This is a genomic window from Actinomycetospora soli (assembly GCF_021026295.1).
GTDB lineage: Bacteria > Actinomycetota > Actinomycetes > Mycobacteriales > Pseudonocardiaceae > Actinomycetospora > Actinomycetospora soli.
This window is the reverse complement of sequence record NZ_JAJNDA010000004.1, coordinates 1-53,698: the sequence shown is the minus strand read 5'-3', so window position 1 is coordinate 53,698 and position 53,698 is coordinate 1. Positions and strand designations below refer to the sequence as shown.

Here is a 53,698-nt window from a genome sequence, read left to right as displayed (position 1 = left end):
GGGCCCACGTGACGCGCGGATGACCGGCGCCGTCGCGGGCCGAAACGACGGATCGTCGCCGACCACGCGGTCGAGGTAGTCGTCGATCACCGCGCGCATCGCGGGGGAGGGCGCGAGGTCGAGCTCGGAGTGCAGCAGGCGGCGGTAGGAGTCGTACTGGCGCAGCGCCTCCACCACGTTGCCCTCCTCGAGGTGCACCTCGATGACCTCGCGGTGCGCGGTCTCGCGCAGCGGGTCGCACGCGACGGCGACCAGCCCGAGACGCAGGGCGTCGGCGAAGCGACGGGACCGGCGGTGGCCGGCGCACAGGTCCTCGAGGGCGTGCAGGCGCAGCTGCCGGAAGCGTTCCCGCTCGACCTCCACCCACCCGTCGTCCCACCCGGGCAGCAGCTCGCCCGCGAGCAGGCGCTGCTCGACGTCGGGGGAGGGGCCGGCCTCGACGTCCCAGAGGTCGACCCGCACGTGCCCGGCGACCGCGACGTAGCCGTCGGAGGCCTCGACGAGGGGCTGCTCGGCGAGGCGGCGCAGCCGCCAGAGGGTCGAGCGCAGGTTGCCCGCGGCGCGCTCGTCGGGCTGGTCGCCCCACAGCGCACCGGTGAGCTCCTCGCGGCGCACCGGCCGGCGGGCGAGGGACAGGAACGCCATGAGGCGCTCGGCCCGGGGTGCGAGCAGCAGCGGCCGCTCGCCCTCGCGGCAGGTGAAACGGCCGATGACGGTCAACTGCACGGCGGACATCCGCGCCTCCACCTCGCCTCGGGACGTGTCGGCTCGGGAGGTGAACCATCCGCGGGAGAGGTGACCACCCCGGCGACGCGGGCAAACACGGTGCGGTGACGCGGCGGTGCACGCCGCGCGCCACGGACGCGACACGACGGACGGGGAGCGTGCGGGCGTCGCCGGGAGCACCCGGCCCCGGCGCGACCCACGTCAGGAGAGCGCGTGTTCTACCACTACAAGGGTCTGCAGTTCGAGGCGTCGCCCGAGCGTCCCGACCCGGCCTTCGCCATGAAGCTCCAGGAGCTCATCGGCGGGCACTGGGGTGAGATGACGGTGGCGATGCAGTACCTGTTCCAGGGCTGGAACTGCCGCATCCCCGGCAAGTACAAGGACCTGCTGCTCGACATCGGCACCGAGGAGCTCGCGCACGTCGAGATGCTCTCGACGATGGTCGCGAAGCTGCTCGAGGGCGCTCCCGCGGAGGCCACCGCCCGCGCCTGCGAGGACGATCCCATGCTCGCGGCGATCGTCGGCGGCATGAACCCGCAGCACTCGATCGTCTCGGGCGGCGGTCCGGTGCTCGCCGACTCGGCGGGGACGCCGTGGAGCGGCAAGTGGATCGTCGCCAGCGGCAACCTGCTCGCCGACTTCCGGGTCAACGCCGCCGCCGAGGGCCAGAGCAAGCTCCAGGCCGCGCGCGTGTTCAACATGACCGACGACCCCGGCGTGAAGGAGATGCTGCGCTTCAACCTCGCCCGGGACACCGCGCACCAGAACATCTGGCTCGCCGCCATCGAGGAGCTCAAGGACGAGGGCCTCGAGTACGACCCGATCCCCGCCGGCATCCTCGAGGAGGAGAACAAGGAGCACGACCACACGCTGTGGAACCTCTCCGCCGGTGGTGACTCCGCGCAGGGTCGCTGGGCCACCGGGCAGCGCCCGGACGGGCGGGGCACCTTCGAGTACCTCGACAGCCCGGAGCCGCTGGCCCCGGAGCCCACGCCGCCGACGGCCGACCCGTACCTCTACGCCACCGTGCCCGGCGGGCCGAACGGCTCGTAGCGCCGTTCCCGACGCCGGGTCGTGTCCGGCTCGGGTGGCCGCGTGCCGCCCGGGCCACGGGCGTGGGTCGGTGCGGCCACGACTCCGGCTCCTCCGCCGGAGAGTGGTGGGCCGGTCCGGCCGACACGGTGTCGGCCGGCGGGGGTGGGCGGACGCTCCGCCCACCCGGCGGCGGGGGCGGTGACGCAGGAGGTGCCCGCCCCGCCCGGGCGCGCGGTTCGAGGGCAGTGGGCGTCGCACCCCGACCGACGGGAATGCCCGACGACCTGGTCGCCCGACCCGGCGTTGATCCGGACCGGTCGAGGACGCGACGGACGGTGCGTCGACGGCGGGACCGTCGTCGGCCGGGCCCGGGTGCTGCCCGGCCTCCGGCGCGCGGACGGGGGCGCGCCAGAGGTCCGGCCTCGACGGCGGCGGGCTCCTCGAACCAGAGTTCGTCGTCCGGCTCATCGTCGTCCGGCTCGTCGCTGCCGGTCTCGTCGAGGTGCGGCCGCAGGACCTCGTCGCAGTGCTCGCGCAGTTCCTGCGCGACGCGTGCCGGGTCGGTGGCCGCGGCGATGGAGGTCAGGAACTCCTCGGCCTCCGCGAGGGCGGCGTCGCCGTACCCGTCGGCGGCCAGTGCAGCCAGCTGGTCGAGCACGGCGCGCACGCCGGGCCCGCCGATCGCGCCCGCCGCCACGGCGCGCGCGAGCAGCGGCAACCCCGAGTCGGCCAGGGTCGCGGCGAACTCGGTGCGGGGGTCGGAGGCCAGGTCCTGCGGCATGATTCGAACACTAGTACGAGGGTCCGACAATCACGGGTGCTCGCGATCGTCGTGCTCCACGAGCTCGTCGAAGCCCTCGTCGAGCCGCGGCTCCTCCCACCGCGCCGACGCCGCGTACACCCCGACGAGCGGTACCGGTTCGGCGCGAGCCGCGTTCCGCGACAGCGAGAGCGGCAGGTCCGGACGCCACCAGTGCCCGACCACCCGCGCCCCGGCTGCCCGCGCCGCCGCGATCACCCCCGCGCGCTCCGCCGCCGACGGTTGGGTGTTGTCGACGCACACGTCCCGGCCGGCTTCCAGCGCCGCCGTGAGCTCCCGCAGCAGCCGCGCCTCGCGCCGCCGCGCCGACCGCGGCATCGCGTCCTTCGACACGAGCACGTGCGTCGCCACGAGGGCCGACCGGTAGAACGTCGTCTTCCCGCACGCCTGCAGCCCGATCAGCAGCACCACCTCCGCCACGTCGAGGAGTGGACCACGTCCGGCGGGGCGCAGGACCGGCGCAGTGGCAGGCGATGGTCGACGTCGACCTGCCGGCGTGCTCGCCGTCACGCACGCCGCCCTCCCGCACCTCGTCGAGGGGGCGGAGGGGTCGCGCGGCGTCGCCGAACGTCGTCACGGTCAGCTCGACCGCCGGCCGTGTCGTGAGCGGTCCCGGCGGCAACGTCCACGCCGCGTGGTGGCCCGGCCGCCGCGCGTCGCGGTCGACGAGATCCTGCTGCGCCCGATCGAACGGACGCGTCGACGCCGACCGGGCGGGGGACCCGTCCCCATGACAGGACGACTGGACGGCACGACCGCGGTGGTCACCGGCGCGTCGAGCGGGATCGGGAACGCCACCGCGCGGGCCCTCGCCGCCGAGGGCGCCACGGTGGCCCTCTTCGCGCGCCGGCGCGACAGGCTCGAGGACCTCGCCGCGGAGCTCGGTGACCACGCGGAGGTCCACGAGGTCGACGTCACCGACGCCGACGCCGTGCGGGACGCGATCGAGGCGGTCGCGCGGGATCGGGGCGGCATCGGCGTCCTGGTCAACAACGCCGGCTACGGGACGATGGACCCGGCCCTGGAGGCCGACCTCGGCGAGTGGCGCACGATGGTCGACGTCAATCTCAACGGCGTCCTCGCCACCACCCACGCCGCCGTCTCCCACCTGACGCGGGCGGCACGGGGCGGGCGCGGTGTCGCCGACGTCGTCACCGTCAGCTCGGTCGCCGGCCGGAAGGTCAACGGCCCCGGCAGCAACGTGTACGCGGCGACCAAGCACGCCGTGAACGCGTTCTCCGAGGCCCTGCGCCAGGAACTGGCGCCGCAGCACGTGCGCGTGGGGCTCGTCGAGCCCGGGCTGGTGGACACCGAGCTGACGAACACCGGGAGGGACAACGCCCCGGACGCCTCGTCGGCGAGCGAGCTGGGCGTGCTGGAGGCGCAGGACATCGCCGACGCGATCGTCTACGTCGTCACCCGCCCGCCGCGCACGGCGGTCAACGAGGTGCTCGTGCGCCCGATCGAGCAGACCGGCTGAACCGGCCGCACCGGCCGTCGGGAAGGGTCTTCCCGACGGCGGGTCCGGGCGTCAGTCGGGCGCGACCATCAGGTAGTCCGAGGGCATGTCGCGGCCGTCGGCGAACGCGTCGAGCATCTCGCGCACGCCCTCGGCGATCCGCTCCTGCGCCTCGCGGGTCATGCCCGAGTAGTGGATGGTCATGGCCTCGTTCGGCATCGAGCGCCACGGGTGGTCGGCGGGGGCGGGCTGCGGGTACCAGGTGTCGCCCGCGTAGCCCGCGAGGTGGCCCGACTCCAGGGCCTCGACCAGCGCGTCGGTGTCCACGATGGCGCCGCGGGCGGTGTTCACCAGCCACGACCCCTGCTTCATCGCCCGGATCCGTTCCGGGCCGAACAGTGCCTGGCTGCCCTCCATCAGCGGCAGGGCGAGGCAGATGACGTCGGACTGCGCGACGAGCGTGTCCAGCCGCGCGTAGCGGACCCCGAGCGTCTCCTCCTCGGCGGGGGAGCGGCGGTGGTTGGCGTAGTAGAGCGTCGTGACGTCGAAGCCCTTGAGGCGCAGCGCGGTCCGGGCGCCGATCGCCCCGAGCCCGACGATGCCCACGGTCTTGCCCTCGAGGTCGTGGGCCGGTGCGGAGACCGCCGCGACGTCCCAGCCCCCGTCACGGGCCTCCGCGTGCGCGGGGACGAAGTTCCGCACGAGCGCGAGGATCTGCAGGACGTTGTGCTCGGCGACGCTGACGACGTTGGAGCCGGTCACCTCGGCGACGGTGATGCCGTGCTGCTTCGCGGTCTCGGGGTCGGTGTGGTCCGACCCCACGCCCGCGGTGATGACCAGGCGGAGGTTCGAGGCCTTCCCCATCCGGTCGGCGTCGAGGTAGACCGGCCAGAACGGGGTGGTGACGAGGACGTCGGCGTCGGCCAGCTGCTGGTCGAGCTCGTCGCCGGTGTCGCTGGTGGTGACCAGGGTGTGGCCCGCGTCCTCCAGGTGGGACCGCAGCCCCAGGGCGTTGTCGGCGCTCGCCGGGACCCCGCCCTCGGCGGGCTCCCGGTCGGAGGCGGGGTAGGACACGTAGACGACCTTCATGGCCTCGGCTACCCGACGGTCGTCCGGGCGGACACGGACGACGGGCCCGACGGACGGGCGGGGCCGGACGGGCGCATCACGTTTGTGCGCGGCCCGTCGGCGCGCATCCCGCTCGTCGAGAACACCCAACTCCCGGGAGGACGACCTCATGGCATCGGAAGGCGCCGAGACGCAGTTGGCCTCGGCCACCGCCCGTCGGTTCGTGGACGCGCTGCGCGCGGTCGAGCAGGACGGGGACGCCGAGGAGATGGCGGGGCTGGCCGGCGAGGACACCCGCTGGACGAGTTCCGGGGCGGCCCACAGTTCCACCGGTCCGGACGGCGCGCGGCAGTTCTGGGACGCCTACCGCCGGGCGTACGCGGACATCACCAGCCACTTCACCACGGTGACCGAGACCGGGGACCGCGCCGTCCTCGAGTGGGTCAGCACCGGTCACCACCACGACGGGCAGCCGGTGCGCTACGTCGGGGCGACCATGATCGACCTGGACGGCGACACCGTCCGCGAGGTGCGCCTGTACTTCGACACCACCGCCGCCCGGGCCGTGGCCACCGGTGGCTCCGGCGACGCGGAGGCCGGCGAGGGCATGCTCGACGAGTCCACGGCCGCCTCCGGGGAGAACTCGGGCCTCGCGAGCTGACCCGTCCGCGACGGACGGCCCTCTCGCGCATCCGATCGCGCGAGAGGGCCGGGTCAGCCCGCCTCCAGCTCGCCCAGTCGCGTCGCGAAGCCCCCGGCCGCCCGGGCGATCCGACGGCCGCTGGTGAGCACCGGGCTCCGTCGTGACCGGTGCACCAGGCCGCCCGCGTCGAGCGCGGCGACGAGCGAGACGTCCTCGCCCACGGCCAGCCCGCGGAACCCGCCGCACCGCTCGTAGGCCTCGCGGCGCACCCCCAGGTTGGCGCCGTGCACGTGCGGGTGCGGGTCGGCGGCGGCGTCGTAGACGGTCCGGAACCACTCGCGCGTCGACCGGCCGTGGCCGTCCCAGTCGTCGACGTACACCGCGCCCACCCGCGCGTCGGCCCCGCGACCGTACGCCGCGAGCTGGGCGAGCAGCCAGTCCGGGGGGACCCGGGAGTCGGCGTCGGTGGTGGCGATCCAGTCCGGCACCGCGCCCGGACCGTCGAGCAGGGCGCGGAACCCGGCGTCGCGGGCCACCCCGACGTTGCGGGCCGCGACCGCGATCGTCTCCGCCCCGTGCTCGCGCGCGATCTCGCGGCTGGCGTCCCGGCACGAGTCGAGCACGACGACCACGCGGACGGACGCGCTCCCGTGCACCCACCGCGCCGCCCGGTCCAGGGCCTCGAGGCAGCCCCCGAGCAACGCCTCCTCGTCGTGGACCGGCACCACGACCCCGAGCACGGTCACCGCAGGCCCACGCGCTGCGCCACCGACCGCACCGCGGGCGGGGTGCGGGCGAACACGTCGAGCCGGAAGTCGTCCTCCCGGTGCTCGGCGATGCGCGCCAGCCCGGGCAGGGCGGCGAGCTCGTCGTGCACCCGGTGACCGTCGACGGGGTACTCCGGCGCCGGACGGACCCAGTGCACGGCCAGCAGCGTCCCGCCCGGCTCGAGCGCGTCGAGGACGCCGGCCCAGAACGCGTCCCGGTCGGTGCGCCCGAAGTAGTACGCGAGCTCGGAGACGACGACGAGGTCGAAGCGGCCCGGCGGGAACGCGGCGCTCCGGTCGACGGACACGTGGTCGAAGCCCGCCAGGCGGCTGCGCGCCCGCGCGACGGCCGTCGCGCTCACGTCGGTGCACACCAGCTCGGCGCACCGCGGGGCGAGCTGCACCGACAGCGCCCCGCCGGCGCAGCCCGGCTCGGCGGCGCGGCGGTACTCCGGGTCGGGCAGGGCGGCGAGCACCACGGCGCGCTTGCGGTCCTCGTACCAGGACGACTCGAGGCCCCAGGGGTCGGCCTCGGCGGCCCACAGGTCGTCGAAGTGCTCGCGGGGCAGGCTGGTCTCCACGGGCGTCACCTCCACAGCACCTCGTCGTGGCGCACCAGGCGCTCCAGGACCGGCGGCGGCAGGATCGCCGCGTCGGCGGGGTGGTCGGACAGCGGCTCGACCTGGGTGCGGAAGCACGCGACGGCCGCCCGCTTCGCCTCGCGGGCCGCCTCGTCGGGACCGACGACGACCGCGCCCGGCCGCAGGTCCCCGGCCGCCGCCCAGTGCCACCACCACACGGCGTAGCCCAGGACCGGCACGCCGACCTCGGCCGCCACGTCCGCCACCGCGTCGTGGTCGGGGTGCCCGTCGCCGGGGACCGGTGCCAGCAGCGTGTCGCCGGGCACGACGACGTCCGCCAGGGCGGCCGCGAGCTCGCGCCGCCGGGGAGCCACCCCGCCGTCGGGCAGGCCGATCCGGACGACGGGTGCGTCCGCCAGTCCGAGCCGGCGCAGGGCGGCCGTGCGTTCGTCGACGCGCCGCCCGACGAGGTCGGCGGGGGAGAGCGTGGGGCTGCCGGGGTGGCTGGCCTCCCCGTCGGTCACCGCGACCACCGTGACGGGCGTGCCGGTCCGGGCCCACGCCGCGAGCGTGGCGCCGGCGCCGAGCGTCTCGTCGTCGGGATGGGGGGCGAGGACCACCACGCGGCCCGGGGGGCGGACGGCTTCGGGCGTCGCCCGGGGCAGGGCGGCGAGCACCCCGGAGGCCTGCCAGTCGGCCTCGGTGGTGCCGGTGCCGGTGAGGTCGCGCCGCGTCACAGGGACACCGCCGGGGCCGTCGCGGCGAGTCCGCCGAGGGTCGCGAGGTCGCGCTCGGCGTGGCTCTGCCGGACGTAGACCTCGAGGTCGGCGACGTGGCGGGCGTGCCGGGCGTCGCGGGCGAGCGGGGTGGGGCCGGTGGCCCGGCCGGTGCTGCGCAGGGTGGTCTCGACGGCGTGCTCCGCCGTCGCCCGGACGACCAGCGCCCGGCGTCGGGCGGTGTCGGTGTCCTCGAGGCCCGCGTCGGCGGCCGCCGCGGCCTCCCGCAGGACGGCGGCCGCGGCGCCCAGGGCCGCGTCGACCGCGCCGAGGTGGGCGGCGTCGTGCGCGTCGCCGCGCCCGGTGCGGATGCGCTCGCGCAGCGGCGTGGCCGCACCGACCGCGCCGCCGAACCAGACGGCCGCGACCCCGGCGGCGGCGTGCCAGAACCCGGGTCGGTCGAGGTAGTCGCCCGGCCCGCCGACCGGGCGGGCGGGCGTGGCGTGGAAGCGGACGGTCGTCGTGCCGGCCCCGGCCATGCCGAGGCCACGCCACGGGTCCTCCCCGGGGACGACCGTCGGGTGGTCGAGCCGGACGGCGAAGAGCCGGTCCTCGGCGGCGACGAGGGCGTCGGTGCACCGGTCGCTGCCGGAACTCCAGGGGGACGCCCCGTGCAGGGTCCAGCCGTCGGGGCCGTCCTCGGCGGTGACGACCGCGTCGCGCGTGCGGGCCGCCCAGACCCCCCAGAGCGACCCGGGGGCGGGCGGGTCCCCGCCGAGCTGCCGGAGGATGCCGCCCGCGTCGGCGTGCGCCTCGGCGAGCCGGGCGGTGACCAGGTCCCGCGCGCCGACCCCGGCGAGCACCCGCCAGAGTCCCGCCGTGTCCGGCGCCGCGGCGAGATCGTCGAGCACCGCGGACAGGTCGGCGGAGACGGTGTGGACCTCGAGCACGGCGGACGGGTGGGCGATCACCCGAGGTGCGTAAACGCCCGTGCGCACGTCCCGGGGCCGCGGCCCCGGGACGTGCGCAGGAGGTTCCGCCGCCTAAGGCTTGAGCACGACCTTGATCGCCCCGTCCTGCTTCTTCTGGAAGATCGAGTACCCGTGCGCGGCCTCGTCGAGGGGCAGCGCGTGGGTCTCCAGGTCGTGCACGCCGAGCGGGTCGTCGTCGGTGAGCAGCGGCAGGATGTCCGGCACCCACTGCTTGACGTGCGCCTGCCCCATCGCGAGCCGGATGCCCTTGTCGAACATCCGCAGCATCGGCAGCGGGTCGGCCATGCCGCCGTACACCCCGGAGAGCGACACCGTCCCGGCGCGGCGCACCGCGTCGATGCAGCCGACGAGGGCCGCGGTCCGGTCGACGCCGGCCACCGACATCAGCGGCCCGGAGATCGCGTCCGGCAGCTTCGAGGCGACCTTCTGCACGGCCTGCGGGATCGGCGAGCCGTGGGCCTCCATGCCGACCGCGTCGATCGCCGAGTCGGTCCCGCGCCCGTCCGTCCGGTCCCGGATGGCCGCGGTGACGTCGGTGTCGTTGCCGTTGATCGTCTCGATCCCGTGGCGCTGCGCCATCGCGAGCCGCTCGGGCACCGAGTCGACGGCGATCGGCCGGAAGCCCTGGTGCTTGGCGATCCGCGCGGCCATCTGTCCGATCGGCCCGAGCCCGAACACCGCGACGCTACCGCCCTTCGGCACGTCGGCGAAGGCGACGGCCTGCCAGGCGGTCGGCAGGACGTCCGAGAGGTAGAGGAAGCGCTCGTCCGGCGGGCCCTCCGGCACGACGATCGGGCCGAACTGGGCCTGCGGCACGCGGAGGTACTCGGCCTGTCCGCCGGGCACCTGCCCGTACAGCTTGGTGTAGCCGAAGAGCGACGCCCCGCACCCCTGGTCGCGGTTCTGCGTCGTCTCGCACTGCGCGTAGAGCCCCCGCGAGCACATCCAGCAGTGGCCGCAGGAGATGTTGAACGGGATGACGACGCGGTCGCCGACCTTCAGGTCGCCGGTCTCCGAGCCGACCTCCTCGACGACGCCCATCGGCTCGTGGCCGAGGATGTCGCCCTTGTCCAGGAACGGGCCGAGCACCTCGTAGAGGTGCAGGTCGGAGCCACAGATCGCGGTACTGGTCATCCGGACGATCGCGTCGGTGGGCTGCTGGATCGTCGGGTCCGGGACCTGCTGCACGCGCACGTCCTGCGGGCCCTGCCAGGTGACTGCCTTCATGCCCGTCGGCTCCCCGATCGCGCCGCGACCGAAAACGGTCGGCTACAGCGGGATGCTGTCGCCGCGCCCCACCAGGTCGACGCGGTCCGCCCAACCGCGTCGCTCGACCTCGGCGACGAAGTCGGAGAGCGGCGACCGGAAGACGGTGTAGTCGTCGTAGTGCACCGGGGTGGCCCGGCGCGGCGCGACGATCTCCAGCGCGTCGGCGCCCTGCCGGCCGTCCATCGTCACCACGATCCCGCCCGGCAGCGTGGTCCCGCCGAGGTGGAGCACGGCGCGGTCCACCTCGCCGACCTGCTCGCGGATCGCGTGGAGCCCGTCGAACACCAGCGTGTCGCCCGAGAGGTACGTCGTCTGCACGAGCCGGCCCCCGGGCGCGCGGAACTCCAGCAGGCTCCCCATCACCGGCGGCAGCAGCCGCTGCACGGGCCCGGGCGCGTGCCGGCCCGGCAACGCGGTGACGGTGCACGTCGCGCCGTCCGGTCCGGCGAGGACGTGCGACTCCCAGGTCGCCAGCCCGATCGCCCGCGGGAAGCCGTGCCGGGTCTGCAGCCGTCGCGACGCGTGCCGGGTGGTGACGATCGGCGTGCTGCGCGGCAGCCGGCGGCGCGTCTCGCGGTCCCAGTGGTCGCCGTGCAGGTGGGAGAGCACCACGGCGTCGACCGGCGCGAGCTGCTCCGGCGTCCACGCCGGCTCGGTCAGCCGCTTCGAGGTGAGGCCGTGGCCGAGCCAGGCCCGCTGCCCGCGGTGCAGGAAGTTCGGGTCGGTGAGCACGCGCATGCCCGCGCACTCGAGCAGCACGGTCGCCGTCCCGACGAAGGAGAGCGTCCCCGGTCCGGGGGTCCGGGCCTCGGTCATCACAGCACCGCCTGTCGTGGGAAGGGGGTGGCTGCGTGGTCAACCGGGCGGAGCAGAGTAGCCGTCGGACCGGGTCCGCCACACGTTCACCGCGCCGGGGACGACGGGTAGACGGCCGCCATGCCGGAGACCGTCGGATTCGTCGTCGTCGCCAACCGCCTGCCCGTGGACCTCGTGACCGACGACGACGGCGGGCAGCACTGGCAGGCCTCCCCGGGCGGGCTGGTGAGCGCGCTCGCCCCGGCGCTCGCCGGGCAGCGGGCGGCCTGGGTCGGGTGGCCCGGGGTGCCGGACGCCGCGCCGGAGCCGTTCGCCGACGACACCGTCGGGGAGGACGTGACGCTGCACGCCGTCCCGCTGGACGCCGACGAGATCGCCGCGCACTACGAGGGGGCCGCGAACGCGACGTTGTGGCCGCTCTACCACGACCTCGTCGTCGCCCCCGTGTACGACCGCGACCGGTGGGAGACCCACCGGGCGGTCAACCGGCGCTTCGCGGAGGCGGCGGCGGAGGTGGCCGCGCCGGGCGCGACGGTGTGGGTGCAGGACTACCAGCTCCAGCTCGTGCCGCGGATGCTGCGCGAGCTGCGGCCGGACCTGTGCATCGGGTTCTTCCTGCACATCCCGTTCCCGCCGGTCGAGCTGTTCCTGCAGCTGCCGTGGCGCCGCGAGGTGGTCGAGGGCCTGCTGGGCGCCGACCTCGTCGGGTTCCACACCCCGGGCGGGGCGGCGAACTTCCGGTGGCTCGCGCAGCGGCTGTGCGCGGCCGAGGTCGACGACGCCCCGATCGGGCTGCGCCGCGCGGACGGGGAGATCCGCCTCGACGGGCGGACCACGCGGGTCGGGGCGTTCCCGATCTCCATCGACAGCGCCGCCTTCGCCCGCCGTGGCGCCGACCCCGCGACCGCCGAGCGCGCCCGGGCCCTGCGCGCCGAGCTCGGCGACCCGGCGACGGTGCTGCTCGGGGTCGACCGCCTCGACTACACCAAGGGCATCGAGGTGCGGCTCGACGCGTACGGCGAGCTCCTCGACGGCGGGCGTCTGGACCCGGCCACGACCGTGCTGGTGCAGGTCGCGACACCCAGCCGCGAGCGGGTGGACGCCTACCGCCGGACCCGGGAGCGGGTCGAGCGCACGGTCGGACGGATCAACGGCGACCACGCGGGCATCGGCCGGCCCGCGATCCACTACGTGCACCGCTCGCTGCCGCCCGACGAGCTGGCGGCGCTCTACCTCGCCGCCGACGTCGCGCTGGTGACCCCGCTGCGCGACGGCATGAACCTCGTCGCGAAGGAGTTCGTCGCCACCCGGACCGACGACTCCGGCGACCTCGTCCTCTCCGAGTTCACCGGCGCCGCCGAGGAGCTGACCGCGGCGCGCCTGGTCAACCCGCACGACCTCGACGGCGTGGCCGCCGCCATCGCCGACGCGGTCGCCGGGCTCGGCTCGGAGGATTCCCGACGACGGGTCGCGGAGCTCGCCGCGCAGGTCGCCGAGCACGACGTGGCGCGCTGGTCGGAGGCGTTCCTCACGGCGCTGGGGCGTCCGCCGGCATGACGCCGAGGCGTGCCAGCAGGTGCAGGCACGCGGCGGCCACGTCGTTCCCGGCGGTCTCGGCGACCACCCGGTCCCAGTCGATCTGCTCGCGCACGGCGCGCGCGGCGGGCAGGACGGTGCCGAGGTCGCAGCGCTGCTCGGTGAGCGCGCAGAGCTTCCCGACCAGCACGTCGGTGATGTCGCTGACCGGCATCCGCACGGACAGGACCTCGCGCTCGACGGCGCGGGCGAGCTGCTCGGGGCCGATGTCGTGCCCGGACCACCGGTGCAGCACGTCGACCACGGCGCCCTCGAACGGCACCTTGACCAGCCAGTCCTCGGGCGGTTCCTCGGCGACGAGGCCGGCCGCGGCGACGGCGACGGCGGCGAGCGCGGCGTCGCGGTCGGCGGCGGCGACGATCAGGTCGACGTCGTGCTCCGGCTCCGGGGCGCCGTGCACCCATGCGGCGTAGCCGCCCGCCAGGGCGAACGGCACCGCGCCCCGGCGCAGGGCCGCGGCGACCCGCTTGAGCGCCTCGCGCCGGGCCGTCCTCGCGTCCATGCCGGTCGGTACCCGACCCCCCGGGCCGCGGAACCGGGGTTGACCCGGGCCGCCGGTCTCTGGTGCCGTGGGACCGCATCCGGCTCACGCCCCGACGCCGACCCGACCCGTCGTCCGGGAGGTCCCATGGCGTCCGAGGAGCAGGCCCGCCCCGTCCGCCCGCGTCGCGACGTGATCGCCCCGCCGCCCGAGGACTGGCGGGAGGCCATCTGCGGTCGGTCCGCTCCGGCCGGCCCGCCCGTCGACGCCCGGACCTGGAACGAGACCGTCCGACGCCGGACGGAGCGGCCCCGAGTCGATCGACCGTGTGCGTCCGAGCGGACGTCGGGTATCCGCGGGCACGGCCGCGACGGGCCCGGGCCCGTCGCCCCCGGAGGTCTCCGCGGTTGACCAACCCCAGCCGTGGGGGCCGCCCCACCCACCCCTAGCGCGGGAACAGGCTCCGGACGTGGTCGAGCGCGAGGAACGCGTCCTCGACCGCGCCCGCGGCGACGTGCGCACTGGCCGTGCGCAGGATCGCGGCGGCGTGGCCGTCGGTGCCGTCCTCGCCGGACTCGGCGGCCGCCCGTGCGTGCGACAGCGCGGCCAGCAGGGTCCGGTCCTCGCCGACGTGGTCGGGATGACCGGTCGTCAGCAGGTGGACGGCGGTCTCGCTCGCGTGGACGATCGCGCGGCGCGCCGGGCCGGAGCCGGGCGCGCGGGGCACGGTGACGTGGTCGGTCGACCTGGGTGACTCCTGTCGTCGGGTCTCGCAGTCCGACGGCTGGGTGGCGTCAACCGACACCGGGTGCTACCCGGACGTGCGCCCGCTCACACGGACGGAGGCGTGTGCCGCCGCCGCGCGGACGGGCACACCGCCCGCCGGACCCCGTCGGGTCCCGCCCGTGGAGTCGACGCGGGCCCGTCCTCCGGCCCAGCGTCCTTCCCGGAGCCCCGCGTGACCTCCCCTCCCGACGAGCCCACCGCCCCCGACGAGCCGGCCGCCCCGCAGCTCGTGGTCGGCCTGCTCGCCGACCCCGGCCTCGCCACGGACCTCGTCGACCGCGTCGCCGCCGACCTCCCGGCCACCCTCGGCTCCGCCCTCCCGGACCACCGGTGGCGGGTGGAGACCGCGTCCGGGCCCGTCGGGCTCGACTCCGAGGGCCTGCTGCCGATGCTGCGGCGCGGCGCGGCGCTGCGGCGCGACCACAACTGGGACGTGGTCGTCCTCGTCACGGACCTCCCGCGCCGGGCGGGGACCCAGCCGCTGGTCTCCGACTACGGCTCCGACGAGTGCGTCGCGCTCGTGTCCCTGCCGGCGCTCGGCGCGTTCCGGCTGCAGATCCGGCTGCGCCGGGCCGTCGTCGACCTCGTCGAGGGGCTGGTCGGGCACCCCGCCGCCCGGCCGGCGAGCGCGGCGCGGCGCCTGCGGGTGGCGCCACCCGTCGTCCGGGTCGCCTCCGAGGAGCCGGGGATCGACTCGCACCTGGCGCTGCAGGGCACGCGCGGCACGCTGCGCCTGCTCGGCGGTCTCGTGCGGGCGAACCGGCCGTGGCGGCTCGTGCCCTCGCTCTCCCCGGCGCTCGCCGCCGCGTCCGCCGGGGCCGCGTTCGGGGTCTTCTACTCCAACATCTGGCAGCTCGCGGCCGCCCTGTCCGTGCCGCGCCTCAGCGTGGTCGCCGTCCTCGCGGTGACGGCGATGGCGGCGTGGCTCGTCGTCGACAACGGCCTGTGGGAGCGCGCCGCCGCCCGGCGGTACCGACCGGAGGCGGCCCTGTTCAACGCCGCCACCACCGCGACCATCGGGGTGGGGGTGGCGTGCATGGCCGCGCTGCTGGTCGTCCTGACGACGGCGGCCGCGCTCCTGGTCATCCCGCCGTCGCTGCTGCCCGGGCCCGACGGCTGGCCCGAGGTGCTCCCGGTGTACCTGCGGCTCGGCGTGCTCTCGGGGTCGATGGGCATCGTCGCGGGAGCGCTCGGGTCCGGCCTGACCAGTCCGGAGGCGGTGCGCCAGGCCGCGTACAGCACGCGGGAGCAGCAGCGTCGGGCGCTCATCGACGACGAGGAACCCAACGCGCAGGTCGACGCGGCCACGTGACGTCGTGGAACACTCGGTCCGTATGAGCGACACGCAGACGACCGCGGTCACCGCCCTGCGCGAGGCAGGCGAGGCGCTGCGCATCGGGGGACGCGCCGAGGGACTCTCCGGGGCCGTTCCCGACGACGGGCTCCCCGCGGTCGCGGGGGAGGTGGGCCGGCTGCTGGACGCGCTGGTCGATCTGCTGCACCAGGTCGACCCGGCGGGCGTGCCGACGGGCAGCGCCGAGCACGGCATGCACGCCGTCGCGCAGCACCTGGTGGCCGGTGCCACCGCCGCCCGGGAGGTGGCCCGCCCGAGCACGCCCGGGCCCCCGGCCGGGGCGACCTGAGCGGACGCACGGCCGCCGTGCCGCCCCACGGCGGGTCGGGCCGGGTCGGGCCGGGTCGCCGGCGCCGACCCGCCGTCGGGACTGCGTCAGTCGAAGCCCACCACCGCACCCTCGGCGGCGGACCCGACGAGGCGCGAGTACTTGCCGAGCACGCCGGTGCGGTGCTTCGGCGGGGGAGCGGTCCAGCCCTCGCGGCGCGCCGCCATCTCCTCGTCGGACACGAGCAGGTCGAGCGTCCGCGCCGCGAGGTCGAGCCGGATGCGGTCGCCCTCCCGGACGAACGCGATCGGCCCGCCGTGGTCGGCCTCCGGCGCCACGTGACCCACGCACAGGCCCGTCGTCCCGCCGGAGAAGCGGCCGTCGGTCAGCAGCAGCACGTCCTTGCCGAGCCCCGCGCCCTTGATGGCGCCAGTGACCGCGAGCATCTCGCGCATCCCCGGCCCGCCCCGCGGGCCCTCCTGCCGGATGACGACGACGTCGCCCGGGTTCAGTGCGTCCGTCGACACCGCGTCCATCGCCCCGGCCTCGCCGTCGAACACCCGCGCGGTGCCCTCGAAGGACGCGGAGTCGAAGCCCGCCGACTTCACCACCGCCCCGTCGGGCGCGAGTGACCCGCGCAGGATCGTCAGCCCGCCGGTGGGGTGGATCGGGTCCGACAGCGGCCGCAGGATCTCGCCGTCGAGCCCGGCCGGCTCCAGCGCCTCGAGGTTCTCGGCCACGGTCCGGCCGGTCACCGTCAGGCAGTCGCCGTGGATGAGGCCGGCGTCGAGCAGCGCCTTCATGACGACGGGCACGCCCCCGACCCGGTCGACCGTGTTCATCATCCAGCGGCCGAACGGCTTGACGTCGGCGAGGTGCGGGACCCGGTCGCCGATGCGGTTGAAGTCGTCGAGGGTCAGCGGCACCTCGGCCTCGCGGGCGATCGCGAGCAGGTGCAGGACGGCGTTGGTCGACCCGCCGAACGCCATGACCACGGCGATCGCGTTCTCCAGCGACTCGCGCGTGATGATGTCGCGTGCGGTGTGGCCGCGCTGCAGCATCCCGACGACCGCCTCGCCGGAGGCGCGGGCGAACCCGTCGCGGCGCCGGTCGGCCGAGGGCGGGGAGGCGGAGCCGGGCAGCGACATCCCCATCGCCTCGGCGGCGGAGGCCATCGTGTTCGCGGTGTACATGCCGCCGCAGGCGCCCTCACCGGGGCAGATGGCGCGCTCGATCTCGTCGACCTTCTCGCGGGTGATCAGCCCGCGGGCGCACGCGCCGACCGCCTCGAAGGCGTCGATGATCGACACCTCCTTGCCGTCGACGTAGCCCGGGGCGATCGAGCCGGCGTAGATGAACACCGACGCCAGGTCGAGGCGCGCGGCGGCCATGAGCATCCCGGGCAGCGACTTGTCGCAGCCGGCCAGCAGGATCGTCCCGTCGAGCCGCTCGGCCTGGACCACCGTCTCCACCGAGTCGGCGATGATCTCGCGCGAGACCAGCGAGTAGTGCATGCCCTCGTGGCCCATGGAGATGCCGTCGGACACCGAGATGGTGCCGAACTCCATCGGGTAGCCGCCCGCGGCGTGCACGCCCTGCTTCGAGGCGTCGGCCAGGCGGTCGAGCGAGAGGTTGCACGGCGTGATCTCGTTCCAGGACGAGGCGACGCCGATCTGCGGCTTCGAGAAGTCGTCGTCGGTCATGCCGACGGCGCGGAGCATGCCGCGTGCGGCGGCCCGCTCGAGCCCGTCGGTGACGTCGCGGCTGCGCGGCTTGACGTCGTGCTGGGTGGTGGCCTCCGTCATGGGAGGGACGCTAGTCCCTCACGCCGCCCCGCGGCCCTCCGAAGCCCGCACCCGCCGGGTGTGCGCGTGCACGTGGCCGTGCGGGCGTCCGCCCGCGATCCGCGTCGCCGCGAGGCACGCCCGCACCCACATGAACAGCTGCATCTCCTTGGCCACGCGCAGGTGCGTGAACAGCAGGTTCACCAGCGCCGTCCCGGGCCGCGCCCAGGTCTCGATCGTGAACCGCAGCCCCTCGGCGGTGTCGTCGGCCCGGAACTCGATCTGACCGGCCTCGAGGTGCCCGGCGAGCGTGGTGAGCCGCAGGTGGGTGTCGTCGCTGACGATCACGCGCACCGGTCCGTCCCAGGGGCCGGGCATCCGCACCACGAACTCGTCGCCCGGCTCCGGCGTCGTGCCGTCGCCGTGCGGGGTCACCGCCGCGACCTCCTTCGGCAGCAACCGTTCCAGGTCGCCGCGCACCACCGACATGAGGCCCGCGGCGTCGGTCGTCGCGCCGTCGACGAGCACCGTGAACCGCCGGTGGAACAGCGGGCCGCGGCCGTGCTCCTGGGGCTGCACGCGGTCGTCGACGAGATCGGCCGGGACGTCCGCGGGCAGGTCGGCGTCGCCGCCGGGCTCCTCGGAGCGCACCACCAGGTGCCGGTCGCGCAGGTAGCTGACGGTCATGAGGCCCATGCCGGCCGCCCACCGCAGGACGCGGCGGGGACCGTCGAGGCTGTCGGGATGGGTCGGGGGCACGGCGGGGACTGCCCGACGACGGGTGCCGCCGACACCCGGGGTCGGCGGCGTCACCAGGTCGTCACGCGTCCGGGCACGACGTAACGCTCCCGACTCCGCGCGTGCGGCCACCCGAAACATGCCGACGAGACCGTTCCGGCCGGATTGTCCGGCTAGGGAAGGGAAGCCGCCGGTCGTGGAACTCGACAGCGGAACGATCGCCTGGATGTTGACCAGCTCGGCGCTGGTCCTGCTCATGGTCCCCGGCCTGGCCCTGTTCTACGGCGGGCAGGCGCACTCCAAGAGCGTCCTCAACATGATGATGATGGTCTTCTCCACGTTCGCCACGGTCGGCGTCCTGTGGGTGATCGTCGGCTACTCGCTGGCCTTCGGCGACAACACGGTGGGCGGGTGGTTCGGCAACCCCGCCCAGTACTTCATGCTCTCGAGCCTGCTCGCGGAGACGGTGCAGACCGACGGTCTGCCCGACGTCGCGTTCGCGGCGTTCCAGGCGATGTTCGCCATCCTCACGGTCGGCCTGATCGCGGGTGCGGTCGCCAACCGGATGAGGTTCACGTCCTGGATGGTCTTCTCGCTGCTCTGGGCGCTGCTGGTCTACTTCCCGATCGCGCACTGGGTCTTCGACCTCGACGCCGGGTGGATCGCGAGCGGCATCGGTGCGGTCGACTTCGCGGGCGGCACGGCCGTCCACATCAACGCCGGCATGGCGGCGCTCGTCCTGGCTCTCCTGCTTGGCAAGCGCAAGGGCTGGCCGAACGACACGTCGCGCCCGCACAACCTGACCATGGTCATGCTCGGCGCCGGGATGCTCTGGTTCGGCTGGTTCGGGTTCAACGCCGGCTCGGCCGCGGTCGCGGGCTACGCCGCCTCGTACGCCTTCCTCAACACCGTCGTGGCCACCTGCACCGCCATCTGCGGCTGGCTGATCATCGAGCAGGTCCGCGACGGCAAGCCGACCTCGCTGGGGGCCGCCTCCGGCATCGTCGCGGGTCTGGTCGCGATCACGCCGGCGTGTGCGGCGGTCACACCGCTGGGTGCCATGGCGATCGGCTTCATCTCGGGTCTGGCCTGCGCGTTCGGGGTCGGCCTGAAGTACCGCTTCGGCTTCGACGACGCGTTCGACGTCGTCGGGGTGCACCTGGTCGGCGGCCTCGTCGGCACGCTGCTCATCGGCTTCTTCGCCTGGGACGGCTCGCCGGCCGGCGCCGGCGGCGTCTTCTACGGCGGCGGCTGGGGCCAGCTCGGCGTCCAGGCGCTCGCGGCGGTGGCGGTCATGGCCTACTGCGGCATCCTCACCGCGGTCATCGCCCTGGTCGTCAAGGCGACGATGGGTCTGCGCATCGAGACCGAGGCCGAGGCGGTCGGCATCGACGAGTCCGAGCACGCGGAGTCGGGGTACGACTACTCCGGCTTCGCGGGCCGCACGTCCTCCTCGTCCCTGGGCGTCGGGGCACCCACCGGCCAGGTGCCCGCGGCCTCCTCGGCGGAGCGCTGAGCCCGCCGTGAAGATGGTGACCGCGATCGTGAAGCCCTTCGTCCTGGACGACGTGAAGGCGACCCTGGAGCAGCTCGGGGTCCTCGGCATGACCGTGAGCGAGGTCCAGGGGTACGGCCGCCAGAAGGGCCACACCGAGGTCTACCGCGGTGCGGAGTACGCGGTGGACTTCGTGCCGAAGGTCCGCGTGGAGGTCGTCGCCGACGACCCGACCGCGGAGAAGGTCCTCGACGCGATCGCCGAGACCGCCCGCACCGGCAAGATCGGTGACGGCAAGGTCTGGGTGACCCCGGTCGAGACCGTGGTGCGCGTGCGCACCGGCGAGCGCGGCGTCGACGCGCTCTGACCCTCCCCGGCACCGGATCCGTCGGTACGACGACGGGTCCGGTGCCGCGGCCGTCGCCCCGCACCGACGAGAGGACCGGATGGCCGGAGCCGGGCCGACCCCGATCCCTCCCGACGACCCCGCGACCGACCTGCTCCGGGCCCGCGCCGCCCTCCTCGCACCCCCGGCCGGCGCGCGCCGCCTCGCGGCCCCGGCCCTGCGCGCGGCGCTCGTCGACCTCCACGACCTCTGGCTCACGACCCGCGCCGCGGCGCTCGGCGTCGGGCCGGGCCGGGCCCTCGTCGCGCTCGGCGCCCTCGGCCGTCGGGAGCTCGCACCCTGGTCGGTGCCCGACCTGCTGCTCCTGTACGACGCCGACCGGATCGACCCCGCCGACGCGACCCGCCTCGCGGCGGCGCTGCGGCCCGGCCTCCGCACCGCCACGGTGGGCGGGGCGGTCCAGGCGTCCCTCGCGGACCTCCCCACGGCGCTCGGCCTCCTGGACGCCCGCCTCGTGGCCGGGGAGGCCGACCTCGCCGACCGGCTCGCCGCGACGGCGCGGCGGGCCTGGCGCGCGTCGGCGCCCGCCCGCACGGACGCGCTCGCGGTGCTCACCCACGCCCGCTGGGACCGCGCCGGGGACGTCGCCCACCGCGTCGAGCCGGACCTGCGCGACGGGCGGGGCGGGCTGCGCGACCTGGCGGTGCTCGACGCCCTGGTCGTCGCCGGGGCCGCGGACCCGCCGTCGGCCGAGGTCCGCGCGGCCCGCCGGGTGCTGCTCGACCTGCGCACCGAGCTGCACCGCCACGCCGGGTGCGCGCGCGACGTCCTGCGGGTCGACGACGTCGGGAACCTCCTCGACCCCCACGGCCCCACCGACCACCACGGCCTCCTGCGCACGATCGGTGGCGCCGCACGCACCGTCGTGACGGCCGTCGAGGCCGCCCTGCGCCCCCGGCGGCACCGCCCCCGGTCGTCGGGTCGGCCGGAGCTCGGGACGGGCCTCGTCGTGCACGCGGGCGAGGTCACGCTCGCCCGCGGCGCGAGCGTCGCGCGCGACCCCGTGCTCGTCCTGCGTCTGGCGTCCGCCGCGGCCCGCGGAGGCCTGCCGATGTCGCCGTCCGCGCTGCGCCGCCTCGCCGAGGCCGCGCCCGAGCTGCGCGCCCCGTGGCCGGACGCGGCCCGCGCGGAGCTCCTCACGTTGCTGGGGGCGGGTGAGGGGCTCGTCGACGTCGTCGAGGCGCTCGACCGGGCCGGCCTCTGGGGGCGGCTGCTGCCCGAGTGGGGCGCCGTGCGCGACCTCCCGCCCGCGGACCCGCGACACGCGCGGACCGTGGGGCGCCACCTGCTCGAGGTGACCCGGCACGCGGCGACCGGGGACCGGACGGACCGCCCCGACCTGCTGCTCCTCGCCGCCCTGGTGCACGACCTCGGCCGGGGCCGCGCGGAGCACCCCGCCCGCGTGGGCGCCGAGGTCGCGGGACACGTCGGCCGTCGGCTGGGGTTGCCGTGCGACGACGTCGCGACCCTCGCGGCGACCGTGCGCCACCAGGACCTCCTGCCCCGCACGGCCCGCCGTCGCGACCCGGAGGACCCCGCCACCGTCCGCCGGGTCCTCGACGTCCTCGACGGCGACGCCGTCCTGCTCGGGCTCCTCCGCGCCCTGGCCGAGGCGGACGCCCGCGGCACCGCCCCGGGCGCCTGGACGCCGTGGACCGCGCGCCTGCTGGACGACCTGGTCGCCCGGTGCCGGTCGGCGCTGCCGACGACGGCGACCGGCCGAGCGCCGCGTCGACCGGGTGGGTGAGCCGGCTCACGCCCGCTCCATGGAGGGACGGTCGCGCGGGCATCCGACGGGTGCCGCCGGGAAGTGGAGCCGACGCTCCGGCGGTGTCCCCGTCGAACGTCACGAACGATCGAAGGAGAACACGTGGCCCACCACGCCATGATCGGTCAGCTCCGGTCCCTGCTCCAGCTCACCCAGACCGAGATCCAGATCGCCCGCATCCGGGTCGCCCAGGCGCGGACCGACGCGATCCGCCGGGAACTGCTCGAGAACGCCGAGAACGCCGAGCGACGCTCCGCGGAGATCACCCGCGAGCTGCAGCGGCTGGGCGGCGTCGCCGACGTCGTCACCCCGCTGGTCGGCCGCGCCGCGGCCTTCGTCAAGGGCACCTTCGAGCAGGCCGAGCCCGTCGACGAGGCCATCCTCGGCGACCTCGTGCTCGAGCACCAGCTCCTCGACCGCGCCACCTACCTGCGTGCGCTCGCGGAGGCCGCCCACGACACCGCCGCCCGTGCGCTCGCCGACCGGCTCATCACGGCCCACCGCGCCACCGTCGAGTGGCTCACCACGGTGCTGGCCGAGCACGCGCTGGGCGGGCCGCCCGCGCTGCGCGCCACCCCGGTGCAGGCCGTCGCCGGCGGCGTGAGCCGCGTCGTCAACTACCCGGTGCGCTTCGCCCGCGACCAGGTCAACCGCGCACTGGGCCGCGTCCAGCGCACCGGCGACCAGGTCCGCCACGGCGTCACCGAGGTCGCCGGCAAGGCCGCGCAGTTCAGCGAGAACGCCCGCGACGTCCTGGTCACCGGCCGCGACGCGTCGCTGCAGCGCGCGGAGCGCGTCGCCCGTGAGCAGGGCGACACGGCCACCGCGCGCACCGTGCACGAGGCCCGCGCGGACCTCGGCGCCCTGACCGCCGCCGAGTTGCCGATCGACGGCTACGAGAAGCTCGGCGCCTCCGAGGCCGTGCAGGCCGTGAAGCAGCTCGGCCGGGTGGACGACCTCACCGCGGTCATCCACTTCGAGGAGGCCCACAAGAACCGCAGCAGCGTGGTGTCCGCGGCGCAGACCCGGCACGCGGCGCTCGCGCAGGAGGTCGTCGGCCTGCGCTGACGACCCGGACCCCGCACGACCGCGCGGCGCGGCACCCCGTCGGGGTGCCGCGCCGACGTGTCCGCGCGACCTGTCACCGATCCGGACGAACCGCTCGCGTCGTGCATCGGCACGTGCGACCGGGCGGTGTCACGATGGCCGCAGGACGGCGCAGGGGGGAGGTCGCGGTGCTGCAGTGCTGCCCCAACGGGGCGCGCCCCGGGGGTGTGACGCCGGCCCTGCCCACCACCCCCGACGACCTCGCCCGGGACGCGGCGGCCGTGGCCGCGCTCGGCGTCCGCAGCTTCCACGTCCACCCGCGCGACGAGCAGGGCCGGGAGAGCCTCGACCCGCGCGTGGTCGCCGAGACCGTCGGCATCGTCCGCCGGGCGGCGCCGTCGCTCGAGATCGGGGTCCCGCTGGCCCGGTGGGTGGAGCCGAACGCGTTCCGGCGGACCGAGATCGCCCAGGAGTGGGCGCAGCTCCCGCGTGACCGCCGCCCGGACGTCCTCGCCGTCAGCGTCCACGAGCGCGGGTGGGAGACCGTGTGCGAGGCGGTCGCCTCCGTCGGGCTGGGGATCGAGCTCGGGGTGTGGACCACCGGCGACGCCGTCCAGCTGCGGCTCGCCGGGGTCCCGGTGAACACGGTGCGCATCGCCGTCGAGGTGACCGTGACCGACCCCGACCACGCCGTCGCGGAGGCCGTGCGCCTGCTGCGGGCCCTGCAGCCGTTACCGGTCCCCGTGCCGGTGCTCCTGCACGGCGAGGAGGACGGCGCCTGGCCCGTGCTGGAGTACGCACGCCGGGAGGGCTTCGACACCAGGATGGGGTTCGAGGACACGCTGTACGGCCCCGACGGGGTCTGGCTGGCCACCGGCAACGAGGAGCTCATCCGGTTCGCCCTCGGCCAGCAGGTCGCACCGCGCACGGGTCCGCGCCGCAGCCCCCGCCGGCGCCTGCTCGGCGGCCTGGGCCTCGGCCGGTCACGCGCCGCCCACCGGTACTGAGCCCGGTCAGCCGCCGTCGGTCCGCGGGTCGGTGATGTCGGCGAACGCCTGCGCGAGCCGGCGCTGCTGCTCCACGGTCGGCACGAGCGGCGGACGGTCGCCCAGCGCGACCACCCGGTCGATGTCGCACGGCTCGATCCGGCAGGACTCGAGCAGCCGGTCGTCGACGCGGACCGGTACCCGCGACCGATGCGCGAGGCTCAGCGCCGCCACCCAGGACGTGGTCCGTCCCGACTCCGGTGGCGGCACCAACCCGCCGTCGGGCCGGACGATCTCCACCACGGGGCGCACCCCGCCGTCGGCGGCGACGATCCGCACCGTCACCTCGAGTCCGGTGGTGGGCGATCCGAGCCACGGGTCGAGCAGGCGCACGAGTCCCAGCAGCTCGTCGGGGGACAGCGGCACCGTCATCAGGCGCGGCACGTCGGCGTCGTCGGAGAGCAGGGCGCAGGGCTCGTCGAACAGCGTCCGGCGCGCGACCGCGACGAGACGTACGACGGCCATCCGGTCCTTCCTCGTGGCACCCCCGGCGTGCTGCTCGGGGCATCTCGGTCCGGTCCCGACGACGTCGTGGCAGGTCGACCGCCGTCGACGGTCAGGTCCGCAGCATCGCACGCGTCCCCGACCGACGCCCGGGCCGATCGGACGGGTTCACCCCCGGACGGCGTCGTCGACCAACCATCGGGCGACGTCCACGAGCTTGAGGTTCGTGTGCTGCGAGGCGGCCACGAGGCGCCCGAAGGCCTCGTCGGGCCCGATGTGGTCGCGCTGCATCAGCACCCCCTTCGCCTGACCGATGAGGTCCCGGGAGGTCACCGCCTGGTCGAGGCCGGCGACGCGGCGCGCGGCGTGCAGGGCCATCGCGGCCGGGACCGCGATCGCGGCGACGGTGGCCGCCGCACCGGCCGGCAGCCGACCGTCGCCGCGCACGTAGAGCGTGACGGCGCCGAGCGGGCGGTCCCGGGGCACGAGGGCGACGGCGAGCAGGGCGGCCACGCCCCGGGCGCGGGCGGCGGGGGCGAACGCGGGCCAGCGGTCGTCCGCGGTCGCGAGGTCGGTGACCTCGACGACGACGGGTCCGTCGGCGCCGAGCACGTCCACGGCGGGTCCCTGGCCCAGGTCGACCTGCAGGGCGTCGAGCTCCGTCGCGAACCGGTCGGCGGTCCCCGCGGTCTCCGGTCGGCCCCGGCGGCACAGGAGCACGCCCGCGCAGCCCCGGCCGAGGGGCGCGAGGCGCTCGGTGAGCGAGGTGATGCAGGTGAGGGTGGCGGCCAGGGCGTCGTCGCGGTCGCTGATCCCGGCGTTCAGCTCGCTCGCGGCGCGGGCGAGGACGAGGGCGGGATCGGCCGGGTCGGTGGGGGCGGTGACGTCGGTGGGGTCGGGTGGCGGGAGGAGATTCTGTCGCGGATGCATCGTGGCCCCCCGGGGGGCGGCTGCGATACCCGCCTCACTGGTGAAACAGAGTCGTGGACGAACAGCCTAGACGCAGAACGCACGGCCGCGACAGCCCTGCGCGACGAGTGGCGACGGTCGGCGCCCGGGCACCCCGACCCGTGCGACTCGCCACCTGGAACGTGCTGCACGCCTGCTCTCCCGACGACGGCCGGGTGGACCTGGACCGCTTCGCGGCCGCCGTTCGCGCGCTGGACGTCGACGTCCTCGCCCTCCAGGAGGTGGACCGCGGACAGGTCCGATCGGGTCGTGCGGACCTCGCGGCCGTCGCGGCCGAGGCCCTCGGCGCCGTCGACCACCGCTTCGTCCCCGCCCTCGTCGGCGCGCCGGGCGACTGGTCGGCCCCGGGCGAGCAGGACACCGGCCCGGGGGACGCCGCCGACGACGCGACGGGCGCGTTGCGCGCCGGGACGCCCGACCACGTCGACGTGGTCGCCGCCCGCCCGGGACCGACCACGCCCGCCTACGGCGTCGCGCTCGTGTCCCGGGTGCCGGTGTCGGCCTGGCGGGTGGTCCGGGTGCCGCCGCTGCGGCGACCGCTCCCGCTGCTGCTCGGGCGGCCGCCGCGCCCCGTCGTCGTGCACGACGAACCGCGGGTCGCCGTGGCGGCGACCCTGGCACCGGCGGCGACGGAGCCCCTCACCGTCGCGTGCACCCACCTCTCGTTCGTGCCGGGCTGGAACCTCGTCCAGCTGCGCCGCCTGGTCCGGGCCCTGGACCCGGGGCGGCTGGTCGTCGCCGGCGACCTGAACACGGGGCCGCGACGGGCCGCCGCGGCGAGCGGGCTGACCTCCCTGGCACCCGGGGCGACGTTCCCGGTCGCCGCGCCGCGCCGCCAGCTCGACCACGTGCTCGGTCGCGGCGTCGGCGCCCGCGACGCGCGGGTCCGTCGGCTCGACGTCTCCGACCACCGCGCCCTCGAGGTCACGGTGGACTGACCGGGACCGCCGCCGGACGGCCTCCTGCACCGGTTCACGGGCCGGGGCGCCCACCCCCGGCCGCCCGCCGTGCCACGATCGGAGGTGGTTGAGCTCCCAGCCGCCGCCGACGGCGAAGGGGACACCGATGCGGGTCGCGAGTCCGACGATCGACCTGGTGGTGCACCGCTGCGACCGGGGCCGGGTGGTGGTCCGGGTGTGCGGCGTCCCCGGCCGCTCCGACGCCGCGATCCTGCGGCGCACGCTGGACGACGAGCTCGACCGCGCTCCCGACCTGCTCGTGGTCGAGCTCGACCGGGCCGTGTCGACGCCGGAGCTGCGCGAGGTCCTGGCGACGGCGCGGGACCGCGCCCGGTGCGCCGGCGGCGGCCTCCGGGTGGTCACCGCCGTCGGGCACGCCCGGGAGATCACCGACCTGCTCTAGCCGTGTGATGTCCGGGTGAGGCGGGTAGCTCCGGCCATGTCGATCCGCACCGCCCACCGCGCCACCCCGCGGAGCGTCCGATGAGCGAGACGCAGACCTCCGACCGGGACGACGACGCCGACCGCGACCAGGGGCCGGACGAGGGCGGCGGCGGCTCGATCACCCTCACCCTCGGCGACCAGGAGATCGTGCTCCGGCAGCGCTACGAGCTGCTCAGCATCGTCAACGAGATCGGCATCGCCGTCTTCTTCACCGTCGGCAGCATCGCGTTCTACTGGCACGAGCTGTTCAACCTCGGCGTCACGCTCTTCGTGATCGGCAGCGTCCAGCTCGGCATCCGCCCCGCCATCCGGTTCGCCCGGCGCGTGCAGCTGCGGCTCCTCACGCACGGCATGCCCCACGAGGTCGCCCGCGACTTCTGACCCGTCACGGCGCTGCGCGCCGTGATACCACTGTCACGGGTTGACCTGCTCCAGCCCGGCCCGACGCCTCGTCGTCCGCGTCCGGAGGAGCCCATGGCCACCGTCGCCCCGCGCCCGATCGTCGCCCCGCCGCACCCCCCGCCGCAGCGGCGGAAGGGCTCGGCGCTCGTGCACCTGCTGCGCACCACCGACCCGAAGGACATCGGCGTCCTCTACCTGGTGACGTCGTTCTCGTTCTTCCTCGCCGGCGGCCTGATGGCGCTGCTGATCCGCGCCGAGCTCGCGCAGCCCGGGCTGCAGATCCTCTCGGTCGAGCAGTACAACCAGATGTTCACCATGCACGGCACGATCATGCTGCTGCTCTACGCGACGCCCCTGGTGTTCGGCTTCGCGAACTACATCGTGCCGCTGCAGATCGGCGCGCCGGACGTCGCGTTCCCGCGCCTCAACGCGTTCTCCTACTGGCTGTTCCTCTTCGGCGGGCTCATCGTCATGGCGGGGTTCCTGACGCCGGGCGGCGCGGCGTCGGCGGGCTGGTTCGCCTACGTGCCGCTCTCGGACAGCCAGTACACCGGCAACGTCGGGCAGGACCTCTGGATCATGGGCCTGGTCGTGTCCGGGCTCGGCACGATCCTGGGTGCGGTCAACTTCGTCACCACGATCGTCTGCATGCGCGCGCCGGGCATGACCCTGTTCCGGATGCCGATCTTCACCTGGAACATCCTGGTGACGGCGATCCTGATCCTGCTCGCGTTCCCGATCCTCACCGCGGCGCTGCTCGGCCTCGCCGCCGACCGACATCTCGGCGCGCACGTCTTCGACCCGGCCACCGGCGGGGCGATCCTGTGGCAGCACATGTTCTGGTACTTCGGCCATCCCGAGGTCTACATCGTCGCGCTGCCGTTCTTCGGGATCGTCACCGAGATCTTCCCGGTGTTCAGCCGCAAACCGGTGTTCGGCTACAAGACCCTGGTGTTCGCGACGCTGGCCATCGGCGCGCTCTCGATCGCCGTGTGGGCCCACCACATGTACGCCACGGGCGCGATCGTGCTGCCGTTCTTCGCGTTCACCACCTACCTCATCGCGGTGCCGACCGGGATCAAGTTCTTCAACTGGATCGGCACGATGTGGAAGGGGCAGCTGACGCTGGAGACGCCGATGCTGTTCGCCATCGGGTTCCTCGTCACCTTCCTGCTCGGCGGTCTCACCGGCGTCCTGCTCGCCTCGCCGCCGCTGGACTGGCAGCTCTCGGACTCCTACTTCGTGGTCGCGCACTTCCACTACGTGCTCTTCGGCACCATCGTGTTCGCGACCTACGGCGGGATCTACTTCTGGTTCCCGAAGATGACCGGCCGGATGATGGACGAGCGCCTGGGCAGGTTCCACTTCTGGGCCACGTTCATCGGGTTCCACCTGACGTTCCTGGTGCAGCACTGGCTGGGGAACCAGGGGATGCCGCGGCGCTACGCGGACTACCTGCCCTCCGACGGGTTCACCACGCTCAACACGATCTCCTCGATCGGCGCGTTCGTGCTGGGCGCCTCGACCCTGCCCTTCCTGTGGAACGTGTTCGTCAGCTACCGCCACGGTCGGCCGATCGACGTCGACGACCCGTGGGGCCACGGCAACTCGCTGGAGTGGGCCACCTCGTGCCCGCCGCCGCGGCACAACTTCCACGAGCTGCCGCGCATCCGCTCCGAGCGGCCCGCGTTCGAGCTGCACTACCCGCACATGAGTGACCGGATGCGGCTGGAGTCCCACATCGGGTCCTCCGCGCCCAGCCCGGGCGAGCTCGCCGCGCACCAGACCGGCGGCGAGCACCTCTCCGGCACCGATCCGCGGAACCGCTGACGCCGTGGAGACCGACCCGCCCCGTGTCATCGGGATCGGCGCGTCCGCCGGGGGCCTGGAGGCGGTCGGCACGCTGCTCGCCGGCCTCCCGGCCTCCCTGCCGGCCGCCGTCCTCGTCGTGATCCACCAGTCCGACGCGGGTCCGGGGCGCCTCGCGGAGCTGCTCGACCGGCGTTGCGCCCTGCCCGTCCGCGCCGCCTCCGACGGCGACGTCCCCGCCGCCGGCCTCGTCCAGGTCGCCGTCCCCGGTCACCACCTCGTGCTCGAGAAGGGCACGCTGCGCGTCACCCGCGGGCCGCGGGAGAACGGGCACCGTCCCGCGGTCGACCCGCTCTTCCGGTCCCTCGCGCTGGAGACGGGACCGGGGGCGGTCGGGGTCGTGCTCAGCGGCATGCTCGACGACGGGGCGGCGGGCCTGCTCGAGATCGTCCGGCACGGCGGCGCGGCCGCGGTCCAGGACCCGGACGAGGCCGCCTTCCCCGCGATGCCCGCGGCGAGCCTGCGCCAGGTGCCGGGTGCGGTGGTGCGCCCGGTCGCGGAGCTGGCCGGGGCGATGCAGGCGCTGCTGGCGCGCCCGGCGCTCGGCGTCGTGCGGCGCAGCGAGCGCCTCGCCGAGGAGGTCGGGGTGGCCCTCGGGCACCGGACCCCGGCCTCGGAGCCGTCCCACCTGCCGGCCGGCCTGTCCTGTCCGGACTGCGGCGGCCCGCTCTACGAGACCGACGAGGCGACGCTGATGCGCTACCGCTGCCGCATCGGCCACGCCTGGTCGCAGGAGAGCCTGCGGGCCGGACAGACGGCGGCGGCCGAGAAGGCCCTGGAGACCGCGCTGCGGGCCCTCGAGGAGAAGGCCGCCCTCCACCACCGGATCGCCCGGAGCGCCGACGACCGGGGCTCCTCGCGCCTGGCCGGGCGCGCGCGGCAGACTGCCCACGACGCACTCGCCTCCGCGGCCGTGGTGCGTGACCTGCTGTCGAACCCCGGGGACGGAGAGGCGCGGTGACCGACCAGGACGCCGAGGACGAGGAGTACGCGGCCTCACACGACGGTCCCGGGCTCGGACCGGCCGAGGAGGCCGAGTTCGAGGGCCTGCTCACGTTCCTCAAGGAGAGCCGGGGCTTCGACTTCACCGGCTACAAGCGGTCGAGCATCCGCCGTCGGGTCGCCCGGCGGATGCAGCAGGTGGAGGCCGCGACGTTCGCCGAGTACCTCGACGTGCTGCAGGTCGACACCGAGGAGTTCACCCAGCTCTTCAACACGGTGCTCATCAACGTCACCGGGTTCCTGCGCGACCCCGAGGCGTGGGACGAGCTCGCCGAGCAGATCGTGCCGCAGATCCTCGCGCCCAAGTCGCGCGGCGAGTCCGTGCGGGTGTGGTCGGCCGGCTGCGCGAGCGGCGAGGAGGCCTACGGCCTCGCCATGGTCTTCGCCGAGGCGCTCGGCGTCGAGGAGTTCCGCGCCCGGGTGAAGGTCTACGCCACCGACGTCGACGAGGACGCGCTCGCCGCGGCGCGGCAGGCCACGTACTCGGAGAAGGAGCTGCAGTCGCTGCCGGACGGGTGGCGCGAGCGGTACTTCGAGCGCAGCGGCTCGCGCTGGACCTTCCGCAGCGACCTGCGCCGGTGCGTGATCTTCGGCCGCAACGACCTCGTCCAGGACGCGCCCATCGGGCGGCTGGACCTGCTGGTGTGCCGCAACACGCTGATGTACCTCAACGCCGAGACGCAGTCCCGCGTGCTGCGCCGGTTCCACTTCGCGCTCAACACCGCCGGCGTGCTGTTCCTCGGCAAGGCCGAGATGCTGCTCAGCCACGGGCGGCTCTTCCTCCCGGTGGACCTCAAGCGGCGCTTCTTCCGCAAGGCCGACCAGGTCGACCCGAGCGGGCGCGGGGTGGGGCCCATCGGGCGGCTGCAGACCACGGCGGCGCGTGCGGACGTCCAGCTCGACGACGAGGCGCTGCTGTTCAGCCCGCTCGCGACCGTGGTGGTCACCCAGGACGAGGTGGTCGCGACGGCCAACCGGCGCGCGGAGGCGCAGCTCGGCATCACCTCCCGCGAGATCGGCCGACGGTTCACCGAGCTCGAGCTCTGCCACCGCATCGCCGGCCTGCGGTCGTCCTACGAGGACGTGCGCCGCAACCGGACCTCGCTCTGGCAGCACGAGGCGGAGTTCGCGCGGTCGGCGTCCGAGACGCTCTACTTCGACATCCAGGTGGTGCCGCTCGCCGGGCAGCACGAGGAGGGCACCGCCGTCGCGCTGTTCTTCACCGACGTCACGCGCTACCGGCGGATGACCGGCGAGCTCCAGGCCGCGCACCGGCAGGTGGAGACGGCCTACGAGGAGCTGCAGTCGACGGTCGAGGAGCTGGAGACGACCAACGAGGAGCTGCAGTCCACGGTCGAGGAGCTGGAGACGACCAACGAGGAGCTGCAGTCCACCGTCGAGGAACTGGAGACGACCAACGAGGAGCTCCAGTCCACCAACGACGAGCTGCAGTCGATGAACGACGAGATGCGCCAGCGCACCTCGCAGCTCGACCGGGCCAACGACTTCCTGGAGTCGGTGCTGGGGAGCCTGCGCACCGCCGTCGTCGTGGTGGACACCGAGCTGATCGTGCAGGCCTGGAACGGGCGGGCCGACGACCTGTGGGGGCTGCGCTCCGACGAGGCCGTGGGGCAGCACCTGCTCAACCTCGACATCGGGCTCGCCACCGAGCGGCTCCGCCCGCTCGTGCGCGAGGTCCTGCACGGCGACGGGCCGGGGGACGACCCGCTGCGGATCGACGCCATCAACCGGCGGGGACGCACCGTGCAGCTCGCGATCGGCGTCTCACCGCTGGTCGGACGCCAGAGCCGGCCCGAGGGCGCCATCATCCTGATGGATCAACTCGGCGCGGCGTCGTCCTGAGGGTGGCGCACGGAACGTGACGAAACCGTGTCGGAGGAGGAAACTGAGCGCGTGAGTCAGGAGGGGATCGACGACGGCCTGGCCGGCATCGTCGAGCTGCTGGAGGCGGTGTCGGAGCGGCTCGACGTGTTCGAGCGGCTCGCGGGCGAGGACGGGCCGGCGCAGGAGAACCGCGCGATCCGCCAGGGCCGGGCGCACCTCGCCCAGATCGAGGCGCGCCGGGTCCGCGAGGAGGTCGCCGAGGTCCGGCGGCACGCCCGCGAGCTCGCCCACCACTCCGCGCTCATCCGTCAGGTCGCCGCGGCCACCACGGCGCCGGTGCCGACGACCGGATGTGACGGCGCCGAGCTCGCCGCCGCGCGCTCGGCGGTCGAGGCGCGGGCGGACGGGCGCGCGGGCGGCGACCGGGCCGCGCGGCTCGTCGACCTCGTCGCCCGGGTGGTACCGGGCGCGACCTGGAGCCGGTACGTTCCCCTCGACGGCGGTCCCGGCCACGTCTCCGGGGTCTCCCGGGACACCGTCGCCGCCGACGCGCTCGAGACCCTCGACGTCGCGTGCCGGGCCCTCGTGGCCGGTGGTACCGTCGAGGCCCACGTCCCGGGGGAGGCCCCCGCCCTCGCCGCCGCGGCCCGCGCGGCGGGTCTGCCCGCGCTGGTGCTGCACGCCGTCGGACCCGCGCGCGGCGCGCTGCTCGTCGCAGGCCCCGAGGTCGGGCTGACCGACGCCGACGCCTGCGCCGTCGTGCGGGACGTGGCGGCACAGCTCGAGCGGGTGCTCTCCCCGTGCACGGCGGGCCCCGACCTCGCCGGGGCCGCGACCGTCCTCGCCCGGCACCTGGACCTCGACCACGACGAGGCCTTCGAGGTGCTGCTGGAGTCGGCGGCCGTGCTCGAGGAACCGGTCGGCGCCGTGGCCCGCCACCTCGTCACGGCTCTGGTTCCGCCGCAGCGCGACGGCCGTGCGGACGCCGAGCCCGCGGCGTTGCGCCGCGCGGTCGTGTACATCGAGGCCCACGCCGGCGAGGACGTGACGCTCGACGAGATCGCCTGCGCCGCCCGGATCGGTCCGCGCGCGCTCCAGCTCGCCTTCAACCGGCACCGCGGCGGTTCGCCGATGGCCTACCTGCGCCAGGTCCGCCTGCTGCGGGCCCACCGGGACCTGGAGGCGGCCGACCCCACGCAGGGGGACACCGTCGCGGCCATCGCCGCGCAGTGGGGCTTCGCCAACCCCGGCCGCTTCGCGACGATGTACCGGGAGAGCTACGGGATCTCGCCGAGCCGGACGCTGCGCGCCTGAGCGGTCACCCGGGGGCTCAGCGGGAGGTCCGCGCCAGGACCCGGTGGAGGGCGGCCTTGACCTGGTCGGGCACCACCCCGGCGAGGGCGGCCTGAGCCTGGACCAACGGCGACCCGGCGACGACGGCGGCCCGGCCCGCCATCAGCGCGTCGTAGCCCTGTCGCGCGACCGTGCCCGGGTCGTCCTTCGGCGCCCGACCCATGAGGCTGTCGGGCAGCCCCGCGCGCCGGAAGAAGTCGGTCGCGGTGGGACCCGGCATCAGCGACGTCACCGTGACACCGGTACCCCGCAGCTCGTCGGCGACGGCCTCGGCGAACGACTGCACGAACGACTTCGAGGCGTTGTAGACGGCCTGGTGCGAGCCGGGCATGGTCGCCGCGATCGAGGAGGTCAGCAGGACGCGTCCGGCGCCCCGCGCCACCATGGGCGAGAGCACCCGGTGCGCGAGGTGGACCGTCGAGCGGACGTTCAGGTCGATCAGGCGCAACTCGTCGACGAGGTTCGACGACACGAACGCGCCACCGCTGCCGACGCCGGCGTTCAGGGCCGCGACGTCGAGCGGCCGGTCCCGGGCGAGGACGGCGCGCTCGACCTCCTCCACGCCGCGCGGTTCGGTGAGGTCGACCGTCACGGCGTGCACGTCCACCCCGTGGCGGCGCAGCCGCTCGGCGGCGTCGCCGATCGCGGCGTCCTCGGCCACCACGACGAGGTCGTGGCCCCGTTCGGCGAACACCGCCGCGAGTTCCGCGCCGATGCCGCGGGAGGCGCCGGTGACGAGGGCGAGCGGACGGGTCCCGTCGGGTGCGGTCATGGGGCGCGGCTACCCGGGCGGTCCCGGGCGGCGAAACGACGACCTCAGCCCCGGCGGGTCTGCTCCACCAACCACGCGGCGACGTCCCGGAGCTTGACGTTGGTCGACTGGGAGGCCTCCGAGAGCCGCGCGAACGCCTCCTCCGACGAGACCCCGTCGCGGGCCATGAGCACGCCCTTGGCCTGCCCGATGACGTCCCGGCCCTCCAGCGCCTGCAGCAGCCCGGCCGCGCGGCGCGACCCGGCGAGGAGGATCGCGGCCTGGCGCGCGAACAGCCGGGCGGCGGCGCGGGCGGTCACGCCGAACGCGCGCGGACGCGGGGCGTGGAAGAGCGCGACGAGGTGGGGGCCGCGGTCCCGCCCGCGCTCCTGCCCGTCCGCGGTGAGCCGCACGGCCAGGAGACTCCCGACCCCCAGCGACTCCGCCCGCGCGGCGAGGTCCGGCCAGCGCCGGTCGATCCTGAGGTCGGGCACCCGCACCTCGCCCTCGACGAGAGCGGCCGTGCCCGGGCCGCCCCCGGGGCGGCGGGTGTGCTCGGCGAGGGCGTCGAGCACGTCGTCGTCGCGGTGGAAGGCCGCCGGTGCGCCGTCGTCGTCGCACCACACCAGCCCGACGCCGGCCGCGGCGGGCAGCGCGATCCGCGCAGCGTCGAGGAGGTGGCCGCGGACGTCGGCGCCGTCGTCGAGACGCGCCGCGAGCAGCCGGTCGGCGGCGGCGGCCACGTCGTCCCACCAGGGGGTCGGCAGGACGTCGACGTCGCCGCGCCGCTCGCGCATCTGCACGGCGACCGCCGCGGCCCGGCGGCGGACGTCGTCGAGGCCCGCGCGCATCTCCTCGGCGCGCTCGCGGCTCAGGCACGCCCGCGCACGGTGCATCGCGCCCGTCTCCGCGGCCGTCGGTCCGTCCACGTCCGGCGCGCCGATGCCGAGGGCACCGAGTCGGGCGCCGACCTGGTCGAGCAGGTCGATCACCTCGCCGAGCGCGGCCTGCTGCTCCTCGGACACCGTCGTCCTCATCTCCCGCTGACACGGCGCGCGCGTGCGCCGTCGGACCGGCGCCGGAAAGGCACACGGCACCGATCACGCGAATCTCGCGGTGCACCACCCCCGGGTTGGAGCGGCCACCGCCGACAGCCTGCGATCAGTAGACCGTGCGCCCGACCCGCGGGCAAGCGCGGCCCGCCGCAGCCGGGGGATTGGGCCGCCCGCCCCGTCGGCCATCCAACGGACCCGACCCGAGGAGGCCCGATGACCGCGACCCCACCGCCGTCCGACCACCGTCCCGCCGACGACCCGCCCCCGGACGACGACGCCGAGGACCGCTCGCTCGACACCGTGCCGGCGGACCAGGACCCGGCCGACGACCGCGAGGCCGCCGACCCCGGGCCGACCGGGGACCGCTGAGCCGGACGGCGGCGGGAGAACCGGGCGTTTGCCCCGTCACCGCCGCCGTCCACCCGGCCACCGACCGGCGACGGTGTTCCAGCCCGCGGGCGCGTCGTGTACTGCCTCCACCGCGAAGAGGGGCTCACGTGTTCCTTCACGTCCAGCGCATGCTCAACGAGATCGCCGCCGACGAGCCGGACCCGGCCGCCGCGAACGCCCTGCAGGAGGGGCTCGGCGGTCAGTTCGGCGAGATGCGCACGATGATGCAGTACCTGTTCCAGAGCTTCAATTTCCGCGGACCGGCCGGGAAGCCGTTCCGCGACCTGCTCTACGGCGTCGGCACCGAGGAGATCGGGCACGTCGAGCTGATCGCCTCCACCATCGCCCAGCTCGTGGACGGCTCGCCGCGCTACCAGGGCAACCCCACCTCGCTCGACGAGCCGGGGGCCGGGGGCGCGACGCCGCTGGACCTGGCGCTCTCGGGCGGGAACATCCACCACTGGCTGGTCGGGGCGCAGGGTGCGCTGCCCGTGGACGCGCAGGGCGACCCGTGGACGGGCAAGTACGTCTACGACTCGGGCAACCTGCCGCTGAACCTGCTCTACAACCTCATGCTCGAGTCCACCGGTCGGCTGCAGAAGTGCCGGCTGTACGAGATGACGGCGAACAAGACCGCCCGGTCGACGATCGCGTACCTCATCGTGCGCGACCAGGCCCACGAGAACGCGTACGCGAAGGCGCTGGAGTGCCTCGGGGTGCAGTGGAACAAGCTGCTCCCGATCCCGAAGACCAACGCCGAGCAGTTCCCCGAGGTCAAGAAGCTCACCGAGCAGGGGCTGCAGTCCAAGCAGTACACCTTCAGCCTCGACCAGCTCTCCGAGGCCGGCCGGATCATCCAGGGCACGTCGCCGTCGAACGACGGGACCTCGATGTCCACCGAGCAGGCCCCCGAGGGCGTCCCGTTCCCCGGGATCGCCGTCGAGCGGCCCGAGGAGTTCGGGCCCGGCCTGGACCCCGAGCTCATGGAGCTCGTGCAGGCCACCGCCGAGATGGAGATGCAGGCCGAGACCGCCCCGCCGCAGTGGAGTCCGGCCGGCAGCTGAGCCCGACCCGCCGTCGTGCGTCCCCGGTGTGGGGCGCGCGGCGGCGCGGGTAGCCGACGCCCGGTTGACCTCCGCAGCCTCCGAGAGTCCGAGCACGAGCAGGAGGCGCCGATGCGTGCCGTGGTGTGGCGGGGTCCGCGCGAGATCGACCTCGCCGAGATCCCCGATCCGAATGCCCCCGAGGTCACCGGGCCGAGGCCCGCGCACGAGGGCCTCACGTGAGGGGGCTCCGCCCGGTCGACCGGGTCCTCCTGCCCCTCGCCCGTGGGGTCGTCGCCGGAGCGGTCGGCACGGCGGCCATGACGCTCTCGCAGGCGATCGAACAACGCGCGTCCGGTCGGCCCGGGAGCACCACGCCGGTCGACGGCGTCGCGACCGTCACCGGCATCACCCCCGCCGACCAGGCGGCGCAGAACCGGCTCAACGTCGCCGCGCACTGGGCGTACGGCACCGCCTGGGGCCTGGCCCGGTCGGCGCTCGACCTCGCCGGCGCCCGCGGACCGGCCGCGACGGCGCTGCACCTGCTCGGTGTCGTGGGCACCGAGCAGGCCCTGACCCCCGCCCTCGGGCTGGGGCGGCCGACCCCCGCCTACGGGGCGACGGCCACCCTGACCGACCTCGGCCACCACGTCGTCTACGCCGCGGCGGCGGGCACCGCGTACGACGCGCTCGCCGGCGACCCCGCCGCCGGCTGGAGGTGATCATGGATCCGCAGCACGACCGGACCGACCCGTCCGAGGACGCCGACTCCTCGGCGACCACCGACGGCACCCTCGAGGAGGACACGACCTCGGAGGACGTGAGCGAGGACGCCGACTCCTCGGCCACGACCGACCCGCGTCGCTGATCCCCGTCGCCGATCCCCGTCGCCCTCACGAGGTGTCCGCCCCGGGCGGGTGCCTCGTGGAGCGGGATCAGACCAGATGCGTCAGCAACGTCCGCGTGCCCGCGCGCAGGTCGTCCAGCGCCGCCGGGTCGCCCGACAGGTGGCGCAGCAGGGTCTGCTGGAACAACCCGTCGAACGCCGCGTAGGCCAGCGCCGACGGGCAGCGCGGCGCCACCCCGACCAGCTCGGCGTAGGTGTCGACGATCCGCGCGATCATCCGTTCCAGCGACGCGTCGATGTCGGCGACGTCGAGCCGGAAGGACTCCTCGAACAACGCCTGGGAACGCAGGTCGTACCAGAGCCGGTGCATCAGCGCGTCCTGCTCGAGGGTCGCCGCGAGCCCGTCGCCCGCGTCGCGCAGCAGCGCCTCGGCGTCGGTCGCGTGCGCCGCGATCGCGTCGTAGCGCTCGACGCACGCCGCCTTGTAGCGCCGCACGCAGTACGTGATCAGCTCGACCTTGTCGCGGAAGTAGTAGTGCACGACGCCGACGCTGAACCCGGACTCGCGCGCGATGTCGCGCAGGCTGGTCCGCGCGTAGCCCTCGGCGGCCAGGGTCGTCAGGGCGGCGTCGGCGAGCTGCCGGCGGCGCTCGGCGAACTTGTCGACCTGCCGCCGAGCGATGCGGTCGTCGGCGTCGGTGGTCACGGCCGACACCCTAACCCGGTCTGGACACTCGTCCGAGAAAATCTTGACGGTCGTCCAGAAAACTCCCTAGGTTGTGATCCGCACGACACGACGAGGTGTGACCGGCCACGGCCGGCGGGAGGGACGACATGAGCGCGTTCGATCTGACGGGGCGCCGGGTGCTGGTCACCGGGGGAGCGCAGGGTCTCGGCGAGGGCATGGCCCGCGCGCTGGCCGGCGCGGGAGCCGCCGTGATGCTCGCCGACGTGGCGAAGGACGTGGGCGAGAAGACGGCGGCGTCGCTGGCCGGCGAGGGCCACACCGCGGGGTTCGTCGCCCTCGACGTCACCGACGACGCGCAGTGGGACGCCGCGATCTCGCACACCGTGAGCGAGCTCGGCGGGCTCGACGTCGTGATCAACAACGCGGGCCTCGAGGTCACGCAGCTGCTCGTCGACACCGAGCCCGACGACGTCCGCCGGATGCTCGAGGTCAACCTGCTGGGCACGATGCTCGGCATCAAGCACGCGTTCCGCGCGATGCGCCCCGGCGGCCCCGCGGGACAGGGCGGCGCGATCGTCAACGTCGCCTCGGTCGCCGCCACCATCGCCTTCCCCTCGATCGGCGGCTACTCGGCGACGAAGTCCGGCGTCGACCGGCTGACCCGGGTCGCGGCGATGGAGTCGGGCAAGCTCGGCTACGGCGTGCGCGTCAACTGCGTCTACCCCGGCCTCGTGCCCACCGCGATGGGCCAGAAGCTCGCCGTCGAGACCGCCGGGCTCGGCCTGTTCGAGAGCCCCGAGGCCGCGGTCGGCGCCGTCGTCGAGCTCACCCCCTCCGGCCGCCTCGGCGAGGTCACCGACATCGCCGACGCTGTGGTCTTCCTGGCCTCCGACGCGGCCCGGTTCGTCAACGGCGCCGGCCTGCCGGTCGACGGCGGCATGGGTATGTGATGCGGCTCGTCGACTTCCTGGACAAGGGGGCCTCGCTCGACCCGGAGGCCCCCTGCCTGGTGTGCGACGGCGAGGTCCGGACCTACGCGGAGACGACGCGGCTCGCCGGCCGCGTCGCCTCGGCGCTGGTGGCCGACGCGGTCGCGCCGGGTGACCGCGTCGCGATCCTCTCGGCCAACGACCCCGACGCGTTCACCTGCGTGTTCGGCATCAGTCGCGCCGGTGCGGTCTGGTGCCCGGTCAACCCGCGCAACGAGGCCGCCGAGAACCGCGAGCTGCTCGCGCTCTTCGGCTGCTCGGTGCTGTTCTTCCAGGCGGCGTTCGCGCCGCTGGTCGACGCGATCCGGGCCGACCTCCCGGCCCTGCGCACCCTGGTCTGTCTCGACGGCGACGTCGACGGGGCGGTCGGCCTGCCGGACTTCCTGGCGACCGGGTCCGACGAGCCGGTCGACCGGCACACCGGCGACGATCTCGCCCTGATCGTCGGCACCGGCGGCACCACCGGGAAGCCCAAGGGCGTCATGCTCACGGGCACGAACATCGAGACGATGACCGCGCTCACGCTCATGAGCTACCCGTGGCCCGCGCGCGGCGGCCGGCCGACCTACCTCGCGCTCGCCCCGCTCACCCACGCCGCGGGCGTGCTGTGCTTCCCCGTGCTCGGTCGGGGCGGGTCGATCGTGATCATGCGGCATCCCGACGTCGGGGGCTTCCTCCACCACGTCGAGCAGCACCGGGTCACGCACACGTTCCTGCCGCCGACCCTCATCTACATGGTGCTGGACCACCCGAGCCTGGCGAGCCGGGACCTGTCGTCGTTGCAGTGCTTCTGGTACGGCGCCGCGCCGATGTCGGCGTCGCGGCTGGAGGACGCGATCACGCGGATCGGGCCCGTGATGGCGCAGCTGTTCGGGCAGACCGAGGCGCCGATGATGATCTCGACGATGGCCCCCGAGGACCACCTGCACGAGGACGGGTCGATCGCGCGGGAGCGGCTGTCCTCCGCCGGGCGTCCGTCGCCGCTGGTGACGGTCGCGATCATGGCCGAGGACGGGCGCCTGCTGCCGCACGGTGAGCGCGGCGAGATCGTCGTGCGCGGCTCGCTGGTGATGCGGGGCTATCTCGACGACGAGGCCGCCACGGCCGAGGCCTCGAGGTTCGGCTGGCACCACACCGGCGACATCGGCTACCTCGACGACGACGGGTTCCTGTTCATCGTCGACCGGGCCAAGGACATGGTCATCACCGGCGGCTTCAACGTCTACTCCACCGAGGTCGAGCAGGCCCTGCTCGCGCACCCCGCCGTCGCCGACGGCGCGGTGATCGGCCTGCCCGACGAGAAGTGGGGGGAGCGGGTCACGGCGGTGCTGCAGCTGCGGCCGGGGAGCAGCCTCGACCCGGCCGAGGTGACGTCGTTCGTGAAGGCGCGCATCGGCAGCGTCAAGACCCCGAAGCAGATCGAGGTGTGGGACGACCTGCCCCGCTCCAAGGTCGGCAAGGTGCTCAAGGCCGAGATCAAGGCGCGCCTGACCTCCTGAGACGACGAACGGGCCGCCCCCGTGGGGGACGGCCCGTTCGTGGGTGTGTGCGGGATCAGGACTTGAAGGCGTCCTTGACCTTCTCGCCGGCCTGCTTGAGGTTGGCCTTCCCCTGGTCGGCCTTGCCCTCGGCCTCGAGCGACTCGTTGCCCACGGCCTTGCCGACGGTCTCCTTGACCTTGCCCTTGATCTCGTCGATCTTGTTGCCGGCCTTGTCGTCAGCGCTCATCGTGAGCTCCTCTCCTTCCGCGGCTCTGCTCGCCGCGTCCTGGTGGTGGAGTACCCCGTCCGGGGGCACGTACCGCACCTACGCGAGAGTGATCTGCACCTGCCCCGTGCGGGGACTGGCCACGTAGACCCGGCCCTGCCCGAGGGCGACCAGGTCGGGCTGGGCGATCGTCGCGAGGTCGAGCACCGTGCGCGGCGCCTCGGCCGAGCTCAGGTCGATCGCCACCAGCCGGTTCGTGCCGGTGAGGGTGACCCAGAGACGGTCGGTCGTCGCGTCGTAGGCGGTGCCGTACGGGGCGCTGGACGCCCCGAGCCGGATGGGGGCGAGGGGGGCGGGGGCCCCGCCCTGCGCCAGGTCGTAGCGCCGCAGGACCCCGGCGCGCGTGTCGGTGACGAGCAGTCGCCCGTGGCGGTCGACGGTCACACCCGTCGGGCCGTCGCCGGCGGGCAGCGTGGCCTGCTCCCGCATCGTCGACAGGTCGATCAGGTGGACCACGTTGCGCGCGGAGTCGAGCACCGCGGCCCGCTCGCCGGTGACCGCGAGGGCGACCGGGCGGCCGAGACCGCCCACCTGCGCGGCGACGCGGTCGTCGCGCAGGACCGAGAGCGTGCCGTCCGCGACGACGCCGGCGGCCTCGCGTCGCGCGTCCCCGGCCACGCCGGTCGCGGCGACGACGAGGCTCCCGGACGGGTCGACGCCGAGCGCCTGGACCCCGGCCGGCGCGCCCTGCGGTGCGGTGGCGGTCGACCCGGAGGGCAGGGCGATCGCGCTCAGACCGGCCGAGGGGTCGGCGAGCACGAGGCCGGAGCGGTCGGTGGCGGGCAGCGCGGCCCGCGGGCTGCCGGTGACGGTGGACCGGCTCGCGACGGCGGCGGTGTCCGGGTTCACCTGCACGGCGGAGGCGGACCCGCCGCCGACGACGGTGACGATCGCGCGCTGGTCGACGGGGGAGACGGTCAGCGTGGTGGCGGCGCCGTCGGTGAGGTCGACGACGCGACCGGCCGGGGTGGCGCCCGCGGCCGGCGACGTGGCCGGCCCGGCGGTGGCCGGGGGAGGCGGCGGGGCGGGCGCGGGGGCCGGCACGGACGGCACGGACGATACGGACGGTGCCGCACCGGGGGCGGTCGACGAGCTCGGGGCGCCCGCGCCGGGCGCCACGACCAGCGGGGTGTCGGCGCAGGCCCCGAGCAGGGCCACGAGCGCCAGGCCCGCCGCGGTCACCCCCGCGGCCCGGCGGGCGCTCACGCGACCCGCCGCTCGTCCTTGCCGGCGCGACCGGTCCGCAGCAGCAGTTCCACGGGCAGCGTGTCCGTGCCGAGCGCGGCCCGCAGGCGCGGCAGCGCGTGCTGCTCGAGGTGGGCGCGGGCCGCGGACGCGTCGGCCTGCGCGTCGACCGCGAGCTCGACGTAGAGCGCCGGGCGCGGCGCCGGGGCGGTGAGCCGGGCGGTGGCGTCGGCGACGGCCGGGTGCGCCACGAGGTCGTCGCACAGCGCGTCGGCGATCACCGACGACGAGGCGGTCGTGCGCCCCTCGACGGGGCCGGCGGACTCGGCGGACCAGGCCGAGCCCGCGGGACGGCGACGGGCCTGGGCGATCAGCCAGCGCAGGGCGAGCAGCCCGACGACGATCCCGGCCGCCGCGACCACCCACGCGGCCCACGAGGGCAGCGTGGCGGACGGCACGACGGCGGCGGTCGGCGAGGCCAGCGGGAGCCGTCCGGTCGAGATGCCGGCGGCGAGCAGCGCCGCGGCGATCAGGAGGATCCCGACCAGGGCCAGCAGGCTCCGGTTGAGCCGGGCGGGCGGATTGGTGGCACGGCCACGAGCCATGACGATCACCGCTCCTTGCGGGTGGAGGACACGCTCACGCGCAGCCGCGGGCGGGCGGTCAGTCCGAGCGTGTCGAGGTCGGAGGACAGGGCGGTCTCGACGGCCTGGCGCAGCTCGCCGGTGCTCCCGCGGTGGGTGCGCGCGACGACCTTGACCCGGCGGCGCCGGACCTTCGCGGTGGCGCCGGTGACGCCCTCGACGGTCTGGGCGCGCCGGCGCAGGCGGAGGGCGAGGTCGTTGCGGTGCCAGCCGGCGGTCTCGACGCCGCCACCGGACCAGGGGCCCCACTCCTCGGCGCCACCGGTGCCACCGGTGGCGGCGGGAGCGGTCCCCACGGGCAGGACGTGTGAGGGCCCGGGCAGGATCGCCGCGAGCAGCAGCACGAGCCCGACGAGGGCGGCCACCCCCGCCACGATGAGCACCGCGGGGGACTGCCAGGCGACGCCGGACAGGGCCGACGGCACCGCGTCGAGGGAGACCACGGGGGTCCGCCCGAGCAGGGTCTGGATCGCGCTGGTCGCCGCGAGGGCGCCGAGCGCGAGGAGGACGAGGGCCACCAGCAGCGCGGGCGCGGTGCGGCGGGGTCGGCGGGTCATGCGACCACCCGCCCCGTCGGGCGCGGCGCGGCGCCGGTCAGCACGCTGACCGTGACGTCGATCCGCGCCACGCGCAGCCCCGTGTACTCGTCGAGCCGGGTGCGGATGCGGTCGCGGGCGGCGTCGGCGGTCGCGGCCAGGCCGTGCGGGTAGCGCACGGCGGTCTGCAGCGTCGCCTCGACCTGCTCGCCGGTCCGCGTCACCGTGGCGCGGGCGGCGCGACCGAGCGTGCCGGACCTCGACTGCGTGTCGATGCCCTCGACCTCGGCCGCCGCGGCCACGACCAGCTTCTCGACGACCTTGTCGGCGATGGTCAGCTCCCCGCGGTCACCGGCGTCGGCGGACAGGGCGACCGGGGCGGTGACGGGGTCGGGGGAGACGGTCGTGGTGCTCACAGTCGATTCCTCCCCCGATCCGAGCCGGCGCCGCGGAGCTGGTCGGTGATCTCGGCGAGGTCGAGCTGCCCGTCGAGCCAGCGCCCGACGGCCAGGCCCACGGCGCCGAGCACGAGCACGAGCAGGAAGGCGCCGAACCCGCCGAACGCGCCGGCGAAGCCGAGGGCGGTGCCGAAGGCCAGCCCCAGGACGGTGTTGGTGGTGAACACTCCGAACTCCTTGTCTGTGAGGGTGGGACGCGGTCAGGCGATGTCGGCGACGGTGACCTCGGCCGGCAGGCCGGGGGCGAGGGGCGCGACGGCGGCGCGGACCTGCTCGCCGACCCGGGCCAGGACCGCGCCGTAGGGCGCGGTCACCGCGATCTCGAGCCGGACCGGTCGGTCGTCGTCCTCGACGACCCGCACGCCCGGCACGCGACGGCCGGGCAGCAGCGTGGCGACGGCGCCGTGGAGGCCCGGGTGCAGGCCCACCACGAGGGGGCAGGCTTGCACCGCGGTGGCGATCCGGTCGACGTCGAGCCCGCCGACCACCGCAGGGGTGGGGTGGGGCCCGGGGGTGCTCATCGCACGCGGGCGGGGGTGTCGGCCGGAGCGTCGTCGGCGGCGTCGTCGTCGCTGGGCAGGTGCAGGTCGACGACGTCGACGTTGACCTCGGTGACCTCGAGGCCGGTCATGCGCTCCACGGCGCTGATCACGTTCCGGCGCACCGAGCGCGCGAGGTCGGCGATGGCGACGCCGTACTCGACGACGATGGTCAGGTCGACGGCGGCCTGGCGCTCGCCGACCTCCACCGACACGCCCTGGGTGACCGAGGAGCGGCTGCCGGGGATGCGCTCGGTGATGGCGCCGAAGGCGCGGGCGGCCGAGCCGCCGAACCCGTGCACGCCGTTGACCTCGCGGGCGGCGAGACCCGCGACCTTCGCGACGACCGCGTCGGCGATCGTGGTCTTGCCCTGCGTGCTCTCCAGCGCGGAGCCGGTGGCCTTCGGGGTGGTGGCGGGGGTGGTCATCGCGGTGTCCTCCTTCGCGACGACGGGTCGTGCCGCCCCGGGTGGGCGGCCGTGTCCGTCGAACTCGGTGGTGTGACACCGGATCGCGCCCGATCGTCACGGACCTTTCGAGTGAGCTGGCTCTCCCGTACCCGGACGGGGGAGGAGGACCTCGTCGATCACGATCGTCACGGCGACCGGCTCGAGGCCGGTGCTGGCGCGGACCCCGTCGACGACGGCGGCGCGCACCTCGTCGGCGAGCGCCGGCAGGTCCCGCCCGTACTCGGCGGCCAGCACGATCTCGATCGCGGTCGAGGCGCCGGCGACCCCGGCGCTGGCGCGGGGCTCCCGGCTCATGTCGCCCGGCTGCGCGGTGTGGATCGAGGACTCGGGGAACTCCGGGTCGCGGTCGCCCCGGCGGTGTCCGGCACGGTCGAGCCGGCCGAGCGCGCCGCGGACCCCCACCACGCGGGCGGCGTGGTGGCGGGCGATGGCGGCCACCACCCGGCCCGAGATGCGGGTGTGCCCGTAGCCCTCGTCGAGCCGGGCGAACTCGGCGTCCTCGGTGACGCCGCGGATGCTGGAGAGCACGTCGTCCAGGACCCCGGCCGGGGCCTGCGGCCGGTCGGCGGCGACGGTGCGCATCGGGGCCCAGAGCCGGTCGAACTCGGCGAGGGCGGCCTGGCAGTGCAGGCAGCCGCGCTGGTGGTCGTCGCGGGCGGCCGGCCCGTGCTCGGTGACCTGGTCGAGCAGCTCCTGCGGGTCCCGCCCGCACGGCAGGGCGGCCTCGGTCTCCAGGAGGTCGACCGCGGAGTCGGTCGCGGCGGTGGTCGAGTCGCCGGGTCGGTCGGTCATGACCAGCTCCTCATCTGCTTCACCAGGTGGGTCCGCGCCCGGGCGAGCCGGCCGCGCACCGTGGTCTCGGGCACCTTGAGCACGGTGGCCGCCTGCGCGTAGCTCAGGCCCTCGAACTGGATCAGGACCAGGGTCACGCGCAGCTCCTCGGGCATCCCCGCGAGGGCGGCGATCCCGGCCTCGAGCTCCTGTCCGGCCACCACCCGCGCCTCCGGTCCGGCCGCCGTCGGGTGGACGTTCTCGGTCAGCTCCTCGGTGGGGCGCCGGCGGCGGCGCAGGTTCAGGCACCGGTTCACGACGACGCGGTACAGCCACGTGGTGAAGGCGGCGCTGCCGGTGAAGCTCGACAGGCCGGTCCACAGCTGGATGGCGATGTCCTGGGTGACGTCGTCGGCGTCGGCCGGGTCGGCGAGCACCCGCAGGGCGATCCGGTAGATGCGGTCGCGGTGGCGACGCAGCAGTTCCTCGTAGGCGTCGACGTCGCCGTCGACCACGCGGCCGACGAGCCACCGGTCGACGTCCGGGTCGTCACCGGGCGGCCCCGTCCGGCCGCGGTCGCCGCGCTCGCCACGGCGCGGCTCGGCGCGGTCCGGCCTCCCGACGGCCGGGCCCGGCGGGGGATCGGGGGCGAGCGTCGATGCCGGCACCCGGGCCACCGTGTCCTCTCGGTCGGCCGCGGTCCGCTGCTCGAACCGCCCTGCCGCAGCCCCCTTACCCGGATGGTTGAACGCTGTCCCATTGCGTGGCACCCGTCACTCGGTCGGAGGATGAGGATCGGGCCGTCCGGGGTGTCGTACGGAGGAACCATCCGAACCGGCCGAGCCCGCCCGCGGGCACGACCCCCGACCCGTGTTCCCGCCCGGCCCCGGCCGCCACCTCGACGGAGGTGAGCCGCCATGACTCCCGACATCCACGCGCTCCGGCTCCGTGCCCTCGCCGTGCCCGGGGTCGCCCGACTCGCCGATCACCACGGCTCGTCGTCCGGCCCGCGCACGTCGCGCGCGGCCCTGCGCGTCTTCGACGCCCACGTCGAGATCGATCTCGTCGTGGTCGCAGGCTCCTCGGTGACCACCACGACGGCGGCGTTGCGCCGCGCCCTGGCCGACGAGGTCGGGGACCGGGAGCTGCACCTGACCGTCGTGGACGTCGACCCGGGGTGCTGATCCCGCCGGGCCGACCGGGACGACGACGGGCCGGGCCCACCCTCGGGTGGTCCCGGCCCGTCGACGAGCGTCCGCTCAGCGGTCGGCGAGACGCCGTGCGCCGCGGTGGGCCTGCTCCCCGCCCCTGGCGGCGCCGAGGCCGACGAGGCGCAGTCCGCCGGTCGCGACGGCGCCGACGACCCGGCCGGTGACGCGCACGGGGTTGAGCAGGGCCGCGAGCCGGTCGAACGGGGTCGCGGCGGCCTCGGTGGCGGCGTGGATGGCGTTGCCGGTGCGGTCGGCCACCGAGTCCAGCTCCCGCTGGGCGCGGGCGCCCTCGCGGGCCGCGCGGTCGGTCACGTCGACGAGCTGCTCGCCCGCCTCGTCCGCCGTCTGCCCCACGACGGCGGCGGCCCGGCGTCCCAGGCCGTGGGCCTCGCCGGCGATCTGGCGACCGGTGCGGTCGGCCTGGTCGGCGATCTGCCCGCCCGTGGTCCGCGCGATCGAGGAGACGTCCTGGGCGGCCGAGCGCAGCGACTTGTCGCCGGACCGCACCTCGTCCACCTGCGCCTTCACCCCGTCGGCGGCCGCGGCGGCGGTCGCCCGGGCCTTCTCGGCGCCGTCCTCGGCCTGCCCGGCCGACTTCTTCGCGACCGTTCTCGCGTCCGCGCCGATCTCCTGCGCGTCGGCCTTGACGGCCTTGCCCGCGGCCTTCGCGGTCTCCTTGCCCTTCTTCCCGGTGACGGCCGCGGCGAGCTCCGTGGCGACCGCGGCGGCGTCGTCGGCGTCGCGCGCCACGCTGCGGCGCTCGACCTCCTTGCCGTCCCGGTCGTGCACGATGACGTCCCCGCCGCCGTCGTTGGCGACGATCTCCACGGCGCGCGTGATGGCCTCGGCCTGCACGGCCAGGACCGCGCTCGCGCGGCTCGCGTCGGTCTTCTCGACGGCCCAGCCGTCGTCCACCGCGCGTACGTGTCGATCCGACATGGTGTCCTCCCGTGTGTTCGAGTGGCTCGGTCGTGGCGCCCCGGCGCCCGGGTCGGGCGCACACGAGGCAATCACCCCGTAGGACACGCCGGGGCGTGTCGCCGTCACGGGACGCCCGTGTTAGCCCGGACACAGGTGCCGGGGCCGTCGTGGGGGCCCGCTACCCGCCGGCGGGCTCGAGCTCGGCGTGCGCGGCGATGCGGGCGGCCTGGTCCCGGACGCTGCGGTGGCCGGGCTCGGTGTGGTCGAGGAAGTCGACGAGCAGTGCGGTGAAGCGCACCGGGTCGTCGGCGTGGGGGAAGTGCCCCGCGCCCTCGAAGAGCTCGAGCCGGCTGCCGGGGATGAGCGCGTGGGCGCGGTGGCCGTGCGCCACGGGGATCATCGAGTCGGCGGTGCCCCAGACGATGAGCGTCGGGAGCCCCTCGGTCAGGTAGAGCCGCTCGGTGGCCCGCACGCGCTGCCCGCCCGGGTCGAGGACGCTGCGGGCGGTGTGCAGGAAGGCCTGCCGGTGGTCGGGGTCGGCGAGCGAGGCGAAGGAGCGCGCCGACTCGCCGACGGAGCCGCGCAGCAGGCCGAGGCCGGGCACGGTGTGCACGAGCCGGTCGATCCCGGCGACCACGTGGCGGTTGCTGATCACGGGGAGCACCCAGTCCGCGAACGGGAGCGTCGCGGCGCGCAGCACCGGGCTCACCTCGCGGCCGAGACCACCGGAGGCGACGAGGACCAGTCGGTCGCAGTGCTCGGGGAACTGGAGCGCGAACTGCTGCACCACCCCGCCGCCCAGCGAGTGGCCGACGATCGCGGCGTGGTCGTACCCCAGCACCGCGAGCAGGTCGCGGACGCCGGTCGCGTAGCCACCGAGCGAGTAGTCGGCCCAGGGGGCGGAGGAGGAGCCGTGGCCGACGAGGTCGGGCACGATGACGTGCCGGTGGTCGCGGCGTCGGGCCAGTTCGGCCAGGACCGGTTGCCAGGTCTCCGCGCTGCCGGCGATGCCGTGCACGAGCACGACGACCTCGCCGTCGGGATGCCGCCACGGACCCTCGCGGTCGGCGTCGACGTGGTGGGCCGGGATGGACTCCCAGAACCCGACCGACTCGCCGTGCACGCCGACCGTCCGTCGACGGGTGCGTCGGGCGATCGCGGTGTCCATACCGACGGGTTCCCGACGACGGGTCCCCGGGCACCGTGACGCCCGTGACGGCGGTGGGTGTGACCGGGGGAGGGATCATCGGGGGATGACCCGCGTCGAGCAGCAGCGTCCGTCCGTCGCGGCCCGCGTGCTCGCGATCGTGGCGGTCGCGCTCGCCGGCGCGGCGCTCGGGGTCGGCCTCTTCGTCGCCGCGGCGCAGGCCGGGCTGCGGCCGTGGCGCCACCCGGGTCTCTCGCCGCTGGTGACCGGGTCGTACGCGCTCGTCGGCGTCCTGCTCGGCGCGCTCGCGTGGCGGCTCGTCCGGCGGCGGGCCCGTCGCCCGCGCGTGGTCCTCGGGCTCTCGGTCGGCGCCGTCGTCGCGGTGACGTTCGGGGCGGACGTCCTCGCCGGGGCGACGGGCCGGTGGGCCGCCGGGATCGCCTCCACCGCCCTGCACGCGGTGGTGATCGCGGCGGCGGTGGCGGTCCTGTGGTGGGCGATGCCGCTCCCGCCCGACGACGGGTCCCGCGAGGTCCCGCCGGGCCCGCTCGCCGGGGTCCGGGGGCCGGCGCGCCCGGTCCTCGCGGTGGTGCTCGTCGTGCTCGCGGGCGTCTGGGTCGTGGTCAACAAGGCCGTCGAGGGGCCGACGCTGCTGGTCCTCTCGACCCGGCACGGCCTCACCGTCGCCGACCTGCTCTCGGTCGCCGCCCTCGTGACCGCCGGGCACCTGCTGCGCCCCGCGCCACGGGAGGCCTGACCGGCGACGATCGCGGGCACCCGCCCGCCATGTCCTCGACCGACGCCCCGCACCCGTTGGTGTTCACGCTCGGCGACCGGGAGCTGGTGATCCGGCGGCGCTACCAGGCGCTCTCGATCGTCAACGACATCCTCGTCGCGATCTGGTTCCTGGTCGGCAGCATCATGTTCTTCTCCGAGGCGTGGACCTACACGGGGACGTGGTTCTTCGTCATCGGCAGCGTCGAGCTGCTGATCCGACCCGTGATCCGGCTGGCGCGCCAGGTCCACCTGCAGCGCCTGCCGGGGTACGAGGGCCGGCCCGCCCGCGAGTCCGAACACGACTTCTGAGCCGGTGCGGACCCTGCGGATCGTGCCGCACCTGCGCAGCTCGGTGGTCGAGGAGATGCCCGCCGACCAGGCGCTGCTGTTCACCTCCGAACGGGGTGACGCCGACGTCTCGCTCTACGCCGGGCGCGACGTGCGCCCGTTCTCCTGGCGCGCGCTGCTGCGGGCGCTGCGCCACCCGGACCTCGAGCTCCTCGAGGTGGCCGAGCCGCTGTGGACCGCGGAGTGGGTCCGCGCGCTGCGCTACGTCGTGCTGGCGCGCCTCGTCCGGCCGCGCCGACGGGTCGCGGTCGCGACCTACGCGATCGAGAACCTCGACGCCCGCGAACGGCTGCGTCGCCTGGGGCACCGGCCGCTGCTCGGCCCCGTCGCGTCGCGGCTGGCGGTGCTCGCCACCGGCACCTCGATGCTGCTGCTCGACGCCGTCGTCTTCGGGACGACGGGCGCGGCGGAGAACCACCGCCGCGTGTTCGGGCGGGCGCTGCGCCGCACCCGGTCCGCCGTGCTGCCACCCCGGATCGGGCCCTGCAGCGTGTGCGGGCCGGTGCCGGCGGACGGCCCGCGTGAGCCCACCGTCCTCTTCCTCGGGGCGCCGAGCGCCCGGAAGGGCTTCGACGTCCTGACGGCGGCGTGGGAGCGCAGCGGGGCGGCGGGGGAGGGCGCTCGGCTGGTGGTCTGCGACCCGGAGGGTGGGCAGGGGCGGCACGACCTCCCCGACGGGGTCACGGTCCACGTCGACCCGCCGCGCGCGACGATCCACGACCTCCTGCGGACCGCGGCCGTCGTCGCGATGCCGTCGGTGCGGCGCCCGGGATGGCGCGAGCAGATCGGCCTGCCGCTGGTCGAGGGGCTCGCCCACGGGTGCCGCGTGGTGACGACCACCGAGACCGGGCTCGCCCCCGACCTCGCCGACCACCCGCGGGTCGTCCTCACCGCCCCGGGCGACGTCGACGACCTCGCCGCCGGCCTCCGGCGGGCGATGGGGACGCCGTCGTCCGGGACGTCGGGCTACACGGGGTACACGAAGGCCGAGGTCGTCGCCTGGTGGCTCGACGCCGTGCGGCGCTGACGCTCCCCGCAGCTGCTGCTCGCCGGGGACTCCCGGACCCGATCGCCGGCGGCTCGTCGGGCCCGACCCGCTACGCCGGCGGCGGCTCGTCGGGCCGTTCGCCGTCGTAGAGCCGACGCAGGATCTCCTCGTCCTCGCCGACCGGCTGCCCGCGGTCGAGCCGGCCGAGGACGACCCGCTGCCACACGGCCATCACGGCGTCGTGGGTCGCCGGACGCAGCGCGTCCTCGACGGCGTCGGCCAGCTCACCGCCGGCGTCGTCGGGCCCGTCGGGCCCGTCGGACCCGGGATCGGGTTCGTGGGTCATCGCCCACCTCCGTCGCTCTCGGAGCACTCCAGCATGACCCCGCGCGCGGCCGCCGTCGACCCGGCGAAGGTAGTTGACGATTGAACTATCTCGGCCTACCGTGGCGGACGTCGATCCCAGGAGGTCCGCATGAGCACCACCCACGACGTCTCCGCCGACCGTGCCGCCGACCGTGCCGCGCTGCGGGCGGAGTTCCTCGCGTCGGCCGCCGAGCGCCCGGCGTCGACCGCGCGGGGGCTGCACCACACCGCGCTGGTGTCCTCCGACGTCCGCCGGACGATCGAGTTCTACCAGGGGGTTCTCGGCTTCCCGCTGACCGAGTTGATCGAGAACCGGGACTACCCCGGGTCGTCGCACTTCTTCTTCGACATCGGGAACGCGAACCTGCTCGCGTTCTTCGACTTCCCGGGCCTCGACCTCGGTCCGTACGCCGAGGTGCTGGGCGGTCTGCACCACGTCGCGATCTCGGTCGAGCCGGACCGGTGGGAGGACCTCCGGGCGCGCCTCACCGAGGCGGGCGTCGAGCACGTCGTGCACAGCGGCGTCTCGATCTACTTCCGCGACCCCGACGGGGCCCGCATCGAGCTGATCGCCGACCCGCTCGGCGAGATGTACGGCGAGGTCGTGCTCTGAGGCGCGGCCCCGTCGTCGGGGGTCAGCGCCGCAGCATCTCGCCGGGCGAGGTGCCGTAGACCCGGCGGTGGAGCACCGAGAACCGTCCGGGATGGGCGAAGCCCCACCGCGCGGCGACGCCGGCGACCGTGTCCCCCCGCGTGGGGTCGGCCGCCCCGAGGTCGCGGTGCGCCCCCTCGAGCCGGACGCGCCGCAGGTACTCCAGCGGCGTCTGGTCGCGGTGCCGCCGGAAGGTCGCCTGCAGCCCGCGAGGTGTGACCCGGGCGGCGGCCGCGATCTCGGTCAGCCCGATGTCCTCGGCGGCGTGCCGGTCGATGTAGGCCACCGCGCGGCGCAGGGTGGCGGGCTCCGCCGGCCCGGGCACCGGAGCGGTCGGATCGGTCAGCCGGTCGAGCGCGGTGCCGGGCACCGTGAGCACGGTCGCGCGGGCCAGGCTGCGGAAGGCCTCGGCCCGGACCAGCGGCTCGTCCGCGACGAGGTCGTCGGCCAGGACGTGCTCGGCGACCCAGCGGCGGGTGCTGTCCCACCAGCGCACCCGCTCCGGCGGTGCGGTGCCCTCGACCCGGCGGTGGAACCGGACCTGCGACGGCTCGAGGTCGCACAGGCCGGCGGCGACCGCGGTGAGGGCGGCGAGGTCGAGCCGGGCGAAGTCGAACCGCACGTCCTCGGTCCACTGGCGCTGCGGCCGGTCGGGCTCGACCCAGTACAGCTCCTCCCGGGCCAGTGTGTGCTCGTCGGTGCCGTCGTCGACGCGCAGGCCGCCCTCGCGCATCAGCCCGACGAGGAGCGCGTCGCCGCGCAGGACGAAGTCGTTCTCGATCAGCCCGCCGTAGTGCAGGGAGTCGAGCCCGAGCGTCTCGGTCTGCTGCACCGTCGTCGAGAAGGCGAATCGCTCCCGGTCGCCGTGCAGGACCGGGACGTGGTCGCCGTAGGTCCGGGCGAGGACCGCGCGGGCCTGTTCGAAGTCCCGGGTGCCGTACGCGCCGCGCTCCACCGCCGCCGCCGTCCGGACCACGTCGCCCTCCTCGAGATCGAGTCGTCCGATGCTGTCCGACCGACGTCGGTGCTGTCCACTCGACGAAACGAGGTTTCCCCGCACGCCCGAGTGGCTACCGTCGTGGGCGTGCGTGACGAGGAGTTCCGCGCCCTGACCGAGTGGCTCGCCGAGAGCCCCGCAGGGATCGCCGCCGACACCGCGGAGGCCGAACTCCTGGCCGACTGGCGGGTGTCGGTCAGTGCGGCCCGGTGGGCGCGGCTGAGTCCGGCCCCGGGCGCGACGCCGGGAGCGGCGTCGGCCTGAGCGGTCCGTGCCCGGACCGGCTCCGCGGTGGCGCGTGGAACGCCCGCCGGGCGATCATGCGCCCGTGAAGTACGGGGTCGTGCTGTTCGCCACCGACGAGACCATCGCGCCCGCAGCGCTCGGGCCCGCCCTCGAGGAGCGGGGGTTCGAGTCGCTGTTCGTGCCGGAGCACTCGCACATCCCGGTCCGTCGCGAGAGCCCGGCGCCCGGCGGCGGGGACCTGCCCCGGCACTTCTCCCGCACCGTCGACGTCTTCGTCACCCTCGCCGTGGTCGCGGCGACGACCACGCGGCTCACCCTCGCGACCGGCGTCGCCCTGCCCGCCGAGCGCGACGTGTTCCACACCGCCAAGCAGGTGGCGAGCCTCGACCTCGTCTCCGGCGGCCGCGCCCTGTTCGGCGTCGGGGCGGGCTGGAACCGCGAGGAGGCGGCCGACCACGGGATCGACCCCCGCAGGCGCGGGCGCATCCTCGACGAGAAGCTCGCCGCGATGGCCCGCATCTGGGCCGACGACGAGGCCGAGTTCCACGGCGAGTACGTCGACTTCGACCCGATCTGGTGCTGGCCGAAGCCGGTGCAGTCGCCGCCCCCGATCTACGTCGGCGGCGACAGCGACGCCGCCCTGCGCCGGCTGCGCGACCACGGGCAGGGCTGGCTGCCCGACAGCGGCGACGCCGCGTCCTACCGCCGGGTCCGCACCTGGCTGGACGACGAGGGCCGCCCCGACGTCCCGTTCACCGTGTTCGGCGCCGACCCCGACACGCTCGACCCGGAGGGCTACCCCGAGGTCGGCGTCGACCGGATCACCTTCTGGGTCGACCCGGGCCCCGAGCGCGACGTCCTGACGCGCCTCGACGCCATCGCCGACCGCTGGGTGCGCTGACCCCGCACGTCGCGCCCCGGCAGGACCCCTCCCCGTGGCAGGAAAGCGTCGTTGCTGTCACCC

Annotated in this window: 63 protein-coding genes (1 of these 63 cut by a window edge); 31 read left to right on the top strand and 32 right to left on the bottom strand. The window is 75.3% G+C overall.

Going from position 1 to position 53,698, the window contains the following annotated elements:
* On the bottom strand, positions 1 to 735 hold the 5' portion of the coding sequence (locus tag LN037_RS07230; protein WP_230751256.1) for an AfsR/SARP family transcriptional regulator. It extends 9 nt beyond the left edge of the window; only the first 735 of its 744 coding nucleotides appear in the window; it begins with the start codon at positions 733 to 735; its stop codon lies beyond the left edge, outside the window.
* 204 nt (positions 736 to 939) lie between these two features.
* Here LN037_RS07230 and LN037_RS07225 point away from each other — a divergent pair, with 204 nt between their 5' ends.
* Positions 940 to 1,779 carry a manganese catalase gene (locus LN037_RS07225; protein WP_230751254.1) on the top strand — a complete coding sequence of 280 codons (840 nt, stop codon included), beginning with the start codon at positions 940 to 942 and terminating at the stop codon, positions 1,777 to 1,779.
* Between the two features lie 793 nt (positions 1,780 to 2,572).
* On the opposite strand, the gene LN037_RS07220 is transcribed toward LN037_RS07225, so the two are convergent.
* Entirely contained in the window at positions 2,573 to 3,001 is a 429-nt protein-coding gene (locus LN037_RS07220) for an AAA family ATPase (RefSeq protein ID WP_230751252.1), read from the bottom strand.
* Positions 3,002 to 3,311: 310 nt separating this feature from the next.
* Between LN037_RS07220 and LN037_RS07215 the strand changes: the two genes are divergently transcribed.
* Positions 3,312 to 4,061, top strand: a complete 750-nt coding sequence (locus LN037_RS07215) for an SDR family oxidoreductase (RefSeq protein ID WP_230751250.1) — start codon at positions 3,312 to 3,314, stop codon at positions 4,059 to 4,061.
* 51 nt (positions 4,062 to 4,112) lie between these two features.
* On the opposite strand, the gene LN037_RS07210 is transcribed toward LN037_RS07215, so the two are convergent.
* Complete coding sequence (locus LN037_RS07210; protein ID WP_230751248.1) at positions 4,113 to 5,129, bottom strand: NAD-dependent formate dehydrogenase; 1,017 nt, start codon at positions 5,127 to 5,129, stop codon at positions 4,113 to 4,115.
* A gap of 148 nt (positions 5,130 to 5,277) precedes the next feature.
* On the opposite strand from LN037_RS07210, the gene LN037_RS07205 reads away from it, so the two are divergent.
* On the top strand, positions 5,278 to 5,769 hold the full coding sequence (locus LN037_RS07205) for a nuclear transport factor 2 family protein (RefSeq protein ID WP_230751247.1): 492 nt from the start codon (positions 5,278 to 5,280) through the stop codon (positions 5,767 to 5,769).
* A gap of 53 nt (positions 5,770 to 5,822) precedes the next feature.
* Here LN037_RS07205 and LN037_RS07200 read toward each other — a convergent pair whose 3' ends face one another.
* The 6 genes from LN037_RS07200 to LN037_RS07175 form a co-directional block, all read right to left on the bottom strand.
* Positions 5,823 to 6,497, bottom strand: a complete 675-nt coding sequence (locus LN037_RS07200) for a glycosyltransferase family 2 protein (RefSeq protein ID WP_230751245.1) — start codon at positions 6,495 to 6,497, stop codon at positions 5,823 to 5,825.
* Positions 6,494 to 7,099, bottom strand: a complete 606-nt coding sequence (locus LN037_RS33440; protein ID WP_230751243.1) for a class I SAM-dependent DNA methyltransferase — start codon at positions 7,097 to 7,099, stop codon at positions 6,494 to 6,496. The genes LN037_RS07200 and LN037_RS33440 overlap by 4 nt, the downstream gene beginning before the upstream one ends.
* A gap of 5 nt (positions 7,100 to 7,104) precedes the next feature.
* Positions 7,105 to 7,836 carry a PIG-L deacetylase family protein gene (locus LN037_RS07190; protein WP_230751241.1) on the bottom strand — a complete coding sequence of 244 codons (732 nt, stop codon included), beginning with the start codon at positions 7,834 to 7,836 and terminating at the stop codon, positions 7,105 to 7,107.
* Positions 7,833 to 8,786 carry an acyl-CoA dehydrogenase family protein gene (locus LN037_RS07185; RefSeq protein ID WP_230751238.1) on the bottom strand — a complete coding sequence of 318 codons (954 nt, stop codon included), beginning with the start codon at positions 8,784 to 8,786 and terminating at the stop codon, positions 7,833 to 7,835. Before LN037_RS07185 ends, LN037_RS07190 begins: the two co-directional genes overlap by 4 nt.
* A 72-nt stretch (positions 8,787 to 8,858) precedes the next feature.
* Positions 8,859 to 10,034 (bottom strand): zinc-dependent alcohol dehydrogenase, encoded by a 1,176-nt coding sequence (locus LN037_RS07180; RefSeq protein WP_230751236.1) that lies wholly within the window; start codon positions 10,032 to 10,034, stop codon positions 8,859 to 8,861.
* Positions 10,035 to 10,076: 42 nt separating this feature from the next.
* Positions 10,077 to 10,892: an MBL fold metallo-hydrolase gene (locus LN037_RS07175; protein ID WP_230751234.1), complete on the bottom strand. Its 816-nt coding sequence runs from the start codon at positions 10,890 to 10,892 to the stop codon at positions 10,077 to 10,079.
* 120 nt (positions 10,893 to 11,012) lie between these two features.
* Between LN037_RS07175 and LN037_RS07170 the strand changes: the two genes are divergently transcribed.
* Positions 11,013 to 12,449: an alpha,alpha-trehalose-phosphate synthase (UDP-forming) gene (locus tag LN037_RS07170; RefSeq protein ID WP_230751232.1), complete on the top strand. Its 1,437-nt coding sequence runs from the start codon at positions 11,013 to 11,015 to the stop codon at positions 12,447 to 12,449.
* Here the strand turns inward: LN037_RS07170 and LN037_RS07165 are convergent.
* Both LN037_RS07165 and LN037_RS07160 read right to left on the bottom strand, forming a co-directional pair.
* Positions 12,421 to 12,990, bottom strand: a complete 570-nt coding sequence (locus tag LN037_RS07165) for a hypothetical protein (protein ID WP_230751230.1) — start codon at positions 12,988 to 12,990, stop codon at positions 12,421 to 12,423. The two genes, LN037_RS07170 and LN037_RS07165, sit on opposite strands and share 29 nt — an antisense overlap.
* A gap of 424 nt (positions 12,991 to 13,414) precedes the next feature.
* A complete protein-coding gene (locus tag LN037_RS07160) occupies positions 13,415 to 13,696 on the bottom strand; it encodes a hypothetical protein (protein WP_230751229.1) in 282 nt (93 codons plus the stop codon).
* 231 nt (positions 13,697 to 13,927) lie between these two features.
* Between LN037_RS07160 and LN037_RS07155 the strand changes: the two genes are divergently transcribed.
* Together LN037_RS07155 and LN037_RS07150 are read left to right on the top strand one after the other, a co-directional pair.
* Positions 13,928 to 15,067: a hypothetical protein gene (locus tag LN037_RS07155; RefSeq protein ID WP_230751227.1), complete on the top strand. Its 1,140-nt coding sequence runs from the start codon at positions 13,928 to 13,930 to the stop codon at positions 15,065 to 15,067.
* A gap of 22 nt (positions 15,068 to 15,089) precedes the next feature.
* Positions 15,090 to 15,398 carry a hypothetical protein gene (locus LN037_RS07150; protein ID WP_230751225.1) on the top strand — a complete coding sequence of 103 codons (309 nt, stop codon included), beginning with the start codon at positions 15,090 to 15,092 and terminating at the stop codon, positions 15,396 to 15,398.
* An 86-nt stretch (positions 15,399 to 15,484) separates the two neighbouring features.
* Here LN037_RS07150 and ilvD read toward each other — a convergent pair whose 3' ends face one another.
* Positions 15,485 to 17,182, bottom strand: coding sequence for a dihydroxy-acid dehydratase (gene ilvD, locus LN037_RS07145; protein WP_230751223.1), 1,698 nt, complete (start codon positions 17,180 to 17,182; stop codon positions 15,485 to 15,487).
* 18 nt (positions 17,183 to 17,200) lie between these two features.
* Positions 17,201 to 17,920 (bottom strand): DUF1990 family protein, encoded by a 720-nt coding sequence (locus LN037_RS07140; protein WP_230751221.1) that lies wholly within the window; start codon positions 17,918 to 17,920, stop codon positions 17,201 to 17,203.
* Positions 17,921 to 18,125: 205 nt separating this feature from the next.
* Here LN037_RS07140 and LN037_RS07135 point away from each other — a divergent pair, with 205 nt between their 5' ends.
* From LN037_RS07135 to LN037_RS07115, 5 genes are all read left to right on the top strand, one after another.
* Positions 18,126 to 19,415 carry an ammonium transporter gene (locus LN037_RS07135; protein WP_230751600.1) on the top strand — a complete coding sequence of 430 codons (1,290 nt, stop codon included), beginning with the start codon at positions 18,126 to 18,128 and terminating at the stop codon, positions 19,413 to 19,415.
* A gap of 7 nt (positions 19,416 to 19,422) precedes the next feature.
* Positions 19,423 to 19,761 (top strand): P-II family nitrogen regulator, encoded by a 339-nt coding sequence (locus LN037_RS07130; protein WP_230751219.1) that lies wholly within the window; start codon positions 19,423 to 19,425, stop codon positions 19,759 to 19,761.
* A gap of 79 nt (positions 19,762 to 19,840) precedes the next feature.
* Positions 19,841 to 21,547 (top strand): HD domain-containing protein, encoded by a 1,707-nt coding sequence (locus tag LN037_RS07125; protein ID WP_230751217.1) that lies wholly within the window; start codon positions 19,841 to 19,843, stop codon positions 21,545 to 21,547.
* Between the two features lie 123 nt (positions 21,548 to 21,670).
* Positions 21,671 to 22,636 carry a ferritin-like domain-containing protein gene (locus LN037_RS07120; protein ID WP_230751216.1) on the top strand — a complete coding sequence of 322 codons (966 nt, stop codon included), beginning with the start codon at positions 21,671 to 21,673 and terminating at the stop codon, positions 22,634 to 22,636.
* Between the two features lie 134 nt (positions 22,637 to 22,770).
* Entirely contained in the window at positions 22,771 to 23,622 is an 852-nt protein-coding gene (locus tag LN037_RS07115; protein ID WP_230751214.1) for a 3-keto-5-aminohexanoate cleavage protein, read from the top strand.
* Between the two features lie 6 nt (positions 23,623 to 23,628).
* Here the strand turns inward: LN037_RS07115 and LN037_RS07110 are convergent, their stop codons facing one another.
* Both LN037_RS07110 and LN037_RS07105 read right to left on the bottom strand, forming a co-directional pair.
* Positions 23,629 to 24,126: a hypothetical protein gene (locus LN037_RS07110; protein WP_230751212.1), complete on the bottom strand. Its 498-nt coding sequence runs from the start codon at positions 24,124 to 24,126 to the stop codon at positions 23,629 to 23,631.
* Between the two features lie 147 nt (positions 24,127 to 24,273).
* Positions 24,274 to 25,035: an ANTAR domain-containing protein gene (locus tag LN037_RS07105; RefSeq protein ID WP_230751210.1), complete on the bottom strand. Its 762-nt coding sequence runs from the start codon at positions 25,033 to 25,035 to the stop codon at positions 24,274 to 24,276.
* A gap of 140 nt (positions 25,036 to 25,175) precedes the next feature.
* On the opposite strand from LN037_RS07105, the gene LN037_RS07100 reads away from it, so the two are divergent.
* The 7 genes from LN037_RS07100 (at position 25,176) to LN037_RS07070 (ending at position 32,909) form a co-directional block, all read left to right on the top strand.
* On the top strand, positions 25,176 to 26,012 hold the full coding sequence (locus LN037_RS07100; protein ID WP_230751209.1) for an endonuclease/exonuclease/phosphatase family protein: 837 nt from the start codon (positions 25,176 to 25,178) through the stop codon (positions 26,010 to 26,012).
* 127 nt (positions 26,013 to 26,139) lie between these two features.
* The gene (locus LN037_RS07095; RefSeq protein WP_230751207.1) at positions 26,140 to 26,436 is read left to right on the top strand and encodes a hypothetical protein; all 297 of its coding nucleotides are present in this window, start codon (positions 26,140 to 26,142) and stop codon (positions 26,434 to 26,436) included.
* Positions 26,437 to 26,516: 80 nt separating this feature from the next.
* Complete coding sequence (locus LN037_RS07090; protein WP_230751205.1) at positions 26,517 to 26,858, top strand: YrhK family protein; 342 nt, start codon at positions 26,517 to 26,519, stop codon at positions 26,856 to 26,858.
* Positions 26,859 to 26,951: 93 nt separating this feature from the next.
* Positions 26,952 to 28,709 (top strand): aa3-type cytochrome oxidase subunit I, encoded by a 1,758-nt coding sequence (gene ctaD, locus LN037_RS07085; protein WP_230751204.1) that lies wholly within the window; start codon positions 26,952 to 26,954, stop codon positions 28,707 to 28,709.
* Positions 28,710 to 28,713: 4 nt separating this feature from the next.
* Positions 28,714 to 29,709 (top strand): chemotaxis protein CheB, encoded by a 996-nt coding sequence (locus tag LN037_RS07080; protein WP_230751202.1) that lies wholly within the window; start codon positions 28,714 to 28,716, stop codon positions 29,707 to 29,709.
* Positions 29,706 to 31,613, top strand: a complete 1,908-nt coding sequence (locus LN037_RS07075; protein ID WP_230751199.1) for a CheR family methyltransferase — start codon at positions 29,706 to 29,708, stop codon at positions 31,611 to 31,613. Before LN037_RS07080 ends, LN037_RS07075 begins: the two co-directional genes overlap by 4 nt.
* A gap of 51 nt (positions 31,614 to 31,664) precedes the next feature.
* Positions 31,665 to 32,909, top strand: coding sequence for a helix-turn-helix transcriptional regulator (locus LN037_RS07070; protein WP_230751197.1), 1,245 nt, complete (start codon positions 31,665 to 31,667; stop codon positions 32,907 to 32,909).
* Between the two features lie 16 nt (positions 32,910 to 32,925).
* Here the strand turns inward: LN037_RS07070 and LN037_RS07065 are convergent, their stop codons facing one another.
* Together LN037_RS07065 and LN037_RS07060 are read right to left on the bottom strand one after the other, a co-directional pair.
* Positions 32,926 to 33,720 (bottom strand): SDR family NAD(P)-dependent oxidoreductase, encoded by a 795-nt coding sequence (locus LN037_RS07065; protein ID WP_230751196.1) that lies wholly within the window; start codon positions 33,718 to 33,720, stop codon positions 32,926 to 32,928.
* A gap of 44 nt (positions 33,721 to 33,764) precedes the next feature.
* Positions 33,765 to 34,724, bottom strand: a complete 960-nt coding sequence (locus tag LN037_RS07060) for an ANTAR domain-containing protein (RefSeq protein ID WP_230751194.1) — start codon at positions 34,722 to 34,724, stop codon at positions 33,765 to 33,767.
* Positions 34,725 to 34,967: 243 nt separating this feature from the next.
* Here LN037_RS07060 and LN037_RS07055 point away from each other — a divergent pair, with 243 nt between their 5' ends.
* The 4 genes from LN037_RS07055 to LN037_RS07035 all read left to right on the top strand — a co-directional run bounded on the left by LN037_RS07055 (position 34,968) and on the right by LN037_RS07035 (position 37,055).
* Complete coding sequence (locus LN037_RS07055) at positions 34,968 to 35,123, top strand: hypothetical protein (RefSeq protein ID WP_230751192.1); 156 nt, start codon at positions 34,968 to 34,970, stop codon at positions 35,121 to 35,123.
* A gap of 128 nt (positions 35,124 to 35,251) precedes the next feature.
* Positions 35,252 to 36,208, top strand: coding sequence for a manganese catalase family protein (locus LN037_RS07050; RefSeq protein WP_230751190.1), 957 nt, complete (start codon positions 35,252 to 35,254; stop codon positions 36,206 to 36,208).
* A 218-nt stretch (positions 36,209 to 36,426) separates the two neighbouring features.
* The gene (locus LN037_RS07040; protein WP_230751187.1) at positions 36,427 to 36,909 is read left to right on the top strand and encodes a hypothetical protein; all 483 of its coding nucleotides are present in this window, start codon (positions 36,427 to 36,429) and stop codon (positions 36,907 to 36,909) included.
* A 2-nt stretch (positions 36,910 to 36,911) separates the two neighbouring features.
* On the top strand, positions 36,912 to 37,055 hold the full coding sequence (locus tag LN037_RS07035; protein WP_230751184.1) for a hypothetical protein: 144 nt from the start codon (positions 36,912 to 36,914) through the stop codon (positions 37,053 to 37,055).
* 67 nt (positions 37,056 to 37,122) lie between these two features.
* Here LN037_RS07035 and LN037_RS07030 read toward each other — a convergent pair whose 3' ends face one another.
* Positions 37,123 to 37,740, bottom strand: a complete 618-nt coding sequence (locus tag LN037_RS07030) for a TetR family transcriptional regulator (RefSeq protein ID WP_230751183.1) — start codon at positions 37,738 to 37,740, stop codon at positions 37,123 to 37,125.
* Positions 37,741 to 37,868: 128 nt separating this feature from the next.
* Here LN037_RS07030 and LN037_RS07025 point away from each other — a divergent pair, with 128 nt between their 5' ends.
* Positions 37,869 to 38,672 (top strand): SDR family NAD(P)-dependent oxidoreductase, encoded by an 804-nt coding sequence (locus LN037_RS07025; protein WP_230751181.1) that lies wholly within the window; start codon positions 37,869 to 37,871, stop codon positions 38,670 to 38,672.
* Positions 38,672 to 40,210, top strand: coding sequence for an acyl-CoA synthetase (locus LN037_RS07020; RefSeq protein ID WP_230751179.1), 1,539 nt, complete (start codon positions 38,672 to 38,674; stop codon positions 40,208 to 40,210). The genes LN037_RS07025 and LN037_RS07020 overlap by 1 nt, the downstream gene beginning before the upstream one ends.
* A 55-nt stretch (positions 40,211 to 40,265) precedes the next feature.
* Here LN037_RS07020 and LN037_RS07015 read toward each other — a convergent pair whose 3' ends face one another.
* The 10 genes from LN037_RS07015 to LN037_RS06970 form a co-directional block, all read right to left on the bottom strand.
* Entirely contained in the window at positions 40,266 to 40,439 is a 174-nt protein-coding gene (locus LN037_RS07015; protein ID WP_230751177.1) for a CsbD family protein, read from the bottom strand.
* A 78-nt stretch (positions 40,440 to 40,517) separates the two neighbouring features.
* Complete coding sequence (locus LN037_RS07010; RefSeq protein ID WP_230751175.1) at positions 40,518 to 41,684, bottom strand: NHL repeat-containing protein; 1,167 nt, start codon at positions 41,682 to 41,684, stop codon at positions 40,518 to 40,520.
* Positions 41,681 to 42,268: an alkaline shock response membrane anchor protein AmaP gene (locus tag LN037_RS07005; RefSeq protein ID WP_230751173.1), complete on the bottom strand. Its 588-nt coding sequence runs from the start codon at positions 42,266 to 42,268 to the stop codon at positions 41,681 to 41,683. The genes LN037_RS07010 and LN037_RS07005 overlap by 4 nt, the downstream gene beginning before the upstream one ends.
* A 5-nt stretch (positions 42,269 to 42,273) precedes the next feature.
* On the bottom strand, positions 42,274 to 42,864 hold the full coding sequence (locus LN037_RS07000; RefSeq protein WP_230751171.1) for a DUF6286 domain-containing protein: 591 nt from the start codon (positions 42,862 to 42,864) through the stop codon (positions 42,274 to 42,276).
* Positions 42,861 to 43,259 (bottom strand): Asp23/Gls24 family envelope stress response protein, encoded by a 399-nt coding sequence (locus LN037_RS06995; protein ID WP_230751169.1) that lies wholly within the window; start codon positions 43,257 to 43,259, stop codon positions 42,861 to 42,863. The genes LN037_RS07000 and LN037_RS06995 overlap by 4 nt, the downstream gene beginning before the upstream one ends.
* On the bottom strand, positions 43,256 to 43,468 hold the full coding sequence (locus LN037_RS06990; RefSeq protein ID WP_230751167.1) for a DUF2273 domain-containing protein: 213 nt from the start codon (positions 43,466 to 43,468) through the stop codon (positions 43,256 to 43,258). The genes LN037_RS06995 and LN037_RS06990 overlap by 4 nt, the downstream gene beginning before the upstream one ends.
* A 33-nt stretch (positions 43,469 to 43,501) precedes the next feature.
* The gene (locus LN037_RS06985) at positions 43,502 to 43,822 is read right to left on the bottom strand and encodes an Asp23/Gls24 family envelope stress response protein (RefSeq protein ID WP_230751165.1); all 321 of its coding nucleotides are present in this window, start codon (positions 43,820 to 43,822) and stop codon (positions 43,502 to 43,504) included.
* Positions 43,819 to 44,268, bottom strand: coding sequence for an Asp23/Gls24 family envelope stress response protein (locus LN037_RS06980; protein WP_230751163.1), 450 nt, complete (start codon positions 44,266 to 44,268; stop codon positions 43,819 to 43,821). The genes LN037_RS06985 and LN037_RS06980 overlap by 4 nt, the downstream gene beginning before the upstream one ends.
* A 96-nt stretch (positions 44,269 to 44,364) precedes the next feature.
* The gene (locus tag LN037_RS06975; protein WP_230751161.1) at positions 44,365 to 45,102 is read right to left on the bottom strand and encodes an Asp23/Gls24 family envelope stress response protein; all 738 of its coding nucleotides are present in this window, start codon (positions 45,100 to 45,102) and stop codon (positions 44,365 to 44,367) included.
* Entirely contained in the window at positions 45,099 to 45,749 is a 651-nt protein-coding gene (locus tag LN037_RS06970; protein ID WP_230751159.1) for an RNA polymerase sigma factor, read from the bottom strand. Before LN037_RS06970 ends, LN037_RS06975 begins: the two co-directional genes overlap by 4 nt.
* A 249-nt stretch (positions 45,750 to 45,998) precedes the next feature.
* Here LN037_RS06970 and LN037_RS06965 point away from each other — a divergent pair, with 249 nt between their 5' ends.
* Positions 45,999 to 46,265 carry a hypothetical protein gene (locus tag LN037_RS06965; RefSeq protein WP_230751157.1) on the top strand — a complete coding sequence of 89 codons (267 nt, stop codon included), beginning with the start codon at positions 45,999 to 46,001 and terminating at the stop codon, positions 46,263 to 46,265.
* Between the two features lie 75 nt (positions 46,266 to 46,340).
* On the opposite strand, the gene LN037_RS06960 is transcribed toward LN037_RS06965, so the two are convergent.
* Positions 46,341 to 47,231: a DUF2188 domain-containing protein gene (locus LN037_RS06960; protein ID WP_230751155.1), complete on the bottom strand. Its 891-nt coding sequence runs from the start codon at positions 47,229 to 47,231 to the stop codon at positions 46,341 to 46,343.
* Positions 47,232 to 47,391: 160 nt separating this feature from the next.
* Entirely contained in the window at positions 47,392 to 48,381 is a 990-nt protein-coding gene (locus LN037_RS06955; protein ID WP_230751154.1) for an alpha/beta fold hydrolase, read from the bottom strand.
* 85 nt (positions 48,382 to 48,466) lie between these two features.
* On the opposite strand from LN037_RS06955, the gene LN037_RS06950 reads away from it, so the two are divergent.
* From LN037_RS06950 to LN037_RS06940, 3 genes are read left to right on the top strand one after another with little or no spacing between them, the layout of a single operon-like run.
* Positions 48,467 to 49,117: a hypothetical protein gene (locus LN037_RS06950; RefSeq protein ID WP_230751152.1), complete on the top strand. Its 651-nt coding sequence runs from the start codon at positions 48,467 to 48,469 to the stop codon at positions 49,115 to 49,117.
* A gap of 29 nt (positions 49,118 to 49,146) precedes the next feature.
* A complete protein-coding gene (locus LN037_RS06945) occupies positions 49,147 to 49,446 on the top strand; it encodes a YrhK family protein (protein ID WP_230751150.1) in 300 nt (99 codons plus the stop codon).
* 22 nt (positions 49,447 to 49,468) lie between these two features.
* A complete protein-coding gene (locus tag LN037_RS06940) occupies positions 49,469 to 50,512 on the top strand; it encodes a glycosyltransferase (protein ID WP_230751148.1) in 1,044 nt (347 codons plus the stop codon).
* 70 nt (positions 50,513 to 50,582) lie between these two features.
* Here the strand turns inward: LN037_RS06940 and LN037_RS06935 are convergent, their stop codons facing one another.
* Complete coding sequence (locus tag LN037_RS06935) at positions 50,583 to 50,819, bottom strand: hypothetical protein (RefSeq protein ID WP_230751146.1); 237 nt, start codon at positions 50,817 to 50,819, stop codon at positions 50,583 to 50,585.
* Between the two features lie 129 nt (positions 50,820 to 50,948).
* Between LN037_RS06935 and LN037_RS06930 the strand changes: the two genes are divergently transcribed.
* Entirely contained in the window at positions 50,949 to 51,452 is a 504-nt protein-coding gene (locus LN037_RS06930; RefSeq protein WP_230751144.1) for a VOC family protein, read from the top strand.
* Positions 51,453 to 51,474: 22 nt separating this feature from the next.
* On the opposite strand, the gene LN037_RS06925 is transcribed toward LN037_RS06930, so the two are convergent.
* Positions 51,475 to 52,467 carry an AraC family transcriptional regulator gene (locus LN037_RS06925; RefSeq protein WP_230751143.1) on the bottom strand — a complete coding sequence of 331 codons (993 nt, stop codon included), beginning with the start codon at positions 52,465 to 52,467 and terminating at the stop codon, positions 51,475 to 51,477.
* Between the two features lie 108 nt (positions 52,468 to 52,575).
* Between LN037_RS06925 and LN037_RS06920 the strand changes: the two genes are divergently transcribed.
* Together LN037_RS06920 and LN037_RS06915 are read left to right on the top strand one after the other, a co-directional pair.
* The gene (locus LN037_RS06920; RefSeq protein WP_230751141.1) at positions 52,576 to 52,752 is read left to right on the top strand and encodes a hypothetical protein; all 177 of its coding nucleotides are present in this window, start codon (positions 52,576 to 52,578) and stop codon (positions 52,750 to 52,752) included.
* A gap of 64 nt (positions 52,753 to 52,816) precedes the next feature.
* The gene (locus LN037_RS06915) at positions 52,817 to 53,635 is read left to right on the top strand and encodes an LLM class F420-dependent oxidoreductase (RefSeq protein ID WP_230751140.1); all 819 of its coding nucleotides are present in this window, start codon (positions 52,817 to 52,819) and stop codon (positions 53,633 to 53,635) included.
* The last annotated feature ends 63 nt before the right edge of the window (positions 53,636 to 53,698 follow it).

What these genes read in the sequence shown, in the direction of transcription:
- LN037_RS07215 (WP_230751250.1), top strand. Translation starts at nt 3,312, where the DNA reads ATGACAGGACGACTGGACGGCACGACCGCGGTGGTCACCGGCGCGTCG.
- LN037_RS07210 (WP_230751248.1), bottom strand. Translation starts at nt 5,129, where the DNA reads ATGAAGGTCGTCTACGTGTCCTACCCCGCCTCCGACCGGGAGCCCGCC.
- LN037_RS07205 (WP_230751247.1), top strand. Translation starts at nt 5,278, where the DNA reads ATGGCATCGGAAGGCGCCGAGACGCAGTTGGCCTCGGCCACCGCCCGT.
- LN037_RS07180 (WP_230751236.1), bottom strand. Translation starts at nt 10,034, where the DNA reads ATGAAGGCAGTCACCTGGCAGGGCCCGCAGGACGTGCGCGTGCAGCAG.
- LN037_RS07175 (WP_230751234.1), bottom strand. Translation starts at nt 10,892, where the DNA reads ATGACCGAGGCCCGGACCCCCGGACCGGGGACGCTCTCCTTCGTCGGG.
- LN037_RS07170 (WP_230751232.1), top strand. Translation starts at nt 11,013, where the DNA reads ATGCCGGAGACCGTCGGATTCGTCGTCGTCGCCAACCGCCTGCCCGTG.
- LN037_RS07165 (WP_230751230.1), bottom strand. Translation starts at nt 12,990, where the DNA reads ATGGACGCGAGGACGGCCCGGCGCGAGGCGCTCAAGCGGGTCGCCGCG.
- LN037_RS07150 (WP_230751225.1), top strand. Translation starts at nt 15,090, where the DNA reads ATGAGCGACACGCAGACGACCGCGGTCACCGCCCTGCGCGAGGCAGGC.
- ilvD (WP_230751223.1), bottom strand. Translation starts at nt 17,182, where the DNA reads ATGACGGAGGCCACCACCCAGCACGACGTCAAGCCGCGCAGCCGCGAC.
- LN037_RS07135 (WP_230751600.1), top strand. Translation starts at nt 18,126, where the DNA reads ATGTTGACCAGCTCGGCGCTGGTCCTGCTCATGGTCCCCGGCCTGGCC.
- LN037_RS07125 (WP_230751217.1), top strand. Translation starts at nt 19,841, where the DNA reads ATGGCCGGAGCCGGGCCGACCCCGATCCCTCCCGACGACCCCGCGACC.
- LN037_RS07115 (WP_230751214.1), top strand. Translation starts at nt 22,771, where the DNA reads ATGGCCGCAGGACGGCGCAGGGGGGAGGTCGCGGTGCTGCAGTGCTGC.
- LN037_RS07110 (WP_230751212.1), bottom strand. Translation starts at nt 24,126, where the DNA reads ATGGCCGTCGTACGTCTCGTCGCGGTCGCGCGCCGGACGCTGTTCGAC.
- LN037_RS07105 (WP_230751210.1), bottom strand. Translation starts at nt 25,035, where the DNA reads ATGCATCCGCGACAGAATCTCCTCCCGCCACCCGACCCCACCGACGTC.
- LN037_RS07095 (WP_230751207.1), top strand. Translation starts at nt 26,140, where the DNA reads ATGCGGGTCGCGAGTCCGACGATCGACCTGGTGGTGCACCGCTGCGAC.
- LN037_RS07090 (WP_230751205.1), top strand. Translation starts at nt 26,517, where the DNA reads ATGAGCGAGACGCAGACCTCCGACCGGGACGACGACGCCGACCGCGAC.
- ctaD (WP_230751204.1), top strand. Translation starts at nt 26,952, where the DNA reads ATGGCCACCGTCGCCCCGCGCCCGATCGTCGCCCCGCCGCACCCCCCG.
- LN037_RS07065 (WP_230751196.1), bottom strand. Translation starts at nt 33,720, where the DNA reads ATGACCGCACCCGACGGGACCCGTCCGCTCGCCCTCGTCACCGGCGCC.
- LN037_RS07055 (WP_230751192.1), top strand. Translation starts at nt 34,968, where the DNA reads ATGACCGCGACCCCACCGCCGTCCGACCACCGTCCCGCCGACGACCCG.
- LN037_RS07035 (WP_230751184.1), top strand. Translation starts at nt 36,912, where the DNA reads ATGGATCCGCAGCACGACCGGACCGACCCGTCCGAGGACGCCGACTCC.
- LN037_RS07025 (WP_230751181.1), top strand. Translation starts at nt 37,869, where the DNA reads ATGAGCGCGTTCGATCTGACGGGGCGCCGGGTGCTGGTCACCGGGGGA.
- LN037_RS07020 (WP_230751179.1), top strand. Translation starts at nt 38,672, where the DNA reads ATGCGGCTCGTCGACTTCCTGGACAAGGGGGCCTCGCTCGACCCGGAG.
- LN037_RS07015 (WP_230751177.1), bottom strand. Translation starts at nt 40,439, where the DNA reads ATGAGCGCTGACGACAAGGCCGGCAACAAGATCGACGAGATCAAGGGC.
- LN037_RS07005 (WP_230751173.1), bottom strand. Translation starts at nt 42,268, where the DNA reads ATGGCTCGTGGCCGTGCCACCAATCCGCCCGCCCGGCTCAACCGGAGC.
- LN037_RS07000 (WP_230751171.1), bottom strand. Translation starts at nt 42,864, where the DNA reads ATGACCCGCCGACCCCGCCGCACCGCGCCCGCGCTGCTGGTGGCCCTC.
- LN037_RS06985 (WP_230751165.1), bottom strand. Translation starts at nt 43,822, where the DNA reads ATGAGCACCCCCGGGCCCCACCCCACCCCTGCGGTGGTCGGCGGGCTC.
- LN037_RS06980 (WP_230751163.1), bottom strand. Translation starts at nt 44,268, where the DNA reads ATGACCACCCCCGCCACCACCCCGAAGGCCACCGGCTCCGCGCTGGAG.
- LN037_RS06975 (WP_230751161.1), bottom strand. Translation starts at nt 45,102, where the DNA reads ATGACCGACCGACCCGGCGACTCGACCACCGCCGCGACCGACTCCGCG.
- LN037_RS06965 (WP_230751157.1), top strand. Translation starts at nt 45,999, where the DNA reads ATGACTCCCGACATCCACGCGCTCCGGCTCCGTGCCCTCGCCGTGCCC.
- LN037_RS06960 (WP_230751155.1), bottom strand. Translation starts at nt 47,231, where the DNA reads ATGTCGGATCGACACGTACGCGCGGTGGACGACGGCTGGGCCGTCGAG.
- LN037_RS06955 (WP_230751154.1), bottom strand. Translation starts at nt 48,381, where the DNA reads ATGGACACCGCGATCGCCCGACGCACCCGTCGACGGACGGTCGGCGTG.
- LN037_RS06950 (WP_230751152.1), top strand. Translation starts at nt 48,467, where the DNA reads ATGACCCGCGTCGAGCAGCAGCGTCCGTCCGTCGCGGCCCGCGTGCTC.
- LN037_RS06945 (WP_230751150.1), top strand. Translation starts at nt 49,147, where the DNA reads ATGTCCTCGACCGACGCCCCGCACCCGTTGGTGTTCACGCTCGGCGAC.
- LN037_RS06935 (WP_230751146.1), bottom strand. Translation starts at nt 50,819, where the DNA reads ATGACCCACGAACCCGATCCCGGGTCCGACGGGCCCGACGGGCCCGAC.
- LN037_RS06930 (WP_230751144.1), top strand. Translation starts at nt 50,949, where the DNA reads ATGAGCACCACCCACGACGTCTCCGCCGACCGTGCCGCCGACCGTGCC.